Source organism: Massilia sp. Root133, from assembly GCF_001426525.1.
Lineage (GTDB): Bacteria > Pseudomonadota > Gammaproteobacteria > Burkholderiales > Burkholderiaceae_D > Telluria > Telluria orientalis.
This window is the reverse complement of record NZ_LMEW01000001.1, coordinates 451,873-509,543: the sequence shown is the minus strand read 5'-3', so window position 1 is coordinate 509,543 and position 57,671 is coordinate 451,873. Positions and strand designations below refer to the sequence as shown.

General features: G+C 65.8%; 40 protein-coding genes (1 of these 40 running past the window's edge). 15 read left to right on the top strand and 25 right to left on the bottom strand.

The window, feature by feature from the left end:
• Positions 1-987, bottom strand: partial view of a 3-deoxy-7-phosphoheptulonate synthase AroG gene (gene aroG, locus ASD28_RS02280; RefSeq protein WP_056123286.1) — the 5' portion only. It extends 75 nt beyond the left edge of the window; 987 of the gene's 1,062 nt are visible here — the first part of the coding sequence; it begins with the start codon at positions 985-987; its stop codon lies beyond the left edge, outside the window.
• A gap of 438 nt (positions 988-1,425) precedes the next feature.
• Here aroG and ASD28_RS02275 point away from each other — a divergent pair, with 438 nt between their 5' ends.
• Entirely contained in the window at positions 1,426-4,290 is a 2,865-nt protein-coding gene (locus ASD28_RS02275) for a TonB-dependent receptor (protein WP_056123283.1), read from the top strand.
• Here the strand turns inward: ASD28_RS02275 and ASD28_RS02270 are convergent.
• From ASD28_RS02270 to ASD28_RS02250, 5 genes are all read right to left on the bottom strand, one after another.
• Complete coding sequence (locus ASD28_RS02270) at positions 4,287-4,481, bottom strand: hypothetical protein (protein ID WP_056123281.1); 195 nt, start codon at positions 4,479-4,481, stop codon at positions 4,287-4,289. The genes ASD28_RS02275 and ASD28_RS02270 overlap by 4 nt on opposite strands.
• Positions 4,482-4,521: 40 nt before the next feature.
• Positions 4,522-5,250 carry a hypothetical protein gene (locus tag ASD28_RS02265; RefSeq protein WP_056123279.1) on the bottom strand — a complete coding sequence of 243 codons (729 nt, stop codon included), beginning with the start codon at positions 5,248-5,250 and terminating at the stop codon, positions 4,522-4,524.
• Positions 5,251-5,339: 89 nt separating this feature from the next.
• Positions 5,340-6,800, bottom strand: a complete 1,461-nt coding sequence (gene tldD / locus ASD28_RS02260) for a metalloprotease TldD (RefSeq protein ID WP_056123277.1) — start codon at positions 6,798-6,800, stop codon at positions 5,340-5,342.
• A gap of 43 nt (positions 6,801-6,843) precedes the next feature.
• On the bottom strand, positions 6,844-7,656 hold the full coding sequence (locus ASD28_RS02255) for a carbon-nitrogen hydrolase family protein (protein WP_056123274.1): 813 nt from the start codon (positions 7,654-7,656) through the stop codon (positions 6,844-6,846).
• A complete protein-coding gene (locus tag ASD28_RS02250) occupies positions 7,653-11,891 on the bottom strand; it encodes a YhdP family protein (RefSeq protein WP_082577001.1) in 4,239 nt (1,412 codons plus the stop codon). Before ASD28_RS02250 ends, ASD28_RS02255 begins: the two co-directional genes overlap by 4 nt.
• Positions 11,892-12,060: 169 nt before the next feature.
• Here ASD28_RS02250 and glnE point away from each other — a divergent pair, with 169 nt between their 5' ends.
• The 3 genes from glnE to map all read left to right on the top strand — a co-directional run bounded on the left by glnE (position 12,061) and on the right by map (position 19,225).
• Complete coding sequence (glnE, locus tag ASD28_RS02245; RefSeq protein WP_056123268.1) at positions 12,061-14,802, top strand: bifunctional [glutamate--ammonia ligase]-adenylyl-L-tyrosine phosphorylase/[glutamate--ammonia-ligase] adenylyltransferase; 2,742 nt, start codon at positions 12,061-12,063, stop codon at positions 14,800-14,802.
• 685 nt (positions 14,803-15,487) lie between these two features.
• On the top strand, positions 15,488-18,355 hold the full coding sequence (locus ASD28_RS02240) for a TonB-dependent siderophore receptor (RefSeq protein WP_056123264.1): 2,868 nt from the start codon (positions 15,488-15,490) through the stop codon (positions 18,353-18,355).
• A gap of 102 nt (positions 18,356-18,457) precedes the next feature.
• Positions 18,458-19,225 (top strand): type I methionyl aminopeptidase, encoded by a 768-nt coding sequence (map, locus tag ASD28_RS02235; protein WP_056123257.1) that lies wholly within the window; start codon positions 18,458-18,460, stop codon positions 19,223-19,225.
• A gap of 44 nt (positions 19,226-19,269) precedes the next feature.
• Here map and gap read toward each other — a convergent pair whose 3' ends face one another.
• Positions 19,270-20,280 (bottom strand): type I glyceraldehyde-3-phosphate dehydrogenase, encoded by a 1,011-nt coding sequence (gene gap, locus ASD28_RS02230; protein ID WP_056123254.1) that lies wholly within the window; start codon positions 20,278-20,280, stop codon positions 19,270-19,272.
• A gap of 83 nt (positions 20,281-20,363) precedes the next feature.
• On the bottom strand, positions 20,364-22,397 hold the full coding sequence (tkt, locus tag ASD28_RS02225; RefSeq protein ID WP_371831799.1) for a transketolase: 2,034 nt from the start codon (positions 22,395-22,397) through the stop codon (positions 20,364-20,366).
• Positions 22,398-22,481: 84 nt separating this feature from the next.
• Between tkt and ASD28_RS02220 the strand changes: the two genes are divergently transcribed.
• The gene (locus ASD28_RS02220; RefSeq protein WP_056123247.1) at positions 22,482-23,207 is read left to right on the top strand and encodes a 16S rRNA (uracil(1498)-N(3))-methyltransferase; all 726 of its coding nucleotides are present in this window, start codon (positions 22,482-22,484) and stop codon (positions 23,205-23,207) included.
• Positions 23,208-23,214: 7 nt separating this feature from the next.
• Here ASD28_RS02220 and ASD28_RS02215 read toward each other — a convergent pair whose 3' ends face one another.
• From ASD28_RS02215 to ASD28_RS02200, 4 genes are all read right to left on the bottom strand, one after another.
• Positions 23,215-24,219: an NADP-dependent oxidoreductase gene (locus ASD28_RS02215; protein ID WP_056123628.1), complete on the bottom strand. Its 1,005-nt coding sequence runs from the start codon at positions 24,217-24,219 to the stop codon at positions 23,215-23,217.
• 19 nt (positions 24,220-24,238) lie between these two features.
• On the bottom strand, positions 24,239-25,045 hold the full coding sequence (locus tag ASD28_RS02210) for an oxidoreductase (RefSeq protein WP_056123239.1): 807 nt from the start codon (positions 25,043-25,045) through the stop codon (positions 24,239-24,241).
• Between the two features lie 63 nt (positions 25,046-25,108).
• Positions 25,109-25,723 carry a TetR/AcrR family transcriptional regulator gene (locus ASD28_RS02205; protein ID WP_056123235.1) on the bottom strand — a complete coding sequence of 205 codons (615 nt, stop codon included), beginning with the start codon at positions 25,721-25,723 and terminating at the stop codon, positions 25,109-25,111.
• 111 nt (positions 25,724-25,834) lie between these two features.
• Complete coding sequence (locus tag ASD28_RS02200) at positions 25,835-28,621, bottom strand: TonB-dependent receptor domain-containing protein (RefSeq protein WP_229411884.1); 2,787 nt, start codon at positions 28,619-28,621, stop codon at positions 25,835-25,837.
• A gap of 786 nt (positions 28,622-29,407) precedes the next feature.
• On the opposite strand from ASD28_RS02200, the gene ASD28_RS02195 reads away from it, so the two are divergent.
• A complete protein-coding gene (locus ASD28_RS02195; protein ID WP_056123231.1) occupies positions 29,408-31,024 on the top strand; it encodes an NAD(P)/FAD-dependent oxidoreductase in 1,617 nt (538 codons plus the stop codon).
• A gap of 317 nt (positions 31,025-31,341) precedes the next feature.
• Positions 31,342-34,011 carry a TonB-dependent receptor gene (locus ASD28_RS02190; RefSeq protein ID WP_056123228.1) on the top strand — a complete coding sequence of 890 codons (2,670 nt, stop codon included), beginning with the start codon at positions 31,342-31,344 and terminating at the stop codon, positions 34,009-34,011.
• 55 nt (positions 34,012-34,066) lie between these two features.
• Here the strand turns inward: ASD28_RS02190 and corA are convergent, their stop codons facing one another.
• The 5 genes from corA to glnA all read right to left on the bottom strand — a co-directional run bounded on the left by corA (position 34,067) and on the right by glnA (position 39,903).
• Positions 34,067-35,035 carry a magnesium/cobalt transporter CorA gene (corA, locus tag ASD28_RS02185; protein ID WP_056123225.1) on the bottom strand — a complete coding sequence of 323 codons (969 nt, stop codon included), beginning with the start codon at positions 35,033-35,035 and terminating at the stop codon, positions 34,067-34,069.
• Positions 35,036-35,150: 115 nt separating this feature from the next.
• Positions 35,151-36,659, bottom strand: coding sequence for a nitrogen regulation protein NR(I) (ntrC, locus tag ASD28_RS02180; protein ID WP_056123221.1), 1,509 nt, complete (start codon positions 36,657-36,659; stop codon positions 35,151-35,153).
• Between the two features lie 63 nt (positions 36,660-36,722).
• Positions 36,723-37,808 (bottom strand): nitrogen regulation protein NR(II), encoded by a 1,086-nt coding sequence (gene glnL, locus ASD28_RS02175; protein ID WP_056123218.1) that lies wholly within the window; start codon positions 37,806-37,808, stop codon positions 36,723-36,725.
• A 1-nt stretch (position 37,809) separates the two neighbouring features.
• Complete coding sequence (locus tag ASD28_RS02170; protein WP_056123216.1) at positions 37,810-38,325, bottom strand: DUF4124 domain-containing protein; 516 nt, start codon at positions 38,323-38,325, stop codon at positions 37,810-37,812.
• 162 nt (positions 38,326-38,487) lie between these two features.
• Positions 38,488-39,903: a type I glutamate--ammonia ligase gene (glnA, locus tag ASD28_RS02165; protein WP_056123213.1), complete on the bottom strand. Its 1,416-nt coding sequence runs from the start codon at positions 39,901-39,903 to the stop codon at positions 38,488-38,490.
• A 317-nt stretch (positions 39,904-40,220) separates the two neighbouring features.
• On the opposite strand from glnA, the gene ASD28_RS02160 reads away from it, so the two are divergent.
• Both ASD28_RS02160 and ASD28_RS02155 read left to right on the top strand, forming a co-directional pair.
• Positions 40,221-40,679, top strand: coding sequence for a rhodanese-like domain-containing protein (locus tag ASD28_RS02160; protein ID WP_056123207.1), 459 nt, complete (start codon positions 40,221-40,223; stop codon positions 40,677-40,679).
• Positions 40,680-40,779: 100 nt separating this feature from the next.
• A complete protein-coding gene (locus tag ASD28_RS02155) occupies positions 40,780-41,868 on the top strand; it encodes a hypothetical protein (protein WP_056123204.1) in 1,089 nt (362 codons plus the stop codon).
• Here ASD28_RS02155 and ASD28_RS02150 read toward each other — a convergent pair whose 3' ends face one another.
• From ASD28_RS02150 to ASD28_RS02140, 3 genes are all read right to left on the bottom strand, one after another.
• Positions 41,869-43,227 (bottom strand): TAXI family TRAP transporter solute-binding subunit, encoded by a 1,359-nt coding sequence (locus ASD28_RS02150; RefSeq protein ID WP_056123200.1) that lies wholly within the window; start codon positions 43,225-43,227, stop codon positions 41,869-41,871.
• Between the two features lie 10 nt (positions 43,228-43,237).
• A complete protein-coding gene (locus ASD28_RS02145) occupies positions 43,238-46,612 on the bottom strand; it encodes a transglycosylase domain-containing protein (RefSeq protein WP_156403654.1) in 3,375 nt (1,124 codons plus the stop codon).
• 489 nt (positions 46,613-47,101) lie between these two features.
• Positions 47,102-47,902, bottom strand: a complete 801-nt coding sequence (locus ASD28_RS02140) for a molybdopterin-binding protein (RefSeq protein WP_056123189.1) — start codon at positions 47,900-47,902, stop codon at positions 47,102-47,104.
• A 178-nt stretch (positions 47,903-48,080) separates the two neighbouring features.
• On the opposite strand from ASD28_RS02140, the gene ASD28_RS02135 reads away from it, so the two are divergent.
• Positions 48,081-49,313: a hypothetical protein gene (locus ASD28_RS02135; RefSeq protein WP_056123186.1), complete on the top strand. Its 1,233-nt coding sequence runs from the start codon at positions 48,081-48,083 to the stop codon at positions 49,311-49,313.
• 6 nt (positions 49,314-49,319) lie between these two features.
• On the opposite strand, the gene ASD28_RS02130 is transcribed toward ASD28_RS02135, so the two are convergent.
• From ASD28_RS02130 to ASD28_RS02115, 4 genes are read right to left on the bottom strand one after another with little or no spacing between them, the layout of a single operon-like run.
• A complete protein-coding gene (locus ASD28_RS02130) occupies positions 49,320-50,138 on the bottom strand; it encodes an EI24 domain-containing protein (RefSeq protein WP_307166870.1) in 819 nt (272 codons plus the stop codon).
• The gene (locus ASD28_RS02125; protein ID WP_056123182.1) at positions 50,135-51,130 is read right to left on the bottom strand and encodes a sterol desaturase family protein; all 996 of its coding nucleotides are present in this window, start codon (positions 51,128-51,130) and stop codon (positions 50,135-50,137) included. Before ASD28_RS02125 ends, ASD28_RS02130 begins: the two co-directional genes overlap by 4 nt.
• Positions 51,131-51,151: 21 nt before the next feature.
• Positions 51,152-51,910 carry a polysaccharide deacetylase family protein gene (locus ASD28_RS02120; RefSeq protein ID WP_056123180.1) on the bottom strand — a complete coding sequence of 253 codons (759 nt, stop codon included), beginning with the start codon at positions 51,908-51,910 and terminating at the stop codon, positions 51,152-51,154.
• Entirely contained in the window at positions 51,910-52,881 is a 972-nt protein-coding gene (locus ASD28_RS02115) for a cytochrome D1 domain-containing protein (RefSeq protein ID WP_056123179.1), read from the bottom strand. Before ASD28_RS02115 ends, ASD28_RS02120 begins: the two co-directional genes overlap by 1 nt.
• A gap of 186 nt (positions 52,882-53,067) precedes the next feature.
• Here ASD28_RS02115 and ASD28_RS02110 point away from each other — a divergent pair, with 186 nt between their 5' ends.
• Positions 53,068-53,424: an FKBP-type peptidyl-prolyl cis-trans isomerase gene (locus tag ASD28_RS02110; protein WP_036235195.1), complete on the top strand. Its 357-nt coding sequence runs from the start codon at positions 53,068-53,070 to the stop codon at positions 53,422-53,424.
• Positions 53,425-53,508: 84 nt separating this feature from the next.
• Positions 53,509-53,760, top strand: coding sequence for an acyl-CoA-binding protein (locus tag ASD28_RS02105; protein WP_056123177.1), 252 nt, complete (start codon positions 53,509-53,511; stop codon positions 53,758-53,760).
• A 12-nt stretch (positions 53,761-53,772) separates the two neighbouring features.
• Here ASD28_RS02105 and ASD28_RS02100 read toward each other — a convergent pair whose 3' ends face one another.
• Positions 53,773-54,051 (bottom strand): polyhydroxyalkanoic acid system family protein, encoded by a 279-nt coding sequence (locus tag ASD28_RS02100; RefSeq protein WP_056123174.1) that lies wholly within the window; start codon positions 54,049-54,051, stop codon positions 53,773-53,775.
• 155 nt (positions 54,052-54,206) lie between these two features.
• Between ASD28_RS02100 and ASD28_RS02095 the strand changes: the two genes are divergently transcribed.
• From ASD28_RS02095 to ASD28_RS02085, 3 genes are all read left to right on the top strand, one after another.
• Positions 54,207-55,742 (top strand): hypothetical protein, encoded by a 1,536-nt coding sequence (locus tag ASD28_RS02095; RefSeq protein ID WP_229411886.1) that lies wholly within the window; start codon positions 54,207-54,209, stop codon positions 55,740-55,742.
• 172 nt (positions 55,743-55,914) lie between these two features.
• Positions 55,915-56,238, top strand: a complete 324-nt coding sequence (fdxA, locus tag ASD28_RS02090; protein WP_056123170.1) for a ferredoxin FdxA — start codon at positions 55,915-55,917, stop codon at positions 56,236-56,238.
• Between the two features lie 121 nt (positions 56,239-56,359).
• Positions 56,360-57,451, top strand: a complete 1,092-nt coding sequence (locus ASD28_RS02085; protein WP_056123168.1) for an NAD(P)/FAD-dependent oxidoreductase — start codon at positions 56,360-56,362, stop codon at positions 57,449-57,451.
• Positions 57,452-57,671 lie beyond the last annotated feature (220 nt).

Sequence of the window (57,671 nt, the reverse complement as noted above, 5' to 3'; positions counted from 1 at the left end):
GTCGATACAGCCGTCGGTGACGGACTGGCCGTACGTCAGTTCCTTGCCCGGCACGAGGTCCTGGCGGCCGCCGACGAGGTGCGACTCGACCATCACGCCCACGATGCGCGTATCGCCCGCCGCGATCTGGCTGCCGATGTCCGCGCATACGGGCACCTGGTTCTGCGGGTTCTTGCTGCTGTTGGCGTGCGACGCGTCGATCATCAGGCGGCTCGCGAGGCCGTTGGCGGCGAGCTGCTTGCAGGCGTCCTCGACGCTGGCCGCGTCGTAGTTCGGCGCCTTGCCGCCGCGCAGGATGATGTGGCAGTCCTCGTTGCCCGCGGTCGACACGATCGCCGAGTGGCCACCCTTCGTCACGGACAGGAAGTGGTGCGGCTGCGACGCGGCCTTGATCGCATCGGCCGCGATCTTGATGTTGCCGTCGGTGCCGTTCTTGAAGCCGACCGGGCAGGACAGGCCCGACGCCAGCTCGCGGTGCACCTGCGATTCCGTCGTGCGGGCACCGATCGCGCCCCAGCTGATCAGGTCGGCGATGTATTGCGGGCTGATCACGTCGAGGAATTCGGTGCCGGCCGGCAGTCCCAGTTCGTTAATGTCGCGCAGCAGTTCGCGCGCCATGCGCAGGCCGTCGTTGATGCGGAAGCTGTTGTCCATGTACGGGTCGTTGATCATGCCCTTCCAGCCGACCGTCGTGCGCGGCTTCTCGAAGTACACGCGCATGATCACTTCCAGCTCGCCGGCAAAGCGGTGGCGCTGCTCGACGAGGCGGCGGGCGTATTCCATCGCGGCGTTCGGATCGTGGATCGAGCACGGGCCGATCACGACCATCAGGCGGTCGTCCTGCCCGTGCAGGATGCGATGCAGCGCCATGCGCGCCTGCGACGCGACCTGTTCCGCTTCCGGGGTCACCGGGAATTCGCGGATCAGGTGCGAGGGCGGCGTCAGTTCCTTCATTTCGCGGATGCGTAAATCGTCGGTGCGAGGCATTGCGGTTCTCCGTTCTTGATCTGGTTAAATTCTGGGGCGTAAAAAAAAAGACCGCCAGCTCGGCGGTCTTTTGGATTCTTGTGTCGGACTCTGTTCTGTTGCTGCGTGAACCTGCCGCTACTCCACCGCCGTCGGGCTGGAATGGCTAAACCAAAAATAAAAGGTAAAGAAAACGGCGTGGCGCATGGAGAGATTCCGAAGTAGTCGATTGACTATAACAACATTGCTGCGACGTTGGCAAGACTTTATTTGGCCTGTGATCTGTCGGTTACGGTTGCCTATACAGGCGATCGGTTGCATCAACCCGACATCTTTTCCGCTGTGCCGGACACGCTTGAGAGATGTCAGTTGCCGCTTTATGCAAGATGCAAAAGTCGCAACGAGCCCCGGATTGATGCGCACCGGGTCGACCATCCCTCATCGCATTGGAGTCTGGACATGACTGAAACCCCGATATCCCGAACGATCCGACGCCTGTTCGCGGGCGGGGGCGCCATCGGCCTCACGATCCTCGCACTGCCGGCGCCGGCCCAGGAAGTCGCACCGAAACCCGTCCCGCGCGTCGAGATCACCGGCTCGAACATCCGCCGCTCCGAGGCCGAAACGGCGTCCTCCGTGATCACCGTCAACCGCGCCGACATCGAGCGTTCCGGCAAGGCCACCGTGGCCGAGCTGCTGCAGACGCTGGCCGTCGACAACCAGGGTTCCGTGCCCACCACGTTCGGCAACGGCTTCGCCGCCGGCGCCTCGGGCATCTCGCTGCGCGGCCTGGGCGCGGCGTCCACGCTCGTGCTGCTGAACGGCCGCCGCATGGCCCCGTACGGCCTCGCCGACGACGGCCAGAAGCAGTTCACGGACCTGAACGTGATCCCGACGGATGCCGTCGAGCGCGTCGAGGTGCTGAAGGACGGCGCGTCCGCCATCTACGGTTCGGACGCCATCGCCGGCGTCGTCAACATCATCCTGCGCCGCGACTTCCAGGGCAACACGGTGCGCTTCTCGCGCGGCGCCAGCGACGACTGGGACGGCAAGCGCACGAACGTCGCGTTCACCAAGGGCGTCGGCAGCCTCGACACCGACCGCTACAACGTCCTGTTCAGCATCGAGTACAAGAAGTTCGACGAGATCTGGTACCGCGACCGCGCGGACCGCGAGTGGATCGGCCGCAACGACCTGCGCCGCTGGGGCTATTCGGCCGACCAGGCGCTCGGCGGTACCGGCGCCATCCTGCCCGGCACCGGCACGGCCGGCAACGCCATCAACGGCAACGTGCGCAATCCGGCCGACCCGACCAATTACTACAACCGCGGCAACCTGGCGGGCCCCGGCTTCACCCGCACCTTCCCGGGCGCGGCCTGCTCCAACTTCACGAACCACCCGCAGGGCGATCCCGGCGGCGGCTGCCTGATCGACGCCTCGATGCAGTACAACCAGATCGAGCCGAAGCAGGAAAACCTGAGCTTCTTCCTGCGCGGCACGCTGCAGCTGGACCCGTCGCTCCAGCTGTACAGCGAGTTCAACTGGTACACGAGCCAGACGGACACCGCCACGACGCCCTCCTCCGTCAGCGCCTCCGTGGGCTTCCCCGGCGGGCCCGTGAACAATGCCGTCGTCCAGCTCGGTGCGAACCATCCGGACAACCCGTATTTCGGCACGGCCGCGCGGATCCGCTACCTGGCGGCCGACGTCGGGCCGCGCAAGTCCAACATCGATTCCAACTTCCTGCGCTGGCTCGGCGGCGCCAAGGGCACGCACTACGGCTGGGACTGGGACTCGGCCCTGCTGTTCTCGCACAACCACGTCAACAACACGCAGAACGGCTTCCTGCAGCGCGACGTCGCCTTCGCCCTGCTCGATCCCACCCCTGCCAACATCGCGACGGCGGCGGCGAACAGCCCCGCCTATGCGGCGCTGCCGCTGGGTACCGTCTGGCGCATCGCCGAAAACGCGCCCCTGAATTCGCCGGCACTGTATGCCGCCCTGTCGCCGGCCATCGGCAACGCGGCCAACACCAAGGTCGCGCAGGTCGACTTCAAGGGCACGCGCGAGTTCGCCGGCATCCCCTACCTGGCCGGCAACCTGGGCCTGGCGCTGGGCACGGAATTCCGCCACGAGATGACGGAACTGCGGCCCACCACCGGCACGGAGCGGGGCAATATCATCGGCCTGGGCTATTCCGCCTACTCCGGCGCCCGCAACGTGTTCGCGCTGTACGGCGAAGGCCTGGCGCCGCTGCCGTTCAACGTGGAAGCGTCGGCCGCGCTGCGTTACGACCACTTCACCGACGTCGGCAGTTCCTGGACGCCGAAGTTCGGCCTGAAGTGGACGCCGGTGCGGCAATTCGCGCTGCGCGGCACGTTCGCGCGGGGCTTCCGCGCGCCGAGTCCGGCCGAGAACGGTGTCGGCGGCCTGGCCGCCTTCTCCACCGCGGCCGACCCCGTGCGCTGCGCGCTGGGTGTGACGAACGCCTGCAACCCGGCATCGGTGGCGCTGATCACGTCGCCCAACCCGAACCTGTCGCCGGAACGGTCGAAGAGCTACACGCTGGGCGTCATCTGGGACCCGCTGCCGCGCACGAGCATCTCCGTGGACTACTGGAAGATCAAGCGCAAGAACGAGATCAACCAGGAACAGGTCGACGCTGCCATCGCCGCCGGCAGCGTGGCGCGCGATCCGGGCAGCGTGAGCGGCATCCCGGGCGACCCGGGCCAGATCACCGCCGTGCTGACCCGCTACGTCAACTCCGCCCAGAGCAAGGTGCGCGGCCTCGACGTGGACGCGCGCTACAACCACCGCCTGCCGGACGCCTGGGGCAATGCCACGTTCGACGTGAAGTACACGCACATCTTCGAATGGCTGCGCACCGAACAGGACGGCACGTCGCGCGAATTCGCGGGCACGCACGGCAACTGCGACGTGACGAACTGCACGGGCACGCCGGCCGACCGCGTCAACATGCGGTTCGGCTGGGACCGCAACAACCTGCGCGTATCGGCCAACGTGAACTACCGCGGCGTGCTGGAAAACCGCTTCTTCCGGGGCGACCCGAGCGGTTGCGCCGTGACCTTCGCCAACGGCGCCGACGCCCCGAACGGTTGCGAACTGGCGTCGTTCACGACGGTCGACCTGGTGGTGCGCTGGAAGCCGCAGCAGCGCTGGGAAGTGTTCGGCTCGGTCCAGAACCTGTTCGACAAGATCGCACCGCTCGACCCGCTGACCTATGGCGCGCAGGCGTACAACCCGCTCGACTACGAGGGTGCGCGCGGACGCTTTTATACGCTGGGGGCGCGCTACTCGTTCTAGTCCCCGGGCCCTTCACCGGGCATCGTGTCGGCCATCAGCCGCAACTCTTCCGGCGTCAGCTCTTCGGGCTTCTTGCCCTCGAGGCCGTCGAAGTCGGGAGGTTGCTGCGGTGCCGGCGCCGCCGCGTCGGGCTGCTGTGCGTTGGTCTGAGGCGGCTGTGCGCCTGGTTGCTGTGCTTGATCGTTGGCCATGTCGGACTCCTTGCGATGATGATCGGTCGGAACCAGTGTGTCACAAGGCCGGCGCCGATGGCGTCCGCATCGGCGCGAGCCGATCGAGCCTGATCCAGCCGCTGGCCTCGCGGCCCGTGCGCGGATTGCGGTACGCGACGTCCGCGTAATCGCCATACGTGTGGAAGACGGTCAGCACGTCGCCCGGGATCACGAACAACTGCGGCAGCTTGCACTCGTCCAGCGGCGCCGTGTGGAACCAGGCGCGGCCTGTGCCGGTGATGACGCGGCCGGCCTGCCCGGCGGCCACCGGAAGCCAGCGCGACGCGGCCGTGACCTGGGCCGCTTCACAGCGGGTGAGCACGTTGGTGAGTTCCTTCATGCGATCCTGCATCCAGACGAACTCGTGCACCTGTCCCGTGCCCTCCTGCGCCAGCTGGACGACCAGCTTGTCGCCTGCACGGCGGGCGCCGAACCCGGCCAGGCAGTCGCCGAACGGTTGCGACATCGTCGCGTCGTCGCCCGGCCCGATCTGCAGCAGGGTGAAGCGGTGCCGGCACTGCGGATCGGGCAACGCCGCATCGACGAGCACGTAGTCCGCATCGTCCTGCACGGTCAGCTTGACGAGGCTCGCATTGCCGTCGACCTGCCCCAGCGATGCGCCGCGGAAGCGGATGTCGGAACGGTCGGCGCCGGGCTGCGTCTCCACCGGCCCGAAGCGGGTGGCGACGTTCGTGTGTTCGTCGGCCGCGGCGCACCACGGGTGCGTCGCAACGGCGAGCGTGATCAAGGCAGCCCGGAAGAACAAACGCCCGCACGGGGCGGGCGCTATGGTAGAGAAGGTGGCGAAGGCGGAGGCCATCGCGGTGCGGCGAGGCCTTACGCCGTGCCGCCGACGGTCACGCCGTCGATGCGCAGCGTGGGCTGGCCCACGCCCACCGGGACGCTCTGGCCTTCCTTGCCGCACACGCCCACGCCCGAGTCCAGGCGCATGTCGTTGCCGATCATCGAGATGCGGTTCATCGTGTCCGGACCGTTGCCGATCAGGGTCGCGCCCTTCACCGGGTACGTCACTTTGCCGTCCTCGATCATGTAGGCCTCGCTGGCCGAGAACACGAACTTGCCGTTCGTGATGTCGACCTGGCCGCCGCCGAAGTTCACCGCATACAGGCCGTTCTTGACCGAGGCCAGGATCTCGGCCGGGTCCTTGTCGCCGGCCAGCATGTACGTGTTCGTCATGCGCGGCATCGGCAGGTGGGCGAACGATTCGCGGCGCGCATTGCCCGTCACCGGCATCTTCATCAGGCGCGCGTTCATCGTGTCCTGGATATAGCCCTTCAGGATGCCGTCTTCGATCAAGGTCGTGCACTGCGTCGGGTTGCCCTCGTCGTCCATGTTCAGCGAACCGCGGCGGTCCTGCAGGGTGCCGTCGTCGACGACGGTCACGCCCTTCGCGGCGACGCGCTGGCCGATCATGCCGGCATACGCGGACGAGCCCTTGCGGTTGAAGTCGCCTTCGAGGCCGTGGCCGACGGCTTCGTGCAGCAGCACGCCGGGCCAGCCCGGGCCGAGCACGATGGTCATCGGACCGGCCGGGGCCGGACGCGCTTCCAGGTTCACGAGCGCCGACTGCACGGCTTCGCTGGCATATTTTTCCAGCAGTTCGTCGCTGAAATAATTGTAATCGTAACGGCCGCCGCCACCCGACGAGCCCATCTCGCGCCGGCCGTTCTGCTCGGCGATGACGGTGACGGAGACGCGCACGAGCGGACGGATATCGGCCGCCAGCACGCCGTCGCTGCGCACGACGAGCACGACGTCGTACTCGCCGGCCAGGCCGGCCATCACCTGCACGACGCGCGGGTCTTTTGCACGCGCGATTTTTTCGACACGCTCCAGCAGCGCGACTTTCGCGGTCGCGTCGAGCGAGGCCAGCGGGTCATGCGGCAGGTACAGCGAGCGGCCGCCGGACGGCTGGACGTTCGCTGCAACCTTCACGCGGCCGGCGCCCGCGCGCGCGATCGTGCGCGTGGCCGCGGCGGCGTCCAGCAGGGCGGCCTGCGAAATTTCGTCGGAGTAAGCGAAAGCGGTCTTGTCGCCCGACACCGCGCGCACGCCGACGCCCTGGTCGATCGAAAAACTGCCGCTCTTGACGATGCCCTCTTCCAGGCTCCAGCCTTCGCTCTTGGTGAACTGGAAATACAGGTCGGCATAGTCGACCTTGTGCGTGAACATGGTCCCCAGCGTCGTGATCAGCTTGCCTTCGTCGAGGCCGAATGGCGTCAACAGGACGTCGCGCGCGACAGCGAGGGAGGAGAGATTCGGTTCGAATGGAGTCATTGCGTCAGGTCTTTCTGATAGGGATGGGGCATTGTGCCATACCTTAAAGTTTGCGGTGTTTCAGTGCCGGCAAACTCTCGCGCACCTTCGCGATGTAGTCGGGATCGATCTCGCCGCTGACGACGCCCTCGCCTTCCGGCAACACGTCCTTCACTTCGCCCCACGGATCGATCAGCATGCTGTGGCCGAACGTGCGGCGGCCATTCGTGTGCGTACCGCCCTGGGCCGACGCCAGCACGTAGCACTGGTTCTCGATGGCGCGGGCGCGCAGCAGCACTTCCCAGTGCGCGAGGCCCGTCGTGTGCGTGAACGCGGCCGGCACGATGATCAGCGCGCACTCGCCCATCGCGCGGAACAGTTCCGGGAAACGCAGGTCGTAGCAGATGGCCAGGCCGACCTTGCCGAACGGGGCGTCGAAGCCGCCGACCGTCTCGCCCGGGACGATGGTGCGGGCCTCGTCGTACGATTCGCTGCCTTTATTAAAACCGAACAAGTGGATCTTGTCGTAGCGGCCGACATGCTGCCCGGCCGGATCATAGACGAGCGTCGTGTTCAGCACGCGACCCGCGTCATCGGAGACCAACGGCAAGGTACCGCCGATGAGCCAGATGCCATGCTCGCGCGCCTGGCCGGCCAGGAAATCCTGGATGGGGCCGTGGCCCGGCTGTTCCGCGTGGGCGACCTTGTCCGTGTCCGTCATACCCATGATGGGCCAGTATTCCGGCAGCGTGACCAGTCGCGCGCCTCGCGCGGCGGCGTCCGCGATCAGGCGGCGCGCGGTGGCGATGTTCTCGTCCACGTTCGGCGTGGACACCATCTGGATTGCGGCGACAGTAAACTGAGCGGTCGTCTTCATTTGGATCCCTTCTTGTCCTTGTTGCGGTCCTGCGCGGCCGCGTTCTCGGCGGCGGCGGTCACGGCCGGCGAATTCTCCAGCTTGACGATGTGCGGCGACTTCCACGGTCCCGTCACCTGCATGTGGTAAGTCAGCGCCTTCATGACGGGCGCGCGCAGGAACAGCTGGGCCAGGAAGCTGCCGAGGCCGATCACGGGGTTCACCGCGAGGCCGTACACGAGCGAGCTGGTGCCGAGATTGAATTCCGGGATCACGACGACGTGCAAGTTCGTCGATTCGTGCGCGATGTCGGCCGTGCCGTCCATCAGCACCGTCGCCGCCACGCCGTGCATCTTGAGATTGTCCGTACGCACGACGCCGCGCGTGATCATCGCGTTCGCCGTGATGCCGTCGAAGGCGAGGCCTTCCGAGAACACGTCGTGGAAGTCGAGCTTCAGCATGCGCGGCAGCATCTGCAGGCTCAGCACGCCCAGCAGTTTGGCGGCGCCCGGATCCTGCTTGAGGAATTGGCCATCCTCGACATTCATCTGGATCTGGCCCGACAGGCTCGGGATGTCGAGCGAGTATGGCAGGCCGGCCCACGAGATGTCGCCGGACAGCGAGCCCTTGCCGTGGCGCAGCGTCTCCGGGAAGCCCAGGCGATCCAGCAGGCGGCCGGCGTCGCTGATGTCGAGCGTGAAATTGAGTGCCGTGTTGCTCTTGCCGTCGCGCGTGAGCCAGCGGCCGTTCGCCTTCAGCTGGCCGTCCGGATTCGTCAGCGCCAGCTTCTCGATGCGCCATTCGCGTCCGGCCAGCGCCTGCGCATTGCTGGCCACGAGTTCCAGGCGGCCGAACTGCTTGTTGAACAGCTCGAAACGATCGGCCACGATGTCGAGGGCCGGGATGCTGGCGCTGGCGCCCTTGTTCGATTCGAGCAGGTCCTTGACTTCGTTCGCGGACGATTCCGGGATCACGAGCGACGCCAGGCGCGCCGTCACCTTGCCCAGGCCCTGGCCCGATTCGGCCCACGTGACGTAGCCGACGACCTGGCGCGAATCGATGCTGGCCTGCCACGTATTGTTCTGGTGCGTGGCGCCGACGACGACGTCGCGCAGCGCCCGCTCGCCGATGACCAGTTCGCCGGCACGGGCAGCCACGATATCCGGCACGACGTACTGGCCCATGCCGCCTTCCGCGGACGGGCCGGAAGCCGGCGCGGCCTCGCCTGGCCCGGCGATGTCGGCGGCCGCCGCGAGCCAGCGGTCCACGTTCAGCGCCTTCATGTTCACGTTGATCATCATGCCGCTGTCGGGTTCGGGCGCGGGCACGTTGACGCCGATGCCGCCCCGCTTGACGATCCACGGGCCATGCGGCTGGCGCTCGCGCACGTATTTCGCGGCCGCGAGATTGCCGAGCTGGATGCGGATGTCGTCGTGGCCCACGCCATCCACACCCGTCGGCTGGCCCGTGAGGACGAAGTGCAGCGGCAGCGCGTCCGGCGCGGGCTTGTTCAGCGGCGCGGGCAGTTCGATGCCGAGGCCGGCCAGGTTGGTGTCGAGGATGATCTGGGTCTGGCGGTCCCTCACCGTGACGGTGCCGCCGAAGCGCGCGCCGCCGGACAGTTTATTGCCCAGGCGCTGCAGCGCCGGCAGGGAACGCGTCTGGCGCATGCCCTCGGCCGTGGCGCTGCCGGCCATGCGGATCTGGATGCTGCCGTCGCGCTGGGTGCCGCCGGACAATTGCAGCGGTCCGCCGAGGAAGCTGGCGCCCACGCCGTTCAGGTTCACGCCGTGTTCGGAAAACTCGATGCGGCCCAGCGCGGCCTCGATCGGCGGCAGGTCGGGGAACAGCACGACGTCGTTGCTCTGCAGCTGCAGCGCGCCCTGCACCTTCGCGTCGTGCAGGCTGGCGAGCGGCAGGTGCAGTTTCAGGCCCAGCTTCGCCGGGCCGGTCCCTTTGGTGTCCTCGGTGAAATGGCCGATCCATTCGAGCACGGGGCTGGCCGCCACGTAGCGCAGGAAGTCGGGCAACGGGCCGGCGGCGGTGCCGTCGATGTCGAGCATCATCTCGTGGATGCCCAGCTCGGGGATCACGGCCCGCACGTTCGACAGGCCGATGCCCTGCGTGCGCGCCGTGTCGGCGTGGATGTCCATGCGGGCGCGGTCGAACACGATGGACCCGTTGATGTTTTCCAACAGCGGCCACAGCGGCGCCTTGCCGTCGGCCGCCTTGTGGCCGGGCGAGTACTCGAGCTTGCCGTCCTCGATGCGGCCGCCGACGCGGAACTCGCCCTTGGCGCGCTGGACGGCATTCTCGGCGCGGAACGGGAACTGGGCCAGGTCGCCGCGCAGGCGCAGGCGCGCGTCGTGCAGCATGCCGCCCTGGAGCGCGCCGGTCAGCCATTCGCGCAGGCCTTCCGGCGTCGCGAGCGGCAGCCAGCGGCCGATGCTGGCGATCTCGAAATTGTCGACCGTGCCCGTGAAGTCGGCATTGCCCGGTCCCTGGCCGGCTTTCAACGACAGCACGTGGCGGCCCGTCAGGGTCGCCTTCAGCGCGCCCTGGGTCAGGTCCAGGCTGTCCACGTCGACGGCCAGCTGCTCGTCCGCCAGCTGCGTCCAGCGTGCGTGCAGCGCAAATTGATCGAACGGCATTTCCGGATCGGCGAACCAGGCCGGCAGCGCCAGCACGAGCTTGTCGGAATCGATGTCGACGCTGCCGCCATGGTCGCTCGCGTCGATGCGGCCCGACAGATTCTTGAAACCCGGCAGCGCGGGGCGTGCGGGCTGGGCCGGGTGACCATCGGCTGCAGCGAGCTCGGCGCGCGCCGCCAGCGGATTCATGCCGAGGTTCTCGACGTTGCCGCGCACACGGTAGCCGGCGATGTGCGGGAAGCGGCCCTGCCATTCGACCTCGGCGTCGTTGACGCGGCCGCGCGGCGCCAGTTCCGTCAGCAGCTGGCGGTGCGCCGGCGCGATGGGCAGTTGCACGGCCAGCGCGGCCAGCGCGCCCACGTCCAGCTGTTCGGCGCGCACTTCGAAGCGTTCCGGCTGGGTGCGCGTGGCGGGGCGCCACGATTCGTTCAAGGTGGCCGGCGGCAGCACGACGCCCCCTTCCGTGACGACGGAGAAATTTTCCAGGCCGATCGCGTGGCCCAGCGCGCCGAAGGTCGGCTTGCCGTCGTCCACGTTCGGGGCGATGGTCTCGCTGGCCGACAGCCGGCCCGATACACGCGCCAGGGACAGCGGCGGCGTATCCGGGCCGAGGCGCGCGCTGACGCCGGCCAGCGCCAGGTCGGCCGTGAACCCGGCCAGGCGGGCGTGGTCGAAGTCGAGCCAGGCGCGCACGGAGCCGCGGCCTTCCTGCAGGGTGAACGGATAATCGACGTACTGCTTCCAGGCGGCGAGGTCGGTGTTGCGCAGGTCGGCATACACCTGGCCCTTCCAGCGGCGGGCGTCGGACGGCTTGGCGCCGAACGGCGGGTGCGAGAAGCGCGCGCGCAGGTCGAGCGGGTCGCCCGCGCCTGCCGGCGGCGCGGCCTTCAGGGCGAAGCGGTGCGTGGTCCAGCGGTTCTGCAGCACGAGCGTCACGTCCGACAGCGCGAGCGTGGGCGCGCCGCGCAATTCGTCCGTCCACGTCAGGCGGCCTTCGCGGATCACGACCTCGTGCTGGCGCAGCAGCCAGTCGGCGCCGCCGCCCTCCTCCTTCTTGTTCGGATCGATGCGTACGCCCGCGACGGCGACGATGCCGTCGGCACCGCGGCGCACGTCCAGTTCCGGCCGGTTGATTTCCAGCGCCTCGAACCGGGGTTCGGCCGCCACCACCGACCACCACGACACGGTGGCGGACACGGACGGCAGCGCCAGCAACTGGCGCCCGGCGCGGTCGTGCAGGCGCAGATCGCCCAGGTACAGGTTCGGGCGCAGGCCGCGCCACGACGCGTAGACGCGCGCGATCGTCACCTGGTTGCCCAGCGCGCGGCTGGCGGCGCGTTCGATGTCGGGCTTGTAGTAATCGATGTTCGGCAGGACCGCGTAGCGCAGCACCAGGAACAGCACCATGAACGCGAAGTAGACGAGCAGGACGGTCTTGATCGTGAAGCCGAGCACATGATGCGACGCGAGGTTCGCATAGCGGTAGCAGGTGCGCGCGCGGGCCCAGCGCTCCACCAGAGGCACATGCTGATGCACATGCGTCTGGGGGTGCGCCTGCTCATGCGCGTCGGGCTCGCGCTGCGTCTGCGGTTCCGGGTTGTGCATCAAAAGGCTCAAAGACTCGTCGCCGAATATTGTTTAACTGTAAATTAAGAGAGCGCTTGCAACATCCGCGGCGTCTACCTTACCATCGTGCTGACCCAGGGCAGCATGGCGGGCAATTTTACCCCATAGCAAGCGTCCCGAAACGCACAACTCGTCTGGAATTCGCCCTATGTTCCCAGCTTCTCCGCAGTGTCTCCCTCAAATGTCGCGCTTTTACCAACGCTGGCTCGCCGCCGATCCGGCCCGTGCCGGGCGCGTCGATACCCTGTCCGCATTATCGCTGGCCTCCCTCGATTTCGGCGCAGCGCTGGCGACCGAGGCCGCCTCTGGTCCCAACGGCACGGTCCTGCCGACAACGCGGGCCATGCGCCGGCTGCGAAACCTGCTCATCTGCACCATCATCCGGCGCGATCTCGACGGCCAGGCCGACCTGGACGAAGTCGTGACCGCCATGAGCCGCTTCGCCGATTTCGCCGTCCAGACGCATCTCACCGAGCTGATGGCGGAGATGACCGCGCTGCACGGCGAGCCGGTCGGCGCCGATTCCGGCCGTCCCCAGCAGATGATCGTGCTGGCGATGGGCAAGCACGGCGGCGGCGAACTGAACGTCTCGTCGGACATCGACCTCATCTTCGTCTACCCCGAGGACGGCGATACGAAGGCCGGCCCCGGCCAGAAATCCCTGTCCAACCACGAATTCTTCGGGCGCCTCGGCCGCAAGCTGATCGCCGCGCTGTCCGAAATCACCGAAGACGGTTTTACGTTCCGCGTAGACATGGCGCTGCGTCCAAACGGCAAGTCGGGCCCGCTCGTGGCGAGCCTGAACATGGTCGAGGACTACCTGATCGTACAGGGGCGCGAATGGGAGCGATATGCCTGGGTCAAGGCGCGCGCGGTCACCGGCGACCCGGCCGACATCGCGGCCCTCGACGCCATCGTGCGGCCGTTCGTGTTCCGGCGCTATCTCGACTTCGGCGTGATCGATGCGATCCGCACCATGCACGCCCAGATCCGCGCCGAGGTCAACCGCCAGGAACGCCTGCATCCGGAGCGCAACCAGAACGTCAAGCTGGGCCGCGGCGGCATCCGCGAGATCGAATTCCTCGCGCAAGTGTTTCAATTGATCCGCGGCGGCCGCGACCCGGCGTTGCGCGAGCGTTCCACGCGCAAGACCTTGCGCCTGCTGGCCGAACGTGAACTGCTGGCCGTCGACACCGTCGAGCAATTGCTCGAAGCTTATACATTCCTGCGCAACCTGGAGCACCGCCTGCAATACCTGGAAGATGCCCAGACGCACACGATGCCCGTCGCGCCAGAGGATCGCAACACCGTCGCGCGCATGATGGGCATGGCCGACGAGGCCGGACTGCTGGCCCGGCTGGACGCCTGGCGCGTCTTCGTCGCCGCCCAGTTCGACGCGATCTTCGCCGACAAGGCCGCCGGCGCCGAACCCGTCGACCCGGACGCGCTGCTGACCGATCCGGACAACCGCGACGCCATCGCCGACCGCCTCGCGAGCCTCGGTTTCGACGACCCGCAGGCCGGCGCGAACCGCCTCGTCGCCACGTGGCAGGCGCCCCGGCTGCAGACGTTGCCGGAGGCGAGCCGCCACCGGCTCGTCGCCCTGGTCAACACGGCGCTGACGCAGATTCCGAACGTCGTCGCGCAAGCGGGTGCCGGCAGCCACGCGGCCACGCTGGGCCGCCTCCTCGATTTCTTCGAAGCCATTGCGCGCCGCTCCGCCTACCTGTCGCTGCTGACGGAATATCCGCACACGCTGGAGCGGGTGCTCCGCATGATCAACGCGTCCGGCTGGGCCGCCACGTTCCTCACCCAGCACCCGATCCTGCTGGACGAGCTGCTGGACGACCGCGGCAACGCGGCCGAGGATCTGCCTTCGCTGGCGGCGAGCCTCGCGGCCCAGCTCGACGCGGCCACGGGCGATACCGAGCGCCAGCTCGACATCCTGCGCGAAGCCCACCACGCCCAGATGTTCCGCCTGCTCGCGCTGGACCTGGCGGGAGAATTGTCCGTCGAACGCCTGGCCGACCACCTGTCCGCGCTGGCCGACCTGATCGTGTGCGAAGTCGTGCGCCGCGCCTGGCGCACGATCGCGTCGCGCCACGTGGAGGTGCCGCGCTTCGCCGTGATCGCCTACGGCAAGCTGGGCGGCAAGGAACTGGGCTATGTGTCCGACCTGGACGTCATCTTCCTGTTCGACGACGAGGACGACATGGCGCCGTCGAACTACGCCAAGCTGGCCCAGCGCTTCATCACGTGGATGACGACGCATACGCCGGCCGGCATCCTGTTCGACATCGACACGGCGCTGCGGCCGGACGGCGCGTCCGGCATGCTCGTGTCGTCCGTGGGGGCGTTCGAACGCTACCAGCAATCCTCCGCGTGGCTGTGGGAGCACCAGGCCCTCACGCGGGCCCGCTTCTGCGCGGGCGACGCCGGCATCGGCGCCCGCTTCGAGGCGATCCGCGAACAGGTGCTGCGCCAGGACCGGTCCGGCCGCGAGGCCGAACTGCGCCTTGAAGTCGTCAAGATGCGCCAGCGCATGCGCGACGCGCACCCGCCCCGCGACGAGCGTTTCGACCTGAAGCACGACGAAGGCGGCATGATCGACATCGAATTCATCGTGCAATACCTCGTGCTGCGCCATGCGGCCGCGTATCCGCAGCTGACGGCGAACGTCGGCAACATCGCGTTGCTGAAACTGTGCGGCACGCTGGGCCTCATCGACATGGACCTGGCCGACGGCGCCGCCGCGGCGTACCGCGCCATGCGCAAGCTGCAGCACCAGGTCCGCCTGCAGGGCCAGGAAAATGCTCGCGTAGAACGCAGCCTCGTCGCGAAACATGCCGACGTCGTCGTGCGGCTGTGGCACGACTGCTTCCGCGTCTGACGCTATCCCGAGCGCATTATTTCGCTCGGGAATTTGTTTTTCCTTAACTTTTCCTCGCAAACATATTTACAGTTTGATTCTCGTCAATACATTGGCGACCCGTATGGCTAACGTTGCATGATCTGCAGCAATGTCTATATCGGAGACTCAATGTCACAACGAACGAGAAGCGCATTGGCCGTGCCCTTGGCGACGCGGTCCGGCAGTGGCGCGCCCGTCGACCCGCAGCTGCCGATCGGTCCCCTGCCTACGTACGCGATCACCCGTCGTTCTGACCTTTCAAGAAATTTTGCCTGTTGTACAAATGTAACACTTGAAAAAGCATTCGAATCGTCTCGCCCCAATCTGGTGCATTCCTGCCGTAAAAGAATGTTGCACCTAATCCAGCGATCTATAGGGGGTTCTACGCCCAAACTGATGTTTTCGGCATAGATTCATGTCTGTACACAATATTTGTTTCCGTAAATACGCACAACGCTGGTGATTTTCTTGTAATTACGCAAACCCGCAACACGCACAAATATGCATCCTCGAACATTGACAGGCTGCCACGGTGGATGCTTCCATTGCCAGCTTGAAAAAAAATGTTAACCACATTGCTTTCAAAACAGTCGCTTCACAGCGACGGCCTCACACGGCTGCTGCTACCCAGTTCGCCGTGCCCTAACCTAGGAGTTTTGTAACCATGATGGAAAAAGTCTTGTCCCGCTCGATCCGCCTGATCTGCCTCGGCGGCGTCGCGCTCGGGATGCAAGCGGCTTACGCGCAAGAGACCCAACCGGCGCCGCTGCAGCGCGTCGAAGTGACCGGCTCGCGCATCCGCCAGGTCGACCTGGAAACGGCACAACCGATCCAGGTGATGACCCAGGAACAGATTCAAAAGACGGGTCTCGTGACCGTCGGCGACATCCTGAACCAATTGTCTTCCGCCGGTACGCCGGACTTCGACCGCGGCGGTTCGCTGACGTCGAACCGTGAAAACGGCGGCCAGTACATCAGCCTGCGCAACCTGGGCTCGAACCGCCTGCTGGTCCTGGTGGACGGCAAGCGCTGGACCCAGTCCGTCGACGGCTATACCGACATGTCGACCATCCCGTCGGCCATGATCGAGCGCATCGAAGTCCTGAAGGACGGCGCCTCGTCGATCTACGGCTCGGACGCGATCTCGGGCGTGGTCAACATCATCCTGAAGAAGCGCATGGATGGCGGCCAGCTGAGCATCTACAGCGGCGCCAACGACAAGGCCGACGGCCGCGCGAAGGACTTCTCGCTGACGTACGGCGCCAGCTCCGACAAGGCGTCGCTGATGGTCGGCCTGTCGCACACCGAACAGGGCACCGTGTGGGCCCGCGACCGCGACATCACCAAATACCCGAAGGGCCCGGCTCACCCGACCGCCGGCCTGGGCGCAGGCCCGTGGGCTGAAGTCCTGCCGGCCAACGGCGATGCCTTCGACTACGTGCTGAACCACACCGGCGGCGCCGGCGGCAACGGCATGGGCACGGGCTCCGATCCGCGCAACACGGCCAACTACCACGACTGGAAGAGCAGCATCGTCGAGGACAAGTTCAACAGCGCCTCGCAGATGATGTTCCAGATGCCGAACCGCCTGGACACGCTGTTCACCAAGGGCACGCTGGAACTGCCGTACAACATGCAGCTGAGCACGACCGCGATGTACTCGCAGCGCCAGTCGTCGGCGCAGGTCGCAGGCTATCCGCTGCGCAGCGATGCACAGCCGAGCTACCCGGTCTACATCGACAAGGACAACTACTACAACCCGTTCGGTGAAGACCTGTACTTCATCCGCCGCACCGTCGAAGTGCCGCGCGTGACGGAAAACACCAACAACACGTTCCACGTCGACACCACCCTGTCGGGCAACTTCGACTGGCAAGGCAAGGCCTGGAACTGGGACGTGGGCTACAACCACAGCGCCGTCCGCGGCTCGACCATGGGCACCGGCAACGTCAACCTGCTGAACCTGAAGAAGGCCCTGGGTCCGTCGTTCCTGAACGCCAGCGGCGTCGTCCAGTGCGGCACCGCGGCCTCCCCGATCCCGCTGGCGGAATGCAAGCCGTTCAACATCATCGCCGGTCCGGGCGCCACCAACAAGGAAACCCTGGACTACGTCATGTCGACCGGCCAGGCCACCTATGGCTCGACCATCAACAGCGCGACCGCCAACATCAGCGGCGAACTGCTGCAGCTGCCGGCAGGCATGCTGGGCGTGGCAGGCGGCATCGAACACCGCGAAGTGCGCGGCTACGACATCCCGGGCCAGTTCGAGCAATCGGGCTTCTCGACCGACCTGGCCGGCAACTCGACCATCGGCAAGTACTCGGTGCGTGAAGCCTACCTCGAAACGAACATCCCGATCCTGAAGGGTGTGCGCTTCGCGGAACTGCTGAGCGTCGACCTGGCAACCCGCTACTCGGACTACAGCAACTTCGGCAACACCCACAACAGCAAAGCCAGCTTCATGTGGAAGCCGATCAAGGACCTGCTGGTCCGCGGCACGTGGGCCCAGGGCTTCCGCGCTCCGACCGTGGGTGACACGTTCGGCGGTGGCCAGCAGACGTACGACACGTACATGGACCCATGCGACAGCGCCTACGGCCAGCGTTCCACGCCGGGCGTCGACGCACGCTGCACGGCGGCGGGTGCTCGTCCGGGCTTCCGCCAGACCGACCAGACCAACACCCCGGTCACCGACTCGGGCGGCGCACAGAGCGCCAACCCGTTCATGTCGGGCGCCGGCAACGCGTCGCTGCAGCCGGAACGCGCCAAGACGAAGACCTTCGGCTTCGTCTACAGCCCGGCCTTCCTGCCGGGTCTGTCGGGCTCGCTGGACTGGTACAACATCCGTGTCGACAACCTGATCACCGGCATCTCGGCTACCCAGGTCGCCGAGTACTGCTACGTGCAGGGCGTCGCTTCGTTCTGCAACGCGATCAAGCGTGACCCGATCACCGGCCAGATCACGAACCTGTCGCGCGGCAACGCCAACCTGGGCGCGCTGGAAACCGAAGGCTACGACCTGTCGTTCGCCTACCGCTTCCCGCGCAGCGCCTACGGTTCGTTCGGCGTGCGTTCGGATTCGACCTTCGTGACCAAGTACCGCACCAAGGCCGACAACACGGCCGACTGGGAAAGCTCGCTGGGCGAATACGACGGCAGCGGCGGCATCGCCTACTACCGTATCAAGTCGAACGTCGCGCTGGACTGGAGCCTGGGCAACTGGAGCGCCACCTGGACGGCCCGCTACTTCGGCAGCATGCGCGACAAGTGCTACAGCAGCACCGTCGAATGCTCGACCCCGCAGGGTCACGCCAACTGGGGTACCGGCTACAACCTGAAGGGTGCGATGGTCTACAACGACGTCAGCGTCGCGTATAAGACCTCGTGGAAAGGCCAGATCATGGTCGGTGCCAACAACGTCTTCGACAAGGCACCGCGCACCACCGTGCTGGGCGCATCGTCCTCGTCGGCGGTGGACGCCAACCTGCCGCTCGACCGCTTCATCTACGTGCGTTACAACCAGGCCTTCTGATCACGCAAGTGACAGCCTGAACAATGCCCGCCAGGTTCGCCTGGCGGGCATTTTTTTTCGTGCATCGGCTATCATGAGCGATCGGTGCACACTCAACGAACCATGCCTATCAAACTCAAGACTGACAAAGACATCGCCAAGATGCGCGTCTCCGGCCGCCTGGCGGCCGAGGTGCTGGAAATGATCGCGGAATACGTCGTCCCCGGCGTCTCCACGGAAGAACTCGACCGCCGCTGCAACGAATACATCCGCAAGGTGCAGAAGGCGACGCCCGCCAACGTCGGCTACCACGGCTTTCCGAAGACCCTGTGCACGTCAGTGAACAGCGTCGTCTGCCACGGCATCCCCTCCCCCGCCGAGATCCTGCAGGATGGCGACATCGTCAACATCGACGTCACCGTGATCAAGGACGGCTGGCATGGCGACACGAGCCGCATGTACTTCGTCGGCACGCCGAGCCCGGAGGCAAAGAAGCTCGTCGAGACGACGTACGACGCCATGATGGCCGGCATCCGCGCCGTGCGCCCGGGCGCGCGCCTGGGCGACGTGGGCCATGCGATCCAGAAGCTGGCGGAAGCCCAGGGCTATTCCGTCGTGCGCGAATACTGCGGCCACGGCATCGGCAAGGTCTACCACGAAGACCCGCAGGTGCTGCACTACGGCCGCCCCAACACGGGCCTCCTCATCAAGGAAGGCATGACCTTCACCGTCGAGCCCATGATCAACCTGGGCGACGCCGACGTCGAACAGCTCGACGACGGCTGGACGGTCGTGACGCGCGACCGGTCTTTGTCCGCGCAGTGGGAACACATGATCGCGGTGACCAAGAACGGCTTCGAGATCCTGACGCCCTGGCCGAAGACGAAATAAAAAAACGCTCCCGAGGGAGCGTTTTTTCATGGTGCAGAACCCGATTATTTCGCGTTCATCAGCGCCACGGTGGTGTCCAGCATGCGGTTGCTGAAGCCCCACTCGTTGTCGTACCACGACGACACCTTCACCAGGCGGCCCGACACCTTGGTCAGGGTCGCGTCGAAGTTCGACGACGCCGGGTTGTGGTTGAAGTCGACCGAGACCAGCGGCTCGGTGTTGTACGTCAGGATGCCTTTCAGCGCGCCTTCCGATGCGTCCTTCATCAGCTTGTTGATCTCTTCGACCGTCGTGTCGCGCTTGGCGATGAACGACAGGTCGACGATCGACACGTTGATGGTCGGCACGCGGATCGCGTAGCCGTCCAGCTTGCCGTTCAGTTCCGGCAGCACGAGGCCGACGGCGGCGGCGGCGCCGGTCTTGGTCGGGATCATCGACTGCGTGGCCGAACGGGCGCGGCGCAGGTCTTCGTGCATCACGTCGGTCAGGACCTGGTCGTTCGTGTAGGCGTGCACGGTGGTCATCAGGCCGTTTTCCAGGCCGATGGCGTCGTTCAGCGGCTTGACCAGCGGGGCCAGGCAGTTGGTGGTGCACGAGGCGTTCGAGATCACGGTGTCGGTCGACTTCAGCACGTTCTGGTTCACGCCGAACACGATGGTGGCGTCGACATCCTTGCCGCCCGGTGCCGAGATGATGACCTTCTTGGCGCCGCCTTTCAGGTGGGCCGAGGCTTTTTCCTTGGTGGTGAAGAAGCCGGTGCACTCCAGCACGACGTCCACGCCCAGCTCGCCCCACGGCAGCTCGGCCGGGTTGCGCTGCGCGTACACGCGGATGCGGTCGCCATTGACGATCATGTAGTCGCCGTCCACTTCGACGGTGCCCGGGAACTTGCCGTGCGTGGTGTCGTAACGGGTCAGATGGGCGTTGTGCTCGACGTTGCCGAGATCGTTCAGCGCCACGATCTGGATGTCCTGCTTCTTGCCGCCTTCGTAGAAAGCGCGCAGCACGTTGCGGCCGATACGGCCATAACCGTTGATTGCTACTTTGATCGTCATTTATTCACTCCTGATTAAAAAAATCCTAACACCGAAGCATAGCTTGAAACCCGCCGTACGCACAGTCCGGCGGGTGCAATCCCTCAGGCCGGGAGGACAGATTTCACTTTGGCGACGACATTCTCGACCGTGAAGCCGAAGTGCTTGAACAGCACCGGGGCCGGAGCCGATTCGCCGAAAGTATCGATGCCCACCACGGCACCTTCCAGGCCGACGTACTTGTACCAGAAGTCCGTCACACCAGCCTCGACGGCCACGCGCGGGATGCCGCGGCCCAGCACGGCAGCCTTGTAGGCCGCGTCCTGGCGCTCGAACACGTCGGTCGACGGCATCGACACCACACGCACCTGGATACCCTGGCCAGCCAGGGTTTCGGCGGCTTTCACCGCCAGTTCCACTTCCGAACCCGTCGCGATCAGGACCGCGGCCGGATTCGCCACATCGCGCAGCACGTAGCCGCCCTTGGCGATGTTCGCGACAGTCGCCGCGTCACGCTCCATGAACGGCAGGTTCTGGCGCGAGAAGATCAGGGTCGACGGACCATCCTTGCGCTTGACCGCTGCACCCCAGGCGACGGTCGATTCCGTCGTGTCGCACGGACGCCAGTTGTCCAGGTTCGGGATCAGGCGCAGCGACGAGACGTGTTCCACCGACTGGTGCGTCGGGCCGTCTTCGCCCAGGCCGATCGAGTCGTGCGTGAACACGAACAGCGAACGGATCTTCATCAGCGCGGCCATGCGCAGGGCGTTGCGGCTGTAGTCCGAGAACGTCAGGAACGTGGCGCCGAACGGGATGAAGCCGCCGTGCAGGGCGACGCCGTTCATCATGGCCGACATGCCGAATTCGCGCACGCCGTAGTTGATGTGGTTGCCCGGGGTGCCCGAACGGACGGGGATCGATTCCTTCCAGTTGGTCAGGTTCGAGCCGGTCAGGTCGGCCGAGCCGCCCAGGAATTCCGGCAGCACCGGGGCCAGCGCCTGGATCGCGTTCTGGCTCGCCTTGCGGGTCGCGATGGTTTCCTTCTTCTCGATCGTCTGCGCGATGGCGGCGGCCAGCGTTTCTTCGAACTTGCCCGGCAGGTCACCCTTCATGCGGCGCTCGAATTCGGCGGCCAGTTCCGGGTATTGCGCGCGGTAGCCGGCGAACAGCTCGTTCCACGCGCCTTCGACGGCGGCGCCCTTCTGCTTCTGGTCCCAGGCTTCGTAGATCGGGGCCGGGATGTCGAACGGCACGGCGTCCCAGATCAGGTGTTCGCGCACCGCGGCGACTTCCTTCTCGCCCAGCGCGGCGCCGTGCACCTTGTCGCCGCCCTGCAGGTTCGGCGAGCCCTTGCCGATGATGGTCTTGCAGCAGATCAAGGTCGGGCGGTCCGACTGCTTGGCCTGCGCGATGGCCGCGTCCACGGCGGCGACGTCGTGGCCGTCCACGCCCGGGATCACGTTCCAGCCGTACGCTGCGAAGCGCTGCGGCGTGTCGTCCGTGAACCAGCCTTCCACCTTGCCGTCGATCGAGATGCCGTTGTCGTCGTACAGCCAGATCAGCTTGTTCAGGCGCAGCGTGCCGGCCAGCGACGCGACTTCGTGCGAGATGCCTTCCATCAGGCAGCCGTCACCCAGGAACGCGTACGTGTAGTGGTCGACGATGTCGAAGCCCGGACGGTTGAATTCCTTCGCCAGCAGCCACTCGGCCAGCGCCATGCCGACGGCGTTGGCGATGCCCTGGCCCAGCGGGCCGGTGGTCGTTTCCACGCCCGGGGTGATGCCGACTTCCGGGTGGCCCGGGGTCTTCGAATGCATCTGGCGGAAGTCGCGGATGTCGTCCATCGACAGGTCGTAGCCCGACAGGTGCAGCAGTGCGTAATGCAGCATCGAGCCGTGGCCGTTCGACAGCAGGAAACGGTCGCGGTTCATCCAGCCCGGATTGGCCGGGTTGTGGCGATAGTGGCCGTCCCACAGCGCAACGGCGATCTCGGCCATGCCCATCGGCATGCCGGGGTGGCCGGAATTCGCCTTCTGGACGGCGTCCATCGCCAGCGCACGAATTGCGTTGGCCATCAGGGTGGTGGTTTGCAGAGATTTCATGGATGTGTGGGTCTGAGGATAGGGAAGCGGTGGCACGAGCTGGCCTTAACCGGGTATTTTACCAGAGCATGACAACCTCGCTTTAAAATGCCCGCTCGTTAACGGTTCCGATTGCCATCCATGCCACGTTTTTACTGTCCCCAGCCGCTCCTTCCCGGCAGCGTCGTCGACCTGCCGGAAGCGGTCGCCCACCATCTGCACGTCGTGCGCCAGCAGAGCGGCGACGAGCTCGTGCTGTTCAATGGCGAGGGCGGCCAGGTGCGTGCGCGCCTCGCCGAGATCGGCAAGCGCCGCGCCAGCGCCGAGGTGCTCGCGCTGGAAGCCGTCGACGTGGAACTCCCTTTCCGCGTCACGCTCGCCCAGGGCTTGCCGGAAGGCAGCAAAATGGACTGGATCGTCGAAAAGGCCGTCGAGCTGGGCGCGGCCGGCATCGTGCCGCTGGCGGCGCAGCGGTCCGTTGTGCGGTTGTCCGGAGACCGTGCCGACAAGCGGCTGGCGCACTGGCAGGGCGTCGTCGTCAGCGCGTCCGAGCAGTGCGGACGCAACCGGCTGGCAGACGTCGCGCCCGTGCAGGACGTCAACCGCTGGCTGGCGACGCCCGGTACCGGCACGCGCATCCTGCTCTCCCCGCGCGCGGACGCATCGCTTGCCCAGTGGGTGCGCGCGACACAAGCGCACGACGTCACCCTGCTCGTCGGGCCGGAAGGCGGTTTCACGGACCAGGAAGACGATGCGGCGCGGGCGGCCGGCGCGCTGGCGCTGTCGATGGGCCCGCGCGTGCTGCGCACGGAGACGGCCGGATTGGCCGCGCTGGCGATCCTCGCGGCGGGCTGGGGCGGGATCTGACGGGGCGTCAGTCCGCACTCATCCGGAGCACGACCTTGCCTTTCGCCCGCCCCTGCTCGAGATAGTCGAGTGCGGCCCGGGCGTCGGCGAACGGGAACACCTTGTCGATCACGGGGCGGATCCGTCCGGTTTCCACCAGGTCGCCGATTGCGGCGAGCTGGGCACCATCGGGGCGCACGAACATGAACGCATAGCTGGCGTCGCGTTGCCTGGCCAGGCGCCGGATCTTGCGGCTCAGCAGGCCGAACACGAGTTTCATCACGACATTCATGCCACGCGCGGCGGCGAATGCCGCATCCGGCGGGCCGACCAGCGAGACGACCCGGGCATGGGGCCGGACGATGCGCAAGGCCTTTTCCAGGCCGTCGCCCCTGACCGTGCCCAGCACGGCATCATAGCCTTGCAAGACCTGCTCGAACGCCTGGCGCTTGTAATCGACGACGTCGTCGGCCCCGAGCGCGCGCACCAGGTCGACGTTGGCCGTGCTCGTCGTGGTGCCGACCGTCGCGCCGAGCTGCTTCGCCAGCTGGATCGCAAAGGTGCCGATGCCTCCCGACCCGGCGGGAATGAACACCTTCTGCCCCGGTTCGAGCCGCAGCCGTTCCTTGAACGCCTGCCACGCCGTCAGGCCGACCATGGGCAGGGACGCCGCTTCGACGAAGCCAACGTTCGCCGGCTTGCGGGCCGCCACGCGCTCGGGGACGGCCACGAACTCCGCGAAACTACCCCTGCCCAGGTCGAAGACGCTGGCGTACACGGCGTCGCCGACCTGGCACCGGCTCACGCGGCCGCCCACTTCCACCACCGTGCCGGCGAGGTCGCTGCCCATGACGGCCGGCAGGTCGAACTTGAGGATGGGCTTGAACATGCCCTTCGGGATCATGTTGTCGATCGGGTTGATGCCGGCGGCATGGACCCGGACCAGGATCTCGTCCGGTCCGATCGTCGGGCGGGGAACGTCGGCGATGTGCAGCCCGTCGGCGCCGTAGCGCTCGAGTATCAGTGCTTGCATGGTGTCGTTCATGTCGGTCTCAGGCCAGGTGCAGGTCCTTGCGCAGGCCCGCGTCCATCATCGCGCTCGGGGCCAGGGTGCGCAGCAGGCGCAGGCGCTTTGCCAGCCTGCCGGCTGTGTAGCGCAGTTTCGGACGGGGCGCCTGCGCGGCCTCGAGCACGGTGTCGGCCACCACGTCCGGTCCTTCCGCACCTTGCATCAATTCCTTCAGGCGCCCGGTGACGGCGGCGCGGACGTCGCGGTAGGCGTCGAGCACGGCGTCGGGTTCCAGCAGGTTGGCGTCGAACGGGGTCTTCGTGTAGGCCGGCTCGACGACGATGGAGCGGATGCCCCAGTTGCGCAGTTCGTGGTCCAGCGATTCCGAATAGCCTTCGATCGCGTGCTTGGTGGCGGCGTACAGCGCGCCGTAGGGCATGGGCAGGAAGCCGAGCACGGAACCCATGTGGACGATGCGGCCGGCCCGTTGCCTGCGCATCTGCGGCAGCACGGCGCGGGTCATGCGCATTACGCCGAAGACATTGGTGTCGAAGATCGCTTGCGTCTGCTCCATGGAACTTTCTTCGGCGCCGGCCGGCGCCACGCCGAAGCCCGCATTATTCACCAGCAGGTCGATGCGCCCTTCCCGCTGCACGACGGTCGCGACCGCTTGTTGCACCGACGCGTCGCTGGTGACGTCCAGCGCGATCATCTCGAAGCCGGCGCTCCCGCCCTGTGCACCGCGGCGGCTGGTGCCGTAGACCTTGTAGCCGGCGCCGGCCAGTCGTTGCGCCACGGCGGCCCCGATGCCGGACGATGCGCCCGTGACCAGTGCGATCTTTCTTTCCATGCTAGTTCTCCTGAGTGAGCAATTCATATGACGATCATCATATCTGTGCGCAAAAAAAACGGCTCAGGTGGAGCCGCCGGCCGGTATCAGCCGCTTCATCGCCGCCTGCCGCAATGCCTTCGACATCTTCGGGTCGTCCACGGCCCGGGCGATCATGATCGTGCCGACCAGTCCGCACACGAGCATCATCGCCCGCTCGTGGGCTTCCGGCTCGCCCCAGTCCGGCATCTGCCGGGCCAGCAGGTCGATCATTTCCTTGATGCGGCTGGTCGCCGCGTGCCGCACTTCCGGCGCCTGGCGCGGCATTTCCGAACCGAGCGCGGCGATCGGACAGCCCGTCTCGATGGCGCCGAGGTGCTCATCGGACAGGTACGCCTCCATGATGTGCTGCAAGGCCTCTCCCGCGGGGGCCGCCGCCGCGATGTCGGCCGCCAGGGCCACGGACTCGGCGCCGGCGCGGTCGCCGGCTTCCGCCAGCAACGCATCGCGCGACGCGAAGTGCGCGTAAAAGCCGCCGTGCGTCAGACCCGCTTCCTTCATGATGTCGGCCACGCCCGTACCGCCGTAGCCACTGCGCCGGATGGCGCGCGCCGCGACGTCGACGATGCGCTCGTGGGTGGCTTCCTTGCGTTCCTGGACGGACGACCTGGTCTGTTTTGCTCGCATGATGACCATCATATCAGCAATTCACCGATCGGTACGTACACAACCAAAAAAAACACCCCGCGGTGGACGATGTCCAGCGCGGGGTGCTCGAGGCCCGGCGACGCCAGGCTCAGGACGCCATTATCAGAACGTGTAGGCCAGGCCCAGGCTGAAGAAGCGGCCGATGGCGCCTGCCTGGTGCAGCGAGGCGTTGTACGACGTCTGGGCGCCCGAGTTGCCGTAGGTCGCCACGTCAGCCGGCGGCTGGCGGTCGAACAGGTTCAGGATCGAACCCTTCAGCGTCAGGTTCTGGCTCAGCCTGTATTGCAGGTTCAGGTTGACCGACGTGAACGATGCAACATGGCAGTAGTACTCAGGCTGCGGCAGGTTGCGGAAGTACGCGCGGCCACCCACGTTGAAGCTGGTGCCGCCAGGGCCCGAGCAGTCGGTCACGCCCAGCGACGGGTCGATGGTCGAGAAGTCGCTGGTGTAGTTCACCGTCGTGTTTACGTCCACCGGGCCACGGCTCCAGGCCAGCGAGAACTGTGCGCGGTCTTTCGGGCTGCCGGTCGCGCCGGAGATCGCCGACGGGCCTTGCGTGCCGGCCAGCTGGTAGCTCACGCCACCGGCCGCTTCCGTGATGTAGCTGAACGTGTGCGCGGCGCTCAGGTTCGCCTTCAGGGTGCCCAGGTCGCTCGGCAGGCGCCAGCGGTAGCCGATGTCCGCTTCGATACCGCTCGTCTTGGTGCCGCCCAGGTTCACGTACGGCGAGGTCGCGTAGATGATCGGGCCCAGCGCCGGGGTGCCGACGGTGGTGGTGCCGTCGCCGTTGGCGATGTCCAGCGGGGTGATCGGGCCGCGCACGAATGCCGGGACATAGCTCGGATCGTTACCGGCGGCCGACACGATCTGGTTGGTGACCTTGATGTTGTAATAGTCGAGGGTGGCGTTCAGGCCACGCACCGGCTCAAGGATCACGCCCAGGGTGTAGGACGTCGATTTCTCGGGCGACAGCGACGGCGTGGTCAGCTGGACGTACGGCGGGTTCAGGCCGCAGGCGGTCGGCACGTTGCCCTTGGTGTTGGGGTTGCCGTTCGCGCACAGGACCGGGTCGTCGATACCGTTGAAGGTGAAGAACGAACCGGCATTGCCCACCTCGGCCGGGTTCGGCGCGCGGAAGCCCTTCGCGTAGGTACCGCGCACGCCGAACATGTTCGACGGTGCCCACTTGAAGCTGGCCGCCGGCGTGAACTTGTTGAAGTTCTTGTAGTGGTCGTAACGACCCGACGCGTGCAGTTCCAGGTTCTTGATAGGCGTTGCCTGCAGTTCGGCGAAGGCTGCCGTGTTCGTCTCGTCGCCGATCACGAATGCCGTGGTCTGCGCCACCTGGCCGTTCGCGGTCAGGCTGGCCGCCGGCGAGTTCTGGGTGCGCTTGTGGTAGTGCAGGCCGGCTGCCAGGGCCAGCGGACCGGCGCCCAGTTGCATCAGCTCGCGCGAACCGACCGCGTCGAAGTAGTTCAGCTTCGACTCGAGGGTATTCGAGAAGTGCGGCGACACCGTATTCAGCAGGGCCGGCGAGTTGCCGCCGACCGGGTTCCAGGTGCCGTTGAAGATCGCGTTGTACAGGGCGGCACGGTCGATGTAGCCGCTGTAGTCGATGTCGGTCTTGACCTTGGTGATGCCGCCGGCGACGTTGATGTCCCAGCCGTAGGCGCTGCCATGCAGGTCGAGCGCGAAGCGGGTCGTGGTCGCGGTGTTGTCCTGGGTCGCGAACGGATCGGTGCCCGGGATGAAGCCATACAGGCGGGCCGGGGCGCCCAGCTGGTTGAACGTCGCGGTGGCCGGGATCAGGGTGCTCGGCACGCGGCTGTTGCCGGAGGTCACGACGCCATTGCTCAGCGAGTTGTTGCCGCCGAACGTGGTCGGCGAATAGGCCGACAGGTAGCTGCCGCGGTTGTTGATGCTGTTACGCTGGAACATCGAGCCCTTGAAGGCCAGTTCCCAGTCCGCGTTCAGCTTCTTGGTCATGCCGACCAGCAGGTTGATGTTCTCGGTCTGCGGCTGGATGTTGGTGACGGTATCGCGGATCGCGCAACCGCCGCTCATGTACAGGTTGTAGTTACACTTGGTCGGATCCAGGAACTGGAAGTTGGCCGGGTTGCTGGTGCCGCCGGTGCCCGCCGGGTTGTACAGGAACGGGCTGTTGGTCGCGGTCAGGCGCGAGTTCAGGCCGTTCGGGACGCCCAGGCGGATGTTGTTGCCGCCGCGCGAACGCCAGTCGGCATTGGCCCAGTCGAACTGGTCGCGGTCCGCTACCTTGATCGAACCCTGGCGGCGCCATTCGGCGGTGACGAAGGCGTTGTAGCCGTCGTTGTCCAGGTCGCCGATACCGGTGCTGATCGACGCGCGGTGCGTCTTGCCGCCGCCGTGCTGGGTGTTGCCGGATTCGGCGGCCAGACGGGTGCCGTTCAGGTTTTTCTTCAGCTTGATGTTGACGACGCCGGCGATGGCGTCGGAACCGTACAGCGACGAAGCGCCGCTTTTCAGGACTTCGATGCTGTCGATGGCATCGAAGGGAATCGAGGAGACGTCGACGAAGGCGCGCTGGGCGTCGTCCGACAGCGGATACGGGGCGAGGCGGTGGCCGTCGACCAGCACCAGGGTCGCGCCGACCGTCAGGCCGCGCAGCGAAATGCCCGAAGCGCCGTTCGCGAATGCGCCGGAGAAGCCGGTGCCGAGCGTACCCTGGCCGTTGGCGGCGAGGTCGTTCAGCAGTTCGGCGACGGAGGTCTTGCCGCTTTTCTGGATGTCCGCAGCCGTCAACACCTGCACGGGGGTCGGGGTTTCGGTGTCGGTACGGCTGATCAGCGAACCGGTGACGACAACGCGCGCCGGGGTCTGGGCGCTGACCGCGTCTTGCGTCTGAGCCATTGCTGGTGCTGCCAGCAGCGCACCGCTGGCAAGAACGCACGAAATCGCCAATGGCATCGACTTCAATTTAAACGTCATGAATACTTCTCCTTCTCGTATCTCTCAAAGTGGTTTCTTACGTTCACCAAATGCGGACACGGCGCTTACACGCGGGGGCGGCCAATCTGCGCCGCCCCAACTTGCACCCCGTTGCCTGCAAAGGCTTTTGGCCTGGTGCGTTTGAACTACTGGTGACTACCACACTAATCGATGTGTTTTTTCATCATTCGCCCTGTAGGACGAACCCTCTCAATTAACGTTTCCTAGATATCAAACGTTACTGATTTGTCGATAAAACCATAGCAAAAGCGAAAGTGTCAATAAAACACAATTGCCGAAATGTGTAGAAACAACACATTTAAAACACCGAAGAATTCACGCTTTTTCCTGATGCGCCGCAGCACCATAAAGGGTTTTGTTTTGAACAAATATTGCACTATTGAAGTGAGTCGCAAGAACTTGACATGCATATAGTCTGATTTCGACGCCGTATATCCTCGACGCACCGCAACAGGAAAATTCTGAACGTTACGCATTTCGACTGGAAACGTGGCCCCTGATACTGGATGTTCAGGTTGCCACCATGCATGGGGGAAGCCAACGTCGGTTGCTTGCCTACAACACAAACCGTGGCAATCCTTTCCTGCCGGCCCAGGTGGCCGATGCCTTATACTGGCGCCTGTACCGATCTGCCCCCGCCGGCACGGCGCCCGTCCGGCGCCGCCGCGCGCCGGCCCACCACTCATCATGCTGCGAATTAACGAACTCAAACTGCCCCTGAATCACCCCGACCACGCCCTGCGCGACGCCATCGTCGGCCGGCTTGGCATCGACAGCGGAGACCTGATCGATTTCACGCTCTTCAAGCGCAGCTACGATGCGCGCAAGAAGACCGCCATCGTCCTGATCTACGCCCTCGACGTGGAAGTCCGCGACGAGGCGGCCGTGCTGGCCCGGCTGGCGCGCGATCCGCACATCGTCCCGGCGCCCGACACCGGCTACAAGTTCGTGACGGCGGCCCTGCCCGCACCGGGCACGCCGCGGCCGGTGATCGTGGGCATGGGCCCGTGCGGACTGTTCGTGGCGCTGATCCTGGCCCAGATGGGCTTCAAGCCGCTCGTGCTGGAACGCGGCAAGATCGTGCGCGAGCGTACCGTCGACACCTTCGGCTTCTGGCGCAAGCGCAAGCTGAACACGGAATCGAACGTGCAGTTCGGCGAAGGCGGCGCCGGCACCTTCTCGGACGGCAAGCTGTACAGCCAGGTCAAGGATCCGAAGCACTATGGCCGCAAGGTCCTGAACGAGTTCGTGAAGTCGGGCGCGCCGGAAGAAATCCTGTACGTCAGCAAGCCGCACATCGGCACGTTCCGTCTGGTGAAAATGGTGGAACAGATGCGCGCGGAAATCCTCGCGCTGGGCGGGGAAATCCGCTTCCAGACGCGCGTGGAAGACGTGCTGATCGAGGGTGAAGGCAATGCGCGCCAGGTCGTGGGCGTCAAGCTGCACACGGGCGAGACCATCCCGACCCGCCACCTCGTGATGGCCGTCGGCCACAGCGCGCGCGACACGTTCGAGATGCTGTACGAGCGCGGCGTGTACGTCGAAGCAAAACCGTTCTCGATCGGCTTCCGCGTCGAGCATCCGCAATCGCTGATCGACGTCTGCCGCTTCGGCCCGAACGCCGGCAACGAGATCCTCGGCGCGGCCGACTACAAGATCGTCCACCACGCCTCCAACGGCCGCAGCGTGTACAGCTTCTGCATGTGCCCGGGCGGTACCGTCGTGGCCGCCTCGTCCGAGGAAGGCCGCGTCGTCACGAACGGCATGAGCCAGTATTCCCGTGCCGAGCGCAATGCCAACAGCGCGATCGTCGTCGGCATCACCCCGGCCGACTATCCGGGCCATCCGCTGGCCGGCATCGCCTTCCAGCGCGAACTGGAATCGCGCGCCTTCGTGCTGGGCGGCAGCAATTACGATGCTCCGGGCCAGTTGATGGGCGACTTCGTGCGCGGCGTGCCGTCGAAAGAATTCGGCAGTGTGACGCCATCGTTCAAGCCGGCCGTGCACCTGACCGACCTCGCCCCGGCCCTGCCCGACTATGCCACCGTCGCGCTGCGCGAAGCCTTCGTCGCATTCGACAAGCAGATCAAGGGTTACTACAAGGAAGACGCCGTGCTGACCGGCGTCGAGACCCGCACGTCGTCGCCGATCCGCATCAAGCGCCACGACGACAACCTGCAGAGCCTGAACACGGCAGGCCTGTATCCGGCCGGCGAAGGCGCCGGCTACGCGGGCGGCATCATGTCGGCTGCGATCGATGGCATCCGCGTCGCGGAAGCCGTCGCACTGGCCATGGTCGGCTGATTTCCCACTGCCTCATCCCCGGCGCCGGTCGCACGGCCGGCGCCCGCCAGCATGGCCGAAACAACACATTTCCTCCAACTTAGACGTATTTACATGAACATGTCGTAAATACACATTCAATTTCACAAAGAAATATTGTTTCAGGTTTTTACAAGTGCTAATGCAAATCTGTCTGTTTTTGACGTAATTACACAACAAATTTGCGCGAATTTTAGTTTCTGTGGTGTATGTTTACTGTTCTTGAAATATTGGCGATCCACTATTTCAAACTTGTAACCTACAAAAACAGGAACCAAGAGATGCTCACAGAAAAAACCATGGCGCGGACCCTGCGCCTCGTATTCTCCGGCACGACGCTGGCAGCCGGCTTCGGTTTTGCCGGCACCGCCCTGGCACAAACCCAGGAAGTGCAACAGGCGCCGATCGCGCGTGTGGAAATCACCGGCTCGGCGATCAAGCGTATCGATGCGGAAACGGCCGTGCCCGTTACCGTGCTTCGTGTCGAAGACCTGAAGAAGGAAGGTCTCACCACCATCGAACAGGTGATGTCGAACCTGAGCGTCTCGCAAGCCCAGCAAGGCACCAGCCAGTCGGTCGGTTCCAGCACGGGTGGCGCATCGTTCGCCAACCTGCGCGGCATCGGCCAGAACAAGACCCTGGTGCTGCTGAACGGCCGCCGCCTGGCGAACAACGCCTACGACAGCTCGGCACCGGACCTGAACATGATCCCGTTCGCCGCGCTCGAGCGCGTCGAAGTGCTGCGCGACGGCGCATCGTCGCTGTACGGCTCCGACGCCGTGGGCGGCGTGATCAACTTCATCACGAAGAAAAATTACCAGGGCGGCAGCGCCACCTTCGGCGAAGACGTCCCGTCGCATGGCGGCGGCCGTTCGATCAACGCGAACGTCGCGCTGGGCTGGGGTGACCTGGATACGCAGGGCTGGAACATCTCGGCCGTGATCGACCACCAGGAACAGTACCCGCTCACCGGTACCGACCGCTCGTACAACACCCGCTACCCGGGCGGCCTGTCGACGTCGACCTTCCCGGCCAACTACTACCAGGGCGGCGACAGCGTCAACCCGGCCGGCCCGGGCTGCACGACCGGCGTGCACACGATCCCGGACGGCGGTTCCGGCTGCATCATGACGACCTCGTCGTTCGTCGACTACATCCCGCGCAACATCCGCGACTCCGGCCTGATCCGCGGCACCCTGAAGCTGGGCCAGCACGAACTGGGCGTCGAGTACCTGACGAGCCAGAGCGTCGTGGGCACCACGATCGCCCAGGTCCCGTACGGCGGCCTGTACATGAACCGCCTGCGTCCGGACGGCACGGCCAACCCGTACTACCCGGCCGGCCTGGACCCGACCTACACCGAACCGTTCATGCCGGCCGGCGTGAAGCCGGGCTTCGCGCACGTGAAATGGCGCGACATCCCGAACGGCGTGCGCCAGGACAAGAACACGAACCGCCAGCAACGCCTGGTCGTCTCGCTCAACGGCAACGTGGCCGGCTGGGACTATGACGGCGCCGTCACGTGGAACGAGAACCGCGTGCAGGAGCAGCTGTTCGGCTACAGCGACGGCGGCCTCATCACGCAGGGCGTCCGCGACGGCATCATCAACCCGTTCGGCGAACAGTCCGCCGCCGGCACCGCGCTGCTGAACTCGGCCGGACTGTCGGGCACCATCCAGACCGCGCGCGGCCAGACCACGGGCCTCGACTTCCACGCCAGCCGCGAGCTGGGCGACTGGCTGAACGCCGGCCGCGGCGCCGCCGTGGCGCTGGGCGCGCAAACGACGTACGACAAGTTCACGAGCGCCGCGAATACCGAGTTCGCCGAGAAGGTCGTCGCCTCGACCGGTATCGACCCGAACACGCTCAACTCGGGCTCGCGTCACACGTACGCCGTCTACGGCGAACTGAACGTGCCGATCCTCAAGACCCTGGACGTGACGGGCTCGGTCCGCTACGACAAGTACAGCGACTTCGGCAACACGACGAATCCGAAAGTGTCGTTCCGCTGGCAGCCGACGCAGGCCGTGCTGGTGCGCGGTTCGTACTCGACCGGCTTCCGCGCCCCGTCGCTGTACGACATCCACTCGGCCCAGACCTTCACCAACAGCGCCGGCACGTATGACGACCCGGTCAACTGCCCGGGCGGCACCCCGCTGCCGGGCCACTCGCGCGCCGCGAACTGCGGCCAGCAGTTCCAGGTGCTGGGTGGCGGCAACCCCGCGCTGCAGCCGGAGAAGTCGAAGAACGCCACGCTGGGCATCATGCTCGAGCCGCTGAAAGGCCTGAGCGTCGGCGTCGACTTCTGGGCCCTGAAGCTGGACCACCAGATCGGCGTGCTGAGCCTGGACGACATCTTCGCCGACAACGTCAAGTACGGCACCCGGTACCACCGCAACCCGGCCGGCGAACTGTCGGTGGACGGTTCGCAGTGCCCGAACCCGGCGACCTGCGGCTACATCGAGCGCCTGAACGAGAACCTGGGCGGCATCATCACCAACGGTCTCGACCTGTCGGCCAACTACCGCCTGCGCAGCCACGGCTACGGCACGTTCTCGTTCGCGTCGAACACGACCTACGTCCACAGGTACGAGTACCAGAACACGGAAGGCGGCGAGTGGCACCAGAACGTCGGCGTGTACTCGGGCACGGGTCCGGTGTTCCGCTGGCAGTCGACCAACAACGTGGTGTGGAACCGCGACGCCTGGTCGGCCGGCCTGACCGCCCGCTACAAGAGCGGCTACATCGACCAGGATCCGACCAACCATGTCGCTTCCTACACGACGTTCGACCTGTTCGGCGCATGGCAGCAGAAGAAGGGCCTGGGCCTGACCGTCGGCGTGCGCAACCTGCTGGACAAGGATCCGCCACTGTCGTACCAGGACTACACGTTCCAGGCCGGCTACGATCCGCGTTACACGGATCCGCTGGGCCGCACCTTCTACGCGCGCGTGAACTACACGTTCTAAGCACGTAGTCGAACAGCAAATCGAAAGCCCGGTGCAGCGCGCACCGGGCTTTTTTTTATAGCCAGCCGGCCTTCTTGAAGAGCCGATAAAGATAGGCGCACACGCCGACCATGACGGCGAGCGCCATCGGATAGCCCCACTTCCATTCCAGCTCGGGCATGTACTTGAAATTCATGCCCCACACGCCCGCGAACGCCGTGAACACGGCGAAGATCGCGGCCCACGCGGCCAGGCGTTTGTTCACTTCGCTCTCGTCGATCGAGACCATCGACAGGTTCACCTGGATCGCGGTGCTGATCGTGTCGCGGATCGCGTCGAGGCGCCCGGCGATGCGGATCAGGTGATCGTGCACGTCGCGGAAATAATCCTCGGTGCCCTGCACGAGCGGCGGGACGCGGCCGCCGTGCAGCCGGCCGATCGCTTCCAGGAGCGGGAACACGGCGTGGCGCAGCACGAGCCCCTTGCGCTTCAATTGGTACAGGCGCTCGACGTTCTCGCGCTGGGCGCCGTGCGTGAAGATGCGGTCCTCGACGGTTTCGAGTTCGGATTCGAGCATGTCCACGACGGGAAAGTAGCGGTCGACGACGGCGTCCATCAGCGCGTACATGACGAAGGCCGAGCCCATCTTCAGCAGATGCGGTTCGCGCTCGGCGCGCGCGCGCACGCCCAAGAAGCCCTTGGCGGAATCGCGGCGGACGGACAGGACGTAGTTCGCGCCGGCGAAGATCGCCAGCTCGCCGGTGGCAACGTGGTCGCCATCGACGAGGTCGAGCATGTGCACGACGGTGAACAGGCAGTCGCCGTATTCCTCGATCTTGGGGCGCTGGTGGCCGCGCGCGGCATCTTCCACGGCCAGTTCGTGCAGGCTGAACTCTTCCTTCATCTGCGCCATTTCGGCGTCGGTGGCGTCGCGCAGCGCAACCCAGACGAAGCAGCCGGGTTTGCAGAGGTAGTCGCTGATGTCCTCGACGGGGATGTCGGACAGCTTCTTGCCTTCCTGGTAGGCGACACAGTTGATCAGCATGTCATCGAAACGTTGTTGCTAGGATGACAGAGCTTACACCATACCGCCCTTCGAATAACGCCCCCCAGACCTTCGAATAAGGTCCCCCGGACCTTCGAATAAGGTCCCCCGGACCTTATTCGTCCTTTGCCCCATCGATGCCGAGCTCGGCAATCTTGCGCGTGATGGTATTGCGCCCGATCCCGAGCCGGATCGCCGCGTCGTTCTTGCGGCCGTGCGTGTGCTTCAGCGCCGTGCGGATCAGTGCGGATTCGAACTGGCGGCCCAGCACGTCCATCACCTCGACCTGTCCATCCGACAGCATGCGTGCGGCCTGCAGTTCCAGCAGGCCGATCCAGCCGTCGGCGCCGTTCGGCAGCGCGCCCGGTTCGGCGTGGTGCGCGCTGCCGGAAGACGGCGACGCCAGCGAGACCGTGCCCACGCCCGAACTGATGCCGACGGCGAACCCGTTGCCGCCGGCCGGCACGGGTTGCGCCTGGGTCAGGTCGCGCGGCAGGTCCTTGACTTCGACGGTCTGGCCCGGCGCCATCACCGTGATCCAGTTGCACAGGTTTTCCAGCTGGCGCACGTTGCCGGGGAGCTCCAGGCCGGTGAGGAAGCGCAGCGCGTCGTCGCTCATGCGCTTGGTCTCGACGCCCAATTGGCGTGCACTCTGCACCAGGAAGTGGCGCACCAGAATGGGGATGTCTTCGCGCCGCTCACGCAGGCTGGGCAGGCGCAGGCGGATCACGTTCAGGCGGTGATACAAGTCTTCGCGGAACAGGCCGTCGCGCACGCGCTGTTCCAGGTTCTGGTGCGTGGCCGCGATCACGCGTACGTTGGCCTTCACGGGCTGGTGGCCGCCCACGCGATAAAAATGGCCGTCGGACAGCACGCGCAGCAAACGCGTCTGCAGGTCGAACGGCATGTCGCCGATCTCGTCGAGGAACAGCGTGCCGTTCTCGGCCTGTTCGAAGCGGCCGCGCCGCATCGCCTGCGCGCCGGTGAACGCGCCGCGCTCGTGGCCGAACAATTCCGATTCCAGCAGGTCCTTCGGGATCGCGGCCGTGTTGAGCGCGATGAACGGCTGCTGCGCGCGCGGGCTGTGCTTGTGCAGGGCGCGCGCGACGAGTTCCTTGCCGGTGCCCGACTCGCCGGTGATGAGCACCGTCACGTTCGACTGCGACAGGCGGCCGATGGCGCGGAAGACTTCCTGCATCGCGGGCGCCTGGCCCAGGATCTCGGGGGTTTCGGACGGCGCGATGTCGACGCTGGCCTCGCGCAGGCTCTCCTCGAGCGCGCGGCGGATCAGGGCGACGGCCTTGTCGATGTCGAACGGCTTGGCCAGGTACTCGAAGGCGCCGCCCTGGAACGAGGCGACGGCGGAGTCGAGGTCGGAAAAGGCGGTGATGACGATGACCGGCAGGCCGGGATGGCGCTCCTTGACGGCCGCCAGCAGGTCCAGGCCCGATTCGCCCGGCATGCGGATGTCGGACACCAGCACCTGCGGCGTGTCCGTTTCGAATGCCGCCAGCGCTTCGCGGCCGCTGGCAAAACTCCGGGTGGCGAGGTTCTCGCGCGCCAGGGCCTTTTCCAGCACCCAGCGGATCGATGCATCGTCGTCGACAATCCAGATTGGTTTCATGTAGTTCTACTTCCCGCGAAGGTTCAAGGGGGATTGCCGGACATGCCCCTCGTCTTCACCCGCTTATGGCAGGGGAATCAGGATGCGGAAATCCGTCAATCCAGGCCGGCTCTCGCACTCGATCATGCCCAGGTGCTGTTGCACGAAGGTCTGTGCCAAGGTCAGCCCGAGACCGCTGCCGCCTTCGCGCCCGGAGACGAGCGGGTAGAAGATGCGGTCGCGGATATCGGGGGCGATGCCCGGTCCGTTGTCGATGATATGCAAGTCTAATGCCAGGCCGTAACGGACCTTCGCCAGGGTCACCTGGCGCGCAACGCGGGTGCGCAGGACGATCTCGGCGTCGCCCGCCGCGATACGCGTGCGCAGGGCCTGGGCGGCGTTGTGGACGATGTTCAGGACGGCCTGGATCAGTTGTTCCTTGTCGCCGCGGAACTCGGGAATCGACGCGTCGTAGTCGCGCCGGATCGCGAGGCCCGACGGGAATTCGGCCAGCACGAGGCTGCGCACGCGCTCGCACACTTCGTGGATGTTGACGTCGCCCACGATGTGCGGGCGGCGGTGCGGCGCCAGCAGGCGGTCGACGAGCGTCTGCAGCCGGTCGGCCTCCTTGATGATCACCTGCGTATATTCGCGCAGCGAACTCAGGTGCACGGCCGGCAGTTCCAGCTCCAGCAGCTGGGCCGCGCCGCGGATGCCGCCCAGCGGGTTCTTGATCTCGTGGGCGAGATTGCGGATGAGTTCCTTGTTGGCCAGGCTCTGGTCGAGCAGGCGCTCCTCGCGGTCGGTCTTCAGTTGCTGGACGTTCTCGCGCAGCTCGACGACGACCTCGGCCTCGCCCGCCGCGCTGACGATGCTGTGCACGTGCAGCGGGTCGCGCGCGGGGCGGAACAGCGTCAGGTCCTGGCGCAGGTCGGCATATTTGTGGGCGATCGCCTGTTCGCACAGGACGCCCAGTTCGTCGCCGTTCGTGAACAGCCCGACCAGCTTCTGGCGCGACAGCGATTTGGCGGACATGTCGAGCAGGTGCTCGGCGGCCGGGTTGGCGTAGCGAACGAGCCCACCGGCATCTGCCACCAGCACGGCGGAGGCGAGCATGTCGAGGCCTGCGAAACGGTCGTGCTGGAGAAGTTGGGCCGATGTCCCGTTCATGTCATTTGATGTTGGCGATCTCGCGCTTGAGCGCTTCCACGTTCTTTTCGCTGCGGCCGATGTTGTCGCGCATCTGGGCCACGCGTTCCTGGTACTTCGCGTAATTCTTTTCGTTGCCCTGGCGTTCCGGCTCGCCGTTGTTATAGTCGCGCTTCAGGTCCGCCAGCTTGCGCTCCTCGGCACGCAATTCGTCCTCGAGGATCGTGCGGCGGTCGTCGTCGCGCGCCTTCTGCGTGGCCGTGTCCACCCGCGGGAAGCCGGCGGGATTCGGACTCGCCGCCGCCGGGCGCCCTGCCCCCTGGCGCATCGTCACCGCGGGCGCGGCGCGCGGCGCCGGTGCGGGCGTGGACGCGACATAGCCCGGCAGGTCGAGCACCTTGCAGCCCGGTTTATTGATGTCGGTGAATTCCACCCGGCCGTTCTGGTCGACGCATTTGTAGATGACGGAATCGGCCCGCGCCTCGTGCACGGCAAGTCCTGCGAGCAACAACAGACGCAGGAGGAAGCAGCTTGTCATTCGCATCAGGTCGGTCTGGATGCATGGTTGGGAAGCTTCCGACTATACCCCATCCAGTAAAAAACGCGAGGCAGCCGGCTGGCTTTCCCCGCGTTTTCGTTACCGTGTGGATACACTCCGGTGTCAATCGTTTCCAATGCGACACCGGGTGATGCCAACGAATTACGACGAGTAGTACATGTCGAATTCGGCCGGGTGCGGGGTCATGCGCAGACGCTGGACTTCGTTCATCTTCAGGTCGATGTACGCGTCGAGCATGGAATCGCTGAACACGCCGCCGCGGGTCAGGAACTCGCGGTCCTTGTTCAGGGCGTCCAGTGCTTCTTCCAGCGACGAGCAGACCGTCGGGATCAGCTTGTCTTCTTCCGGCGGCAGGTGGTACAGGTCCTTCGTCGCGGCTTCGCCCGGGTGGATCTTGTTCTGGATACCGTCCAGGCCGGCCATCAGCAGGGCTGCGAAGCACAGGTAGACGTTGGCCAGCGGGTCCGGGAAGCGGGTCTCGATGCGGCGGCCTTTCGGGTTCGCCACGTGCGGGATGCGGATCGATGCCGAACGGTTCTTGGCCGAGTAAGCCAGCTTGACCGGCGCTTCATAGCCCGGCACCAGGCGCTTGTACGAGTTCGTGCCCGGGTTGGTGATGGCGTTCAGGGCCTTGGCGTGCTTGATGATGCCGCCGATGTAGAACAGGGCCGTTTCCGACAGGCCGGCATAGCCGTCGCCCGCGAACAGGTTCTTGCCGTCTTTCCAGATCGACTGGTGGACGTGCATGCCCGAGCCGTTGTCGCCGTTCATCGGCTTCGGCATGAAGGTGGCGGTCTTGCCGTAGCTGTGGGCCACGTTCCAGATCACGTACTTCAGGTTCTGGGTCCAGTCGGCGCGCTCGACCAGGGTCGAGAACTTGGTGCCCAGTTCCATCTGGCCCGCGCCCGCCACTTCATGGTGGTGCACTTCGACCGGGATGCCCATCGATTCGAGGATCAGCGAGATTTCCGAACGCATGTCCTGGAAGCTGTCGACCGGCGGGACCGGGAAGTAGCCGCCCTTGACGGTCGGACGGTGGCCGCTGTTGCCGCCTTCGAATTCCTTGTCGGTCGACCAGGAAGCTTCTTCCGAATCGATCTTGACGAAGCAGCCCGACATGTCGATCTTCCAGCGGACGGAGTCGAAAATGAAGAATTCCGGTTCCGGACCGAAGTAGGCGGTGTCGCCGATGCCCGACGATTTCAGGTACGCTTCGGCGCGCTTGGCGATGGAACGCGGGTCACGGTCGTAGCCCTTGCCGTCCGACGGTTCGATCACGTCGCACTGCATGAACACGGTGGTCTCTTCAAAGAACGGGTCGATGTTCGCAGTGTTCGGGTCAGGGATCAGCAGCATGTCCGATGCTTCGATGCCTTTCCAGCCGGCGATCGACGAGCCGTCGAATGCGTGGCCGGATTCGAACTTGTCTTCGTCAAAGTGCGAGATGGGAACGGTCACGTGCTGTTCCTTGCCGCGGGTATCGGCGAAACGCAAATCAACGAACTTGACTTCGTTGTCCTTCAGCATCTGCATTACATCTGCGGCGGTCCTTGCCATTCCAGTATCTCCTAAGTCAAAAAGGGGTGTCGATGCCAACCGGGCATGCGACAGGCGCATAACCTTCTAAGCAGAAATTATGCCAGCATTTTTCCATGAACAAATAAATAATGATTACTTTGAGGCCGCTCAATTTGCCCCTTAAAATCAATGACACCTTAAGCGTGCACGATCTTGGCGCAAACTCGTCCATACGCACCAAACAAGTGCAATTTTTCGAGTATGCACCAAACTAATGCGCGATGCACCAAAAGTGCGAGCCCTAGCTTAGCAACGACCCGCGACGGTGCGCAACCAGCCTACAAGGAATTGATGACATGACTACGACCGACGAGATCCTCGCAGACGCCAGGGCCCGTACGCCCGGCCAGCCGTACGCGGGCGCCGTCACGCCCCGGGAAGCGTTCGAACTCCTGCAAGCCGACCCCAGGGTGAAACTGGTCGACGTGCGCACGAATGCGGAGCGCGACTGGGTCGGCCGCCCCGCGATCCCGGAAACCCAGCACGGCGCCGTGCAATGGACGTTGTACCCCGGTGGTGCGCCGAACCCGGATTTCGCGACGCAGCTGCAGAACGTGGCGACCCCGGACGACGTCGTGTTGTTCCTGTGCCGTTCCGGCGTGCGTTCGCGCCACGCCGCGCGCACCGCCACGGAACTGGGCTACCGGAATGCGTTCGACATCCTGGAAGGCTTCGAGGGCGATCGCGATCCGGAAGGCCACCGCAAGACGGTCGGCGGCTGGTGCAAGGCCGGCCTGCCCTGGATCGGCGCCTGAACTTTCGCCCGGCCTCCCGGTCGCACGTGAGAATCGCAGAGATTCGCCACGGTGCGCGCGTGCTAGCATGCGGGCTCACTGCTGACCTGGAGATGTAGCCATGACGACCCCATCCGCTGTCCCTGCCCGCCTGCGCGTGCGCCTCCTGTGCGCCGGCATCGCGGCGCTGCTGTGCGCGTGCGGTCCCGGCGGCCCGAAGCGCGAGACGGACGACGGCAAGGACGGCGATTCCGGCCCGAGCACGGGCATCAGCGTGCTGGCCGGCGACGCCGCCACCGGCGGCACGGTGGACAGGAAAGGCACGGCCGCCCGGTTCAACACGCCGCGCGGCCTGGCGGTCGACACGAACGGCAACGTGTACGTGGCGGACGAGGGTAACGCCGCCATCCGCAAGATCGCACCGGACGGCACGGTCAGCACGTTCGCCGGCGTGGCAGGTTCCAGCGGCACGGCCGACGGCAAGGGCAACCGCGCCCGCTTCACGCAACCCACCGCCGTCACGATCGACGGCAGCGGCGACCTGTACGTCCTGGACGGCACGACGATCCGCAAGATCACCTCCGACGGCACCGTCACCACCGTGACCCGGCTCTCGTTCGGCAATTTCGGCATCGACCCGCAGAACATGCCGGCCGGGATCGCGGCCGACAACAACGGCAACCTGTACGTCACGTCGGGCGTCGACACGCGGCGCATCCCGGTCGCGAATCCGGGCCGCGCCACGACGCTCGAAACGGGCGCCGTCGCGTCCATCTACGGCACGGGCCAGCTGGTGCCGCGCGGCGTGGTCGTCGACCCCGACGGCACCGTGTACGTGGCCGACCTGTTCCGCACCCTCAGCCGTGCCACGTCCGGCGCCACCGCACTCACGACCTTCGTCGGCGCGCGCAACCAGTTCGGCAACGCCGACGGCAATGCGTCGACCGCCCGCTTCCAGCAACTGATCGCGCTGGCCATCGACAAGGACGGCAATCTGTACGGCGCCGATGCCATCAACAACACGGTGCGCAAGATCACGACGCCGGACGGCATTGTCGCGACACCCGCCGGCACGGCCGCGTCGACGACGCTGCGGACCGGCAAGCTGCCCGGCAGCTTCGCGCAGCTGCGCGGCATCGCGGTCGACGGCAGCGGCAACCTGTACGCGTCGTCGGGCAATGCCGTCGTGAAGATCGTCCTGGCGCAGTAATTACGCGGCGTTCTTCGCGGCCAGCATGAGCCGCACGCGCTGGCGCACGAAGTTGATGTGGCTGCGCAGGCCATATAACGCATCCGCGTAAGCGAGCGGGATCGAGATGTGATTGACGCGCTGCTCGATGCCGTCGAGGCGGCGCAGCAACTCTTCCCGCGCCTCGTCGCGGTGTTCGTCCTTCGCGTTTTCCAGCGCCTGCTCGACGGCGCGCAACTCGCCGTACCAGCGGTACACGCGCGAGCGGATGCGCCACACGTACAGCGGCGGCACGATCTTCGACAGCGGAATGATCAGCGCCGCCAGCGCCACCACGACGACCCACAGCCGGTCGAACAGGTTCGCCAGCCAGAACGACAGGTAGCGCTGCAGGAACGGCGGACCGTCGCGGTAGTATTTCGCCGCCTCCCGCGCCACCGGGATCTCCGTGTAGCGCGGCGACGGGAATTGGCCCTGCTGCTGGAACCAGCCCGTCCCGCCATGGATCTCCGTGGCCGCCTTGACGAACAGGTCGATCAATGCAGGATGCAGGTCCTCGCGCGCGACCAGCGTGGCCGTCGGCGCGATCAGATGAAAATCCTGGGCCGGAATGTCGCGTCCGAGGTCGACGATCCCGCGCGGCAGCACGACGTGCGTGAGGAACGGCAGCCGGCGCGTGTACGCCTCCGCCTGGCGGAAATTGAAGAGGCGAATGCCCGGCGTCTGCAGCAGCATCTGGATCAGCGGCGCTTCCGGCGCGGAGCTGAACACGAGGCCATCGATATGCCCCGCCAGCAACTCCACGGTGGCGGGCGTGTTCTCGAGCGCGGAGAGCTTCAGTTGGCGCGGCTCCAGGCCGTTCACGGCGAGGACCTGGCGGAACAGCTTCGGCACGCCCGTCCCTTCCGGCCCGAGGTTGATGCGCAGGCCTTTCAGCTGCACGATGCTGTCCATGTCGCGCTTGCGGCCGTGCGCATCGCGCTCGCGCAGGAACAGCCAGACGGGTTCCGTGAACAGGCTGCCCAGCGACACGAGGCCGCGCCGCTCGGCCTGCGCCTCGCTCGTCGACCCGCTCTGCACGAACGCGATATCGGCCTTGCCGTCGATGAGGCGCTGCAGGTTGTCTTCCGATCCCAGCGTGCGCTGCGGATCGACCTTGATCCCGTCGCGGGCCAGGATGGTCGCGTACTTGCGGCCGAATTCCTCGTACGCGCTGTTCTCCTGCCCCGTCGCGAGGATCACGTGGCGCGGCGGCGCGGGGTCGACGACGATGTACGCGACGATGCACGCGGCCAGCACGAGCACGGCCGTCGGCGCGACCGCCACCAGCAGGTCGCGCAACGAGACGAGACTGAATTTACGCAGCGGGAGCCGCTTCATGCGGCCCGGCTCACTGCAGCACTTCTTCCACGGCGGCCGGCTTGGGACGCGCGGGCTTCGGTGACGGCGCGGCCGGATCATCGCGCTTGACCGCCGGCTTGTGCGGCGCCGGCTTCGGCGGGACGTCGGCGTCGGCCTTGCGGACGCTGACCGCCTTCGGATGATCTTCCGCGGCCGGCTTCTTCACCGCGGGCTTCTCGGCCGGCTTCTCGGCGGCCTTCACCGCCGGCTTGGCAACCGGTTTCGCAACCGGCTTCGCGACCGGTTCCTCGACGGCCGGAGCCTCCACGGGCGGCGCGGCATCGGCCGGCACGGGCTGCTCGGTGTCGCGCGCGACGGCATCCGCCGGGCCCGCCGGCGCCGGCGCGGCACGTTCGACGTGCAGGCCCGGGATGGTGACCGTGTCCTGGTGCTGGATCATCGGCATCAGGCTCGGCGCCAGTTTCACGAGCAGCTGCACGGGCAGGGCGCTGGTGAAGTCGTAGTGCGCGGAATCCGGACCGTGGACGTACGCCGTCATGCTGCCGAAGAAGCGCTCGCCGATGTTGAACACGAACGTGGCCGAGCGGTTCACGTAGCGCGATTCGATCAGGCGGTGGCCGGCGCCGTAGACGTCGAAGCGCTGGTCACCCGTCCCCGTCTTGCCGCCCAGCGCGATCACGCTGCCGTCGTCCTTGACGAACGCCGTCTTTGCGCGCTTGGCCGTACCTTCCTGCACGACGCCGCGGATGGCGTTGACGACGGCGCGCGCCACCTGGGGATTCAGCACCTGCTCGCCCTTCTCCGCGTCGCCGCGCTTGACGAGGGTCTCGTATGGCGTGTCCTTGGCGAAATGCAGCGAGTCGATGCGCTGCGTGGGCTTGCGCACGCCGCCGTTGATGAGGATGCCCATCAGCTCGGCCAGCGCGATCGGACGGTCGGCCGACGCGCCCAGCGTGGTCGCGTACGACGGCACGAGCGAGTCGAACGGATAGCCCATCTTCTTCCACTGCGCGTGGATCTTGAGGAAGGCCTCCACTTCGATCAGGCCGGCGATGCGCTTGTCCTGGGCATGCTTGCGGTGCGTCTTGAACAGCCACGAATACACTTCCTGGCGTTCCTTCGTCGACGCGCCGACGACTTCGTCCCAGCCCGCTTTCGGATGCGTGCGCAGGTAGCCCACGAGCCACAGTTCGAGCGGGTGCACGGAGGCGACGTAGCCGCGGTCGGCCAGCGACATGTTCGCGACGGCGTACTGGTCGTACATCTTGGCGATGCGCTCGTCGTCCACCTCGGCGTCGGCCGGCAGGTACTTGTGCAGGAAGGTGCCGAATTCGGCCAGCGACGCGTCCGGGTAGATCGTGCGGTGCACGGCCGCGACCTTCGACGCACGGATGCGCACGCCCTGCATCAGCGCCGTCTCGACCTCGTCCCAGTTCTTGCCGCGGTACTTGTTCCAGAAGCGGGCCAGGAAATCCTTGCCTTCGCGGTCGGCGAAGCGCGACAGATATTCCGCGCGGCGCGGATCGTCGGCGTCGGCCAGCAGTTGTGCGGACGAGCCGGGCAGCTGGAACATGTAGTAGCGCACGACGTCGCGCATCAGGCGCACGAACACGAGGTTCGTCGAGTTCTGCAGCGCCTGCTGGACGGTGAGGATGCGGCTGTCGTCCAGCTTGCTGAAGTTGCCGAAGATGTGCACGCCGCCGCCCGTGAAGAACGCTTCGCCCGGGTTGCCCGAATACTTGCGCTCCATCGCCGCGCCCAGCATCGGCACGAGGCCGCGGTCGGCGCCGTCCGGCAAGGTCTGGAAGTAGTCGACGGCCCACTGGGTCAGGCGGTCTTTCGGATCGACCTTGACCTGGGCGAGTTCAGCTTTCGACATCGGCTCGTAGCGCTGGTGCAGCTGGTCGACGATGTCGAGATAGGTCGTCAGGGTGCGCAGCTTCGCGGTCGAACCGAGGTCGAGCTTGGCGCCCTCGTTGATGTCGAGCGGCTGGTCGTAGTTGTCGGTCTGGACGCGCAGGTAGTTGACCTTGTCGCCCCGCTCCATCAGCGTGAAGCTGTACACGACCTTGGACGGGTCGCCGTTGCCCAGCATGCCCTTGCCCGTGAGGCCCGCTTCCGCGGCCGCTTCGTTGTCGGTCAGCTTGCGCAAGGTGGCCGTCACGGCCTTCTGTGCGTCCGAATTCAAGGTCGTCACCACCGACAGGTCGAGGCGGTCGAGGTTGTACAGGCGCGAGTCGCCCAGCAGGGTGGCGAGGTGGTTGCGCACGGCGTTGGCGGCCTTGCGCGTGACGAACGTGTTCGCGGGCGGCGGGGCGACGCCGGAACCGAGTGCCGGATGCAGCACGGTGGCGATGGCCGCGTCGCGCAGCGCGGGCGAAATGACGCCGGCCTGCGCGAGCACGCGCAGGTGCGAGTTCGTGAGGATTTCCAGGTCCTTCTCGCCGGCGCCCAGGTAGTACGCGGGGCGGCGCTGCGCGATCATCAGCGACAGCGCTTCCTTGTACACCAATGCGAATTCGGGCGTGACCTGCCTGCTCGAGAGGATGCGGTTCACCTCCGCGAAATCGCGGCCGTACCAGACCCACATGCCGTCGCCGATGCCGTTCACCTCACCGTAACCGAGCTTGGCCGACAGCGGCACGGTGTTCAGGTATTCGAGCACGATGCGGCGCCGGGTCGGGCCCGTGTTCTCGCCGTCCAGGTAGGAACGCAGCGTGGCCGACGCCATCTGGCGCAGCTTGTCGCCCAGCGAGGCCGTGCGGCCTTCCGGCGAGTGGCGGTATTTTTCGATCTGCGTGGCGAGCGTGCTGCCGCCGGCGACGCGGCCGCCGCTGCCCACGCCGATCGAGTGCAAGGTCTTGTCGAACACGGCTTTCGAGAAGCGGTCCCATTCGACGGCCGGGTTACGCTTCGGATACGTCGTGTCGAGCAGCTCGCGGTTCTCGATGAACAGCAGGCTCTTCACGAGCAGCTGCGGCGTGGCGTCGAACTTCTCGTACAGGCGCTCGGGGAAGCGGGCCGAGAACAGCGGCTCGCCGCTGTAGTCGAGGATGTCGAGGCCGGCGCGCGTCTTTTCGTGGTACGTGGCGAACAGGCCCATGTCGGCCAGTTCCAGCATCTTGGGCGACATGCGCGCCTGTTCGACGACGACGTAGTCGCGCGTCTTGAGCTTGGCCAGGTAGTTCGGCAGGTTCGAGTAGCCGAGGCGCTCGTCGTACGGGCTGGCCTGCGGGAAGCGGATCGCGTCGCTCGGGCCCTTGGCCATGCGGTAGTTGAGTTTCTTCGTCAGGCCGGCGAAGAAGTGCGCTTCGAGCGCCGACGTGCGGCTTTCGTAGACCGCCAGGCCGGCCGCACCCGCGACCGCGAGCAGCAGCAGCACGAGGAACGTGCGCTTGACCATGCGCCAGCGGCGCCTGGGCGGCGCCGGCGGCGGCTCGGGCGGCGTGTCCGCTCCGACCCCGCCGGGTTCCACGGCGGGCTCGAGGCTGGAGTCGAAATTCGGCTCCTGGCGCGAGGGGATATTGCGGACAGGGAGATCCTGCTCGGCTGCCACGGCGGGAATGCCGGCCAATGCAGGCTGGCCCGGCGCAGCCTGGCCAAGAATGCGGCGCAGCGCGCGGGAGAAGAAACGGGGCCGTCGTTGACGGCGAATACTATCCATGATGGCTCAACCGGTTTGAAACACGCCTGCAAATCCCGTCAACCTGCTCGCCATCCTGCTGCTGGTCGGTTCGAGTGATCCAGGTCGTAAAAGTTCACAAAGCTACGGCGACCTCACTCCGGATCGCCCCTGCTCACAGACATCATTCCACCACATCAATGTGACATGCAGGAACCGCTCACGCAGTTTTTTGACGTCGTCCTGACATTTTCGCAAAAAAACAACGGCTCAGTTCGAACGGCTGTCCACCGCCCGCAACGGTTGCACCTCCGCCCCCATTTTTTCCAGTTCCACGCACATGTCGGTCCAGGCCGCTTCAACCTGGCCGGGATCGCCTTTTACCCCCAATTCGATATGGCGCCGCGTGTGCGCATCGCCCACGCTGGGCAGGCTGAACACGCGCACGGCGGGGTAGCGTGCTTCCAGTGCTTCCATCAGCGGCGTGAGCGCGGCCTCCGCCGCCTCGACCACCAGCAGCGACTTTTCGAGCCGCGCCTCGCGGTGGAATTTGTCCGCGTACAGCGTATCGAGCACCCACGCGATCATCGGCCACGCCATCACGGGAAAACCGGGCACGAAATGGTGCCGCGCCACCGTGAAGCCGGGGATGCGGTTGTACGGATTCGGGATCAGGCTGGCGCCCGCGGGGAATTCCGCCATCCTGAAGCGCTGCAGGTTCTCCGGCGCTTCCAGGTCGGCGTCCGGACCGGCCGTCTCGCGGATGCGCTCCTCGATCAACGCGCGCCCTTGCGGATGCAGTGCGAGCGGCACGCCCAGCGCCGCCGCCGCGCACTGGCGCGTGTGGTCGTCCGGCGTGGCGCCGATGCCGCCGCAGGAAAACACGATGTCGCGACTTGCGAACGTGCGCCGCAGCAGGGCCGTGATGCGTTCCGGTTCGTCGCCGACGATCTCGGCCCACGCCAGGCGCAAGCCGCGCTCGCGCAGGAGTTCGATCACCTTGGGCAGGTGCTGGTCGCGGCGTTTCCCGGACAGGATCTCGTCGCCGATGATGATGAGACCGAATGCCATGCAGTCCTCCATACGTCCAGTGTGCCACAGTGCGCCGGAGCCTGCCGCGCCCGTGGCCGCGTACCGTGTGTGACATTTGCGGACAAACTCGTGACAAAGGCCCCCAAGACGCTACACGGGCCCCCTCCTAGAATCGGCGCGCCGGCCGCGGGCTGCGCGGCGCCGAACAGGATGAACGATGATTCCATCAGGACGACATGTCGCCGGCGCGTGCGCGCTGGCCCTTTTGCTTGCCGGTTGCGGCGGCTCGGACGATCCGGCCGCAGCGCCCCCGGTCGCCACCCAGCCGACGGCCCCCGTTGCCCACCCCGCGCGCGCCGACGTGCTGGCGACGGCGGCCGGCGGCATCGACAGCATTGCCTTCAGTGGCGACACTGCCTGGCTGTCGCTGTCGAATACCGCGACCACCGACACGGCCGTGGTACGCGCCGGCCTGCCGCTGCGGGCGGATTCCGCGTGGAGCGGCGTCGCGCTCGGCGAATGCGGCCTCGCACGCGAGGACAGCGGCACCTGGCCGCTGCGTGCACCATCGTTGCGCATGCTGGGATCCGATCTGTGGCTGTTCCAGCCCTGGTACGACAAGGGCCCGGACGCGCGCCCCGAACACGCGCTGTGCGCGTTGAGCGCGGACCGGACCACCTTCGTGCCGCGCGACGCCGGCCTGAAAGCGTGCGTGGGCAGCGTGTGCACGACGTTGTCGATGGACGAGCTGAAACGGGTGGACGACCGCCTGTACACGAATGCCGGCGGCGGCCAGAACGTGCTCGCGTCGAACGACGGCGGCGCCCATTGGCGCGTGCTGACGGGCTTCTTCGACCAGGACATCTGCACCCATCCCGCGTTCGAGATCGTCGGCGACCGCCTGCTCGTCGGCGGCGAATGCCCGCTGGATTCCGCGTTCCTGCGCGCCTACCAGCTGGCTGCGGATGGCGTCAGCCTCGCATCGCGCACCGCCCTGCCCGTCGCCTTGCCGGAACTGGAAAACCGCAACGTGCAATTCATCCAGGCGACAGGCACCCAGCGCGTGTTCGCCGGCGTCGAGGGCGGCCTGCTGCGCAGCGAGGACGGTGGCAAGTCCTTCAAGTTCGTGATCCAGCATCCGCTCAGCGGCGGCAACAACTACCCGTACATCCGGCACCTGCTGGCCCTCGCGGGCAAGCCGGACACGCTCGTCGCGGGCGGCTTCGACAAGGCGACGCAGAAGCCGTACCTGGCCTGGTCGAAGGATGGCGGCACAACGTGGACGGACCTCTCGACCCTGCTGCCCGGCTATGCGCGCGACCTGGACGATGCGTCGGTGGCGGAAGTGACGGCCATCGCCCAGGATCCGCAGGGACGCGTGCTCGTCACCGTCAACGAGTCACAGGGCGCGCAGGGCCGCCTCGTGCTCGTCACGCTCGGCACGCCCTGAAGCGGTTCAGGCGTCTTTCGTTACCTGGCCGGCCCGCAGGTCGGCCAGCGCCTGCAGGCAGAAGTACTGGAACCACAGGCCCGTGAAAATGAAGATCACGAGGTAGAGCCAGATCGACAGCACGGCCAGGAACGGGAACAGCACGACGGAGAACAGCGCGCCGCCGATCCACGCGACACCCGGCAGCGCGCCCAGCAGCCCGGACACGGTGCCGATCAGCAGCAGGGAGCGCTTGCGCGCGTGCACGATCGTGCGGCGTTCTTCCAGGCTCGCGTGGATGGCGAGCGCGTCGTACCCCATCACGCGCGCCGTCAGCCAGCCCCACAGCACGGCCTGCACGACGATGGCGACGGGCGCCAGCGCGTACAGCGGCAGCGTGACGAGCCACAGCAGCGCGAACACGACGATGCCCGACAGGTTGACGCCCAGGCTGCCCATGAAGCTGCCGCCTTCCTTCCGTTCGAGCGTGGGAAACTGCACGCGGCTGACGTGGCGCGCGATGGCGGGCATCGCGCCGACGCCGATGAACAGCAGCGACGTGATGATCATCAGCGGCAGCAGCACGAGCATCGCCACGAGCGGGATCACGAGCGTTTTCAGGAAACCGAGGCCCAAGGTGGCGAGGATGCTGCCGCTCGTCTCGAACAGGCCGTAGTCGGCGAAGACCGCGTGCAGCCAGTCCAGCAGCGGCTGCATGCCGGCGTACAGCAGGCCGCCCCACAACGCGAGCGACAGCAGCAGCGGCACGATGGACAACAGCAGCATGCGTCCCGAGAACTGGGAGCGCAGCGCGCGGCCGTAGGCGATGGCGACGGGGCGCATCATGCCGCGTTGCGCCGGTTGCCGGCTTCGACGAGGCGCACGAGGCCGAGCCACTGCTGGCGCCAGAAACCGCGGCCGTAGTCGCGGGCGGGACGGACGGTGCCGTCCGGATTGGTGCGCGCGAACTGGTCGCGCACGCCCGTGCCATGCCAGCCGGGCGCGAAGTTGGCGGTGCCGAACAGTTGGTCCCAGACGGGCAGCAGCACGCCGAAATTACAGCCGCCCAGCTCGCGCCCCTGCGATTCGTGGCCGATGCCGACGGCGTGGTGCGTGCGGTGGAAGCGCGGCGACACGAGCAGGCGCTCGCCCAGGCGGCCGAAGTGGATGCGCACGTTCGCGTGCTGCAGGCTTTGCAGCGCGCGCGAGACGGAGACGAGCAGCACGTACTGGCTCGGCGCCACGCCGATCGCCAGCGCGATGACGGCCATGTAGACGTCGCGCAGCAGATCGTCCAGCAGGTGGTTGCGGTCGTCGCTCCACAGGTTCATGTTCTGCTGGCTGTGGTGCAGGCTGTGCAGGGCCCACCACCAGCGGAACTTGTGCTGGCCGCGGTGGAACCAGTAATCGAAGAAGTCCAGCACGACGAGGTACATGAGGAAGCCGGCGAGCGGGTGGAAGCCCGTCATCAGGTTCTCCAGGTTGAACGGGCGGACGCCTTCCATGCGCAGCGCCGCGGCGATGCTGTCCATGACCGGGTCGAGCGTGAAGAACACGGCCATGCTGAAGAAACCGAGCCGATGGATCAGCGTGTAGATGAAATCGTTGATGCGCGCGCGGCGGTCCGTCATCTTCTGTGCCGGGATGACGGCTTCCAGCGGCCGCAGCACGAGGTACAGGGCGGCCACTTCGCACAGGCCGGCGAGGAACCATTCGACGCCTTCGAAGGCGTCTTCGATGTATTCGCCGAGACCCATGGCGAACATCGCGGGTTCGACCGCGTTCTCGAACAGCCATCCCTGCAGGAAGGCGAAACCATCGAGGAAATGCTGGCTCATGTCGTTGGCTGGATCATGTTTTTATCGGTAGTCCGGATGCGCTCTCAGTGTAGCGAAACAGAAGCCTTTGCGCTCGAGACCGGAGATCAGCGGTTCGAGGTTCGCGGGCATCCACGGGTCCTTGCGCGACCAGATGCCCATGTGGGCCATGAAGATGTCGCCATCCTTCAGGTTGTCCAGGGCGCGCTTCAGCAGCACGGCGTTGGGGAACTTGTCGCTGGACGTCTCGTCGCCCGAGAAGCCGGCCGGCGCCCAGCCCGCGTGTTGATAACCGCATGCCCTGGCGGCCGCGAGGATGTTGGGCGAGCTGTGGCCGCCCGGCGTGCGGAAGATCGGGTCCAGGCGGCGGCCGGTCAGCTGTTCGAAGCGCGTGTCGACGCGGCGCAGTTCGTCGCAGTACTGCTGCTGCGACCACGTCTGCTTTTGCCCCGCGTGCGCGCCGAACTGCGGCTTGACGACGATGCGGCTATCCGCCTCGTCGCGCTGGAAATACACGTGGTCGAACGTGTGGCTGCCGAACGCGTGGCCTTCCGCCACGCGGGCCTTCCAGTAGTCCGCCCACGACGGATCGAGCGACCAGTCGCCGCGCACCGTCTTCTCGTTGGCGAGGAAGAACGTGGCCTTGATGTGGTGGCGGCGCAGCGTGTCGGCGATCAGCCCGGCCTGCGACTGGCTGCCCGTGTCGAACGTCAGGTAGATCGTGCCCTTGCACGCGGGCGCGTCACCCGCGTGCGCGACGGAGGCGACGGCCAGCAGAAACCCGACAGCAGCACGCTGCATCACATCCGCGGCGCCGAGTTGGCGAAGAACACACCGTGCGGCGAACGCCCGACGGGGATCATCTTGATGACCTTGCGGCTGGCGACGTCGATCACGGCGACCTTCTTGATCCAGCGGAGCGTCACCCACAAGGTCTTGCCGTCGTTCGTCAGTTCCATGCAGTCCGGGCCGCCCGGCACGGGGATCATGCCGACGTTTTCCAGCGTGGTCTGGTCGATGATGTTGATCGAGTTCTGCACGCGGTTCGACACGAACACGTGGCGGCGGTCGCCGAGGGCGCGGAAGTTGTGGGCGCCGTTGCCCGTCTTGATGCGCTTGACGGTCTTCTGCGCGCGCCAGTCGATCACCTCGACGTAGTCGCTGCCCATGATCCCGACGAGCAGGTACTTGTCGTCCGGCGTCATCGCGATGCCGGCCGGGAGCTTGCCGACCGGGAGGGTCCATTTGACGGTCTGCGTCTTCAGGTCGATGGCGCTGACCTGGTCGCTGCCCTGCTGCGTGACGAACGCGGTCGTGCTGGCCGCGTCGAACGCGATGTGGCTGGGCATGCGCGCGAGCGGCAGGCGTTTGCTCAGCAACAGGTTGCCGCCTTCGTACTTGTAGACGTCGACGCGGTCCAGGCGCAGCGACGCCGACACGAACCACTTCTGGTCCGGCGAAAAGCCGATCTGGTACGGGTCGAGCACGTCCGCCAGGCGGCGCTGGATCTTGCCCGAGACGGGGTCGAGGAAGATCAGTTCGTTGCCGACGGAGCTGGCGACGATGACCGACTTGTTGTCCGGCGTGGCCATCAGGTGATGAGGCTCCTTGCCGACCGCAAACGTACCGTTGTCGGCGCCCGTCTTCTGGTCGAGCAGCTGGACGGTGGCATCGCGCGAATTGAGCACGACCACGACGTTCGCATGGGCAGCCTGGATGGCCGAAAACAATGTAAAACCGAGGACGAGGGACTTGTGGAGGCGACGCAGCATGGAACGACACAGGCTCAGTGGAAGGAAGCTTTATTCTACGGGGAAACTTGAACGCTCCGAAGCGTAGAACGATGGAATCGCACACAAGCGGCGCGCGGCCGCAACACAGTGGACAGAGCGTTAATAGCGCTTTGACAGGTCATGGACTACAATCGGCCTTTCACTCTGAATAACAAGGGAAGATCCATGTCCATCACCACCACGAATTCCGGCCTGCAATACGAAGACACCGTCGTCGGCAGCGGCGCCGAAGCGAAGGCCGGCAACTACGTGACCGTGCACTACACCGGCTGGCTGCAGAACGACGACGGCAGCACCGGCGTCAAGTTCGACTCCAGCAAGGACCGCAACGACCCGTTCCAGTTTCCGCTGGGCGCCGGTCACGTGATCCGCGGCTGGGACGAAGGCGTGCAGGGCATGAAGGTGGGCGGCGCGCGCCGCCTGATCATCCCGGCGAGCCTGGGCTACGGCGCGCGCGGCGCCGGCGGCGTGATTCCGCCGAACGCCACGCTGATCTTCGACGTCGAACTCCTCGACGTTTGAGCAACTCTTCTAAAATACGGTCGAGTTAGGCGTGATTCCGATGACGATGCGCTAAGATGCCCGCACATCGTCAAAGGAGTTACCATGAGTTTGCAAGAACAGTTCGCCCAGGCCCAGCTCGATTCGAAGAACCTGCCCGAGCGTCCGGACAACATGACCCTGCTGAAGATCTACGCATTGTTCAAGCAGGGTTCGAGCGGCGACGTCACGGGCGAACGCCCCGGCTTCACCGACATGGTCGGCCGCGCCAAGTACGACGCGTGGGCCGCGCTGAAAGGCACGGCACGGGAAGACGCGATGCAGCAGTACGTCGACCTGATCGAAGACCTGAAGTAATCAGCTGCTGACTCAGTTACTGAATACCTTGCGCATGCTTTCCGCCACCTTCTGCTCGATGGTGGCCGCGAAAGCACTCATCAAAAATCCCAGCTTGATGCGCAACGCGGCCTGGCGCTCGCCCAGGGTGAGCGCCCCCTCCACGCCGCTGCGGGCGAAACGCAGCACGTCCCCGTCCCAATTGCACGTCAGGCCATATTCGCGAGCCAGCTTGTCCGCCACCTTTTGCGCGGCGGCGCGCGCGTCGGTCTGGCTCAGGCTGTGCGGCTGGGTGATGCTGATGTCCGGCATTCGATTTCCTTACTGATTCAAAGCAAACAGCCCGCCATGATGCCAGTTGATGGGCGCAAAGGCCAGCGCTTGCCTAGAGAATAATCAATTGATGAGTCTCAAAACCCAACTTGGGCAAGGGGCGACCATTCCTCGTGTCATCAAGGAGGACTACCATGGATTCGACGCCCACCCAGCCCCCCGTCGGTTTCGTGCCGACGCCCACCGCCTCGTACCGCCAGCACCGCAAGGCCGCGCAACTGCTCGACCAGCCGGGCCGGCCACGGCCGCAATCCGGTCCCGGCAGCGCGTCGGCACTTGAAGGCGGCCAGCCGGGTGACGTCCCCCTGCCCTACGCCTCCGGCGCGCGCGTGCTGATGTGGAAGCAGGATCCATCGGTGGACGAGATCGGTACGCGCAAGGTCTTCCTGCCGGGCGTCGTGCTGGCCGGGCCGCGCGACGCGCGCATCGTGCTGGCCTCCAGCGATGCCGGCATCCCGCCGGTCGAGCCGAACGCCTTCGGCGACTTCGTGACGATGCCCGACACGCCGCAGTTCGACGCCGTCCACACGTTCGCCGTCGTGCGCCAGACGTTGACGATGTACCAGCGCGCGCTGTCGACGGCCGGCAGCGCGATGCCCCTGCCCTGGCAATGGAACAGCGGCGTGGACACGTCGCCGCTGCAGGTCTGGCCGTACGGCCTGCCGAACGTGATGAATGCTTATTACAGCCGCGCGCAGGCCTGCCTGAAGTTCGGCGACTTCGTGCCCAGCGGAGAGACGGCGCGGGTGTACACGTGCCGCTCGTTCGACATCGTCTCGCACGAGACCGGCCACGCCGTGCTGGACGGCCTCAAGCCGCAATGGCTGCTGGCCGACAATCCGCCGCAGACGGGCGGCCTGCACGAATCGTTCGGCGACCTGACGGCGATCTTCCTCGCGCTGTCCCAGCTCGACCAGTGCGAGGCCGTCATCGCCCAGACCAAGGCGCACCTGCACGACAAGACCTTCCTGGCCGACATCGCCGAGCAGTTCGGCCTCGCCCTGGGCAGCACGACCGGGCTGCGCAATGCCGACAACGACCTCACCCTGTCCCAGGCGGGGACCGAGGTGCATGCGATCTCGCAAGTGTTCACGGGCGCCGTCTACGACATCCTGGCCGACGTGTTCGCCCTCGAGCGCGATCCCGCGCTGGAAGATTGCGCCAGCGTCCTGCACCGCGTGGCCGGCTGGCTGCGCGGGCTCGTGCTGCGCGCGCTGATGGCCGCCCCGGACACGGCCGCCACGTTCGCCGACGTGGCCAACGAGATGCTGCGCCTCGCGTTCGAGGACGGCAAACCGCAGGCCATCGTCAACGCCATCCGCGACCGGTTCGCCCAGCGCGAGGTGTTCGACGTGCCGGCCGGGATCACGGGCGACCACCCGGCCGGCCTGCGCCTGGCGCCGCTCGTGACCGACGCCCCGGGCGCGCGCCAGGACCGGCGCGCCTGCTGCGGCACGATGAACCTGGCCGAATACTACGATGTCGAACGCGTGCTCCAGGCGGAGGCGGACGCCCTCGCGCGCTGGTGCGCGGCGCACGGCCGGTCCGGTCCGGCGGGCGAGCCGCCGGCGGCCGTGGCGCTGACCACGGTCACGGTGACGGACGGTTCCGGCGCGGCCGTCGCGACGACGGCGGTCGTGGACCTGGGGGCCACGGACAGGCTTCGATGAGCCCTGGAAGCGGCCTGGCAAGCGGACTACGAATACATTTGCTTATGTGTATTGTGTATAAGCCTGATTTGTCGTAGAAGCAGAATTGCCCTAAAATACAGTGCTTTGCCGCGTCCGGCGACCGCTCTCCGAACAATACACGCCGCCGCTTCCACTCATTGATAGGACTGTTATGACCCACGTTGTCACCGAATCGTGCATCCGTTGTCGCTATACCGATTGCGTGGATGTATGCCCGGTAGATTGTTTCCGGGAAGGCCCGAATTTCCTCGCCATTGACCCGGACGAGTGCATCGACTGCGCCGTGTGCGTGGCTGAGTGCCCGGTCAACGCGATCTACGCGGAAGAAGACGTGCCGTCGGACCAGCAGCAATTCATCAAGATCAACGCTGACCTGTCGCGTAACTGGCCGTCGATCACGAAAACGAAGCCGGCCCTGCCCGACGCGGAAGAGTGGAAAGACGTCAAGAACAAGCTGGACCAACTGGCCCGCTAATACGTTCGTGTACGCCGGCCCGCTGCGGCCGGCGTCCTTTGCCGGTCCCTGCAGGTGTGCGCCATTGATGGCACACTATCGCCCTCGCTTATCTACAGCTCATAATTTTCAGGAAAACAGCATGACTACGACCCCCGAAGTGGGCACCATCGCTCCCAACAGCTCCTTTGCCGGCGCCATCGAAGCCGATGCCGTGATCATCGGCGCGGGCCCGGTCGGCCTGTTCCAGGTGTTCGAGCTGGGCCTGCTGGAGATCAAGGCCCACGTGATCGATTCGCTGCCGGCCGTCGGCGGCCAGTGCGTGGAGCTGTATCCGGACAAGCCGATCTACGACATCCCGGCCGTGCCCGTCTGCACCGGCCAGGAACTGACCGACAACCTGCTCAAGCAGATCGAGCCGTTCGAGCCGACCTTCCACCTGGGCCAGGAAGTCACCACCGTCCAGCGCCGTGAAGACCACCGCTTCAACGTCGAGACGTCGACCGGTACCCGCTTCATCACCAAGACCATCTTCATCGCGGCCGGCGTCGGTTCGTTCCAGGCGCGCACGATCAAGGTCGACGGCATCGAGAAGTTCGAGAACAGCCAGCTGTTCTACCGCGTGAAGGATCCGAGCCTGTTCGAAGGCAAGAACCTCGTCATCTGCGGCGGCGGCGACTCCGCGCTGGACTGGGCCCTGAACTTCGTCGGCAAGGCCGAATCCGTCGTGCTGGTGCACCGTCGCGAAGACTTCCGCGCCGCCCCGGCTTCCGTCGCCAAGATGAAGCAGCTGTGCGAAGACTACGAAATGCAACTGATCACCGGCCAGGTCACCGGCTTCGATGAGAAGGATGGCCAGCTGTCCGAAGTCAAGGTGACCGGTGCCGACGGCGTGACCCGCCGCGTGCCGCTGGACATGCTGATGGTGTTCTTCGGCCTGTCGCCGAAGCTGGGCCCGATCGCCGAATGGGGCCTGGACATCGAACGCCGCCAGCTGAAGGTCATGGACACCGAGAAGTTCGAGACCAACGTGCCGGGCATCTTCGCCGTGGGCGACATCAACACCTACCCGGGCAAGAAGAAGCTGATCCTGTCGGGCTTCCACGAAGCCGCGCTGGCCGCCTTCGGCGCCGCGCCGTACATCTTCCCGGACAAGAAGATCCACATGCAGTACACGACGACGTCGCCGAAGCTGCACAAGATCCTCGGCGTCGAAACGCCTGTGTTCGACTAACGTTCCGTAACTCAGCTACGACGAAAATGCCCCGCCTGTGCGGGGCATTTTTCTTATGTACTGCACTTAACGAACCGGGTGCTGACAAGTGTGATACATATTGTGCAATGCAGTAACAAACAGATTGTGACTCAGGCTCGATGTTGCCCCACGCCAAGCCGAATGAGCCTATAATTCACCGAACACGTAGCGCAAACGATTGCAATTGCGCACAGAGTCA

What these genes read in the sequence shown, in the direction of transcription:
- ASD28_RS02275 (WP_056123283.1), top strand. Translation starts at nt 1,426, where the DNA reads ATGACTGAAACCCCGATATCCCGAACGATCCGACGCCTGTTCGCGGGC.
- ASD28_RS02270 (WP_056123281.1), bottom strand. Translation starts at nt 4,481, where the DNA reads ATGGCCAACGATCAAGCACAGCAACCAGGCGCACAGCCGCCTCAGACC.
- tldD (WP_056123277.1), bottom strand. Translation starts at nt 6,800, where the DNA reads ATGACTCCATTCGAACCGAATCTCTCCTCCCTCGCTGTCGCGCGCGAC.
- ASD28_RS02255 (WP_056123274.1), bottom strand. Translation starts at nt 7,656, where the DNA reads ATGAAGACGACCGCTCAGTTTACTGTCGCCGCAATCCAGATGGTGTCC.
- ASD28_RS02250 (WP_082577001.1), bottom strand. Translation starts at nt 11,891, where the DNA reads ATGCACAACCCGGAACCGCAGACGCAGCGCGAGCCCGACGCGCATGAG.
- glnE (WP_056123268.1), top strand. Translation starts at nt 12,061, where the DNA reads ATGTTCCCAGCTTCTCCGCAGTGTCTCCCTCAAATGTCGCGCTTTTAC.
- ASD28_RS02240 (WP_056123264.1), top strand. Translation starts at nt 15,488, where the DNA reads ATGATGGAAAAAGTCTTGTCCCGCTCGATCCGCCTGATCTGCCTCGGC.
- map (WP_056123257.1), top strand. Translation starts at nt 18,458, where the DNA reads ATGCCTATCAAACTCAAGACTGACAAAGACATCGCCAAGATGCGCGTC.
- gap (WP_056123254.1), bottom strand. Translation starts at nt 20,280, where the DNA reads ATGACGATCAAAGTAGCAATCAACGGTTATGGCCGTATCGGCCGCAAC.
- ASD28_RS02220 (WP_056123247.1), top strand. Translation starts at nt 22,482, where the DNA reads ATGCCACGTTTTTACTGTCCCCAGCCGCTCCTTCCCGGCAGCGTCGTC.
- ASD28_RS02215 (WP_056123628.1), bottom strand. Translation starts at nt 24,219, where the DNA reads ATGCAAGCACTGATACTCGAGCGCTACGGCGCCGACGGGCTGCACATC.
- ASD28_RS02210 (WP_056123239.1), bottom strand. Translation starts at nt 25,045, where the DNA reads ATGGAAAGAAAGATCGCACTGGTCACGGGCGCATCGTCCGGCATCGGG.
- ASD28_RS02205 (WP_056123235.1), bottom strand. Translation starts at nt 25,723, where the DNA reads ATGATGGTCATCATGCGAGCAAAACAGACCAGGTCGTCCGTCCAGGAA.
- ASD28_RS02200 (WP_229411884.1), bottom strand. Translation starts at nt 28,621, where the DNA reads ATGGCTCAGACGCAAGACGCGGTCAGCGCCCAGACCCCGGCGCGCGTT.
- ASD28_RS02195 (WP_056123231.1), top strand. Translation starts at nt 29,408, where the DNA reads ATGCTGCGAATTAACGAACTCAAACTGCCCCTGAATCACCCCGACCAC.
- ASD28_RS02190 (WP_056123228.1), top strand. Translation starts at nt 31,342, where the DNA reads ATGGCGCGGACCCTGCGCCTCGTATTCTCCGGCACGACGCTGGCAGCC.
- corA (WP_056123225.1), bottom strand. Translation starts at nt 35,035, where the DNA reads ATGCTGATCAACTGTGTCGCCTACCAGGAAGGCAAGAAGCTGTCCGAC.
- ntrC (WP_056123221.1), bottom strand. Translation starts at nt 36,659, where the DNA reads ATGAAACCAATCTGGATTGTCGACGACGATGCATCGATCCGCTGGGTG.
- glnL (WP_056123218.1), bottom strand. Translation starts at nt 37,808, where the DNA reads ATGAACGGGACATCGGCCCAACTTCTCCAGCACGACCGTTTCGCAGGC.
- ASD28_RS02170 (WP_056123216.1), bottom strand. Translation starts at nt 38,325, where the DNA reads ATGACAAGCTGCTTCCTCCTGCGTCTGTTGTTGCTCGCAGGACTTGCC.
- glnA (WP_056123213.1), bottom strand. Translation starts at nt 39,903, where the DNA reads ATGGCAAGGACCGCCGCAGATGTAATGCAGATGCTGAAGGACAACGAA.
- ASD28_RS02160 (WP_056123207.1), top strand. Translation starts at nt 40,221, where the DNA reads ATGACTACGACCGACGAGATCCTCGCAGACGCCAGGGCCCGTACGCCC.
- ASD28_RS02155 (WP_056123204.1), top strand. Translation starts at nt 40,780, where the DNA reads ATGACGACCCCATCCGCTGTCCCTGCCCGCCTGCGCGTGCGCCTCCTG.
- ASD28_RS02150 (WP_056123200.1), bottom strand. Translation starts at nt 43,227, where the DNA reads ATGAAGCGGCTCCCGCTGCGTAAATTCAGTCTCGTCTCGTTGCGCGAC.
- ASD28_RS02145 (WP_156403654.1), bottom strand. Translation starts at nt 46,612, where the DNA reads ATGGTCAAGCGCACGTTCCTCGTGCTGCTGCTGCTCGCGGTCGCGGGT.
- ASD28_RS02140 (WP_056123189.1), bottom strand. Translation starts at nt 47,902, where the DNA reads ATGGCATTCGGTCTCATCATCATCGGCGACGAGATCCTGTCCGGGAAA.
- ASD28_RS02135 (WP_056123186.1), top strand. Translation starts at nt 48,081, where the DNA reads ATGATTCCATCAGGACGACATGTCGCCGGCGCGTGCGCGCTGGCCCTT.
- ASD28_RS02130 (WP_307166870.1), bottom strand. Translation starts at nt 50,138, where the DNA reads ATGATGCGCCCCGTCGCCATCGCCTACGGCCGCGCGCTGCGCTCCCAG.
- ASD28_RS02125 (WP_056123182.1), bottom strand. Translation starts at nt 51,130, where the DNA reads ATGAGCCAGCATTTCCTCGATGGTTTCGCCTTCCTGCAGGGATGGCTG.
- ASD28_RS02120 (WP_056123180.1), bottom strand. Translation starts at nt 51,910, where the DNA reads ATGCAGCGTGCTGCTGTCGGGTTTCTGCTGGCCGTCGCCTCCGTCGCG.
- ASD28_RS02115 (WP_056123179.1), bottom strand. Translation starts at nt 52,881, where the DNA reads ATGCTGCGTCGCCTCCACAAGTCCCTCGTCCTCGGTTTTACATTGTTT.
- ASD28_RS02110 (WP_036235195.1), top strand. Translation starts at nt 53,068, where the DNA reads ATGTCCATCACCACCACGAATTCCGGCCTGCAATACGAAGACACCGTC.
- ASD28_RS02105 (WP_056123177.1), top strand. Translation starts at nt 53,509, where the DNA reads ATGAGTTTGCAAGAACAGTTCGCCCAGGCCCAGCTCGATTCGAAGAAC.
- ASD28_RS02100 (WP_056123174.1), bottom strand. Translation starts at nt 54,051, where the DNA reads ATGCCGGACATCAGCATCACCCAGCCGCACAGCCTGAGCCAGACCGAC.
- ASD28_RS02095 (WP_229411886.1), top strand. Translation starts at nt 54,207, where the DNA reads ATGGATTCGACGCCCACCCAGCCCCCCGTCGGTTTCGTGCCGACGCCC.
- fdxA (WP_056123170.1), top strand. Translation starts at nt 55,915, where the DNA reads ATGACCCACGTTGTCACCGAATCGTGCATCCGTTGTCGCTATACCGAT.
- ASD28_RS02085 (WP_056123168.1), top strand. Translation starts at nt 56,360, where the DNA reads ATGACTACGACCCCCGAAGTGGGCACCATCGCTCCCAACAGCTCCTTT.